The organism is Streptomyces sp. NPDC019443 (assembly GCF_044389785.1).
Taxonomy (GTDB): Bacteria; Actinomycetota; Actinomycetes; order Streptomycetales; family Streptomycetaceae; genus Streptomyces.
The window spans coordinates 1-57,671 of sequence record NZ_JBIRYJ010000004.1; the positions used below are offsets into that span (position 1 = coordinate 1).

At 69.6% G+C, this 57,671-nt stretch carries 44 protein-coding genes, 1 rRNA gene and 1 pseudogene (1 of these 46 running past the window's edge); 19 read left to right on the forward strand and 27 right to left on the reverse strand.

What is annotated here, in order from left to right:
- Together ACH492_RS14245 and ACH492_RS14250 are read right to left on the reverse strand one after the other, a co-directional pair.
- Positions 1–318: ribosomal RNA gene (locus tag ACH492_RS14245) — 16S ribosomal RNA — on the reverse strand; the annotation flags it as partial.
- Positions 319–911: 593 nt separating this feature from the next.
- On the reverse strand, positions 912–1,919 hold the full coding sequence (locus ACH492_RS14250; protein ID WP_398986246.1) for a stage II sporulation protein M: 1,008 nt from the start codon (positions 1,917–1,919) through the stop codon (positions 912–914).
- 149 nt (positions 1,920–2,068) lie between these two features.
- Here ACH492_RS14250 and ACH492_RS14255 point away from each other — a divergent pair, with 149 nt between their 5' ends.
- A complete protein-coding gene (locus tag ACH492_RS14255) occupies positions 2,069–3,085 on the forward strand; it encodes an RDD family protein (RefSeq protein WP_398986248.1) in 1,017 nt (338 codons plus the stop codon).
- A 31-nt stretch (positions 3,086–3,116) separates the two neighbouring features.
- Here ACH492_RS14255 and ACH492_RS14260 read toward each other — a convergent pair whose 3' ends face one another.
- Entirely contained in the window at positions 3,117–3,731 is a 615-nt protein-coding gene (locus tag ACH492_RS14260) for a hypothetical protein (RefSeq protein WP_398986250.1), read from the reverse strand.
- Between the two features lie 152 nt (positions 3,732–3,883).
- Positions 3,884–5,341: an adenosylhomocysteinase gene (gene ahcY, locus ACH492_RS14265; protein WP_398986252.1), complete on the reverse strand. Its 1,458-nt coding sequence runs from the start codon at positions 5,339–5,341 to the stop codon at positions 3,884–3,886.
- 361 nt (positions 5,342–5,702) lie between these two features.
- On the opposite strand from ahcY, the gene ACH492_RS14270 reads away from it, so the two are divergent.
- Positions 5,703–7,802: a fructose-specific PTS transporter subunit EIIC gene (locus ACH492_RS14270; protein ID WP_398986254.1), complete on the forward strand. Its 2,100-nt coding sequence runs from the start codon at positions 5,703–5,705 to the stop codon at positions 7,800–7,802.
- Positions 7,803–7,915: 113 nt separating this feature from the next.
- On the opposite strand, the gene ACH492_RS14275 is transcribed toward ACH492_RS14270, so the two are convergent.
- The 7 genes and pseudogenes from ACH492_RS14275 to ACH492_RS14305 all read right to left on the reverse strand — a co-directional run bounded on the left by ACH492_RS14275 (position 7,916) and on the right by ACH492_RS14305 (position 14,609).
- Complete coding sequence (locus tag ACH492_RS14275; RefSeq protein ID WP_398986256.1) at positions 7,916–8,893, reverse strand: cation diffusion facilitator family transporter; 978 nt, start codon at positions 8,891–8,893, stop codon at positions 7,916–7,918.
- A gap of 99 nt (positions 8,894–8,992) precedes the next feature.
- Complete coding sequence (manA, locus tag ACH492_RS14280; protein ID WP_398986258.1) at positions 8,993–10,198, reverse strand: mannose-6-phosphate isomerase, class I; 1,206 nt, start codon at positions 10,196–10,198, stop codon at positions 8,993–8,995.
- A 47-nt stretch (positions 10,199–10,245) separates the two neighbouring features.
- Complete coding sequence (locus tag ACH492_RS14285) at positions 10,246–11,382, reverse strand: SIS domain-containing protein (protein ID WP_398986260.1); 1,137 nt, start codon at positions 11,380–11,382, stop codon at positions 10,246–10,248.
- Between the two features lie 34 nt (positions 11,383–11,416).
- Entirely contained in the window at positions 11,417–11,599 is a 183-nt protein-coding gene (locus ACH492_RS14290) for a Trm112 family protein (RefSeq protein ID WP_398986262.1), read from the reverse strand.
- A 272-nt stretch (positions 11,600–11,871) separates the two neighbouring features.
- Entirely contained in the window at positions 11,872–13,236 is a 1,365-nt protein-coding gene (locus ACH492_RS14295; protein WP_398986264.1) for a phosphomannomutase/phosphoglucomutase, read from the reverse strand.
- Positions 13,233–14,036, reverse strand: a pseudogene (locus tag ACH492_RS14300) (L-lactate permease); the annotation flags it as partial. The gene ACH492_RS14295 and the pseudogene ACH492_RS14300, both read right to left, overlap by 4 nt.
- A 144-nt stretch (positions 14,037–14,180) precedes the next feature.
- Positions 14,181–14,609: a DUF3499 domain-containing protein gene (locus ACH492_RS14305; RefSeq protein WP_307663058.1), complete on the reverse strand. Its 429-nt coding sequence runs from the start codon at positions 14,607–14,609 to the stop codon at positions 14,181–14,183.
- Between the two features lie 274 nt (positions 14,610–14,883).
- Between ACH492_RS14305 and ACH492_RS14310 the strand changes: the two genes are divergently transcribed.
- Positions 14,884–15,312 (forward strand): metallopeptidase family protein, encoded by a 429-nt coding sequence (locus tag ACH492_RS14310; RefSeq protein WP_307665943.1) that lies wholly within the window; start codon positions 14,884–14,886, stop codon positions 15,310–15,312.
- A gap of 79 nt (positions 15,313–15,391) precedes the next feature.
- On the opposite strand, the gene ACH492_RS14315 is transcribed toward ACH492_RS14310, so the two are convergent.
- From ACH492_RS14315 to ACH492_RS14325, 3 genes are all read right to left on the reverse strand, one after another.
- Positions 15,392–16,972, reverse strand: coding sequence for a DUF5719 family protein (locus ACH492_RS14315; protein ID WP_398986266.1), 1,581 nt, complete (start codon positions 16,970–16,972; stop codon positions 15,392–15,394).
- Positions 16,969–20,793, reverse strand: a complete 3,825-nt coding sequence (locus ACH492_RS14320; protein WP_398986268.1) for a glycosyltransferase family 2 protein — start codon at positions 20,791–20,793, stop codon at positions 16,969–16,971. Before ACH492_RS14320 ends, ACH492_RS14315 begins: the two co-directional genes overlap by 4 nt.
- A 273-nt stretch (positions 20,794–21,066) precedes the next feature.
- A complete protein-coding gene (locus ACH492_RS14325; RefSeq protein ID WP_023541320.1) occupies positions 21,067–21,330 on the reverse strand; it encodes a WhiB family transcriptional regulator in 264 nt (87 codons plus the stop codon).
- 691 nt (positions 21,331–22,021) lie between these two features.
- Here ACH492_RS14325 and ACH492_RS14330 point away from each other — a divergent pair.
- The 4 genes from ACH492_RS14330 (at position 22,022) to ACH492_RS14345 (ending at position 25,175) form a co-directional block, all read left to right on the forward strand.
- Positions 22,022–22,522, forward strand: a complete 501-nt coding sequence (locus ACH492_RS14330; RefSeq protein WP_398986270.1) for a cysteine dioxygenase — start codon at positions 22,022–22,024, stop codon at positions 22,520–22,522.
- 13 nt (positions 22,523–22,535) lie between these two features.
- The gene (gene cofD, locus ACH492_RS14335; protein WP_398986272.1) at positions 22,536–23,492 is read left to right on the forward strand and encodes a 2-phospho-L-lactate transferase; all 957 of its coding nucleotides are present in this window, start codon (positions 22,536–22,538) and stop codon (positions 23,490–23,492) included.
- Positions 23,489–24,811 (forward strand): coenzyme F420-0:L-glutamate ligase, encoded by a 1,323-nt coding sequence (locus tag ACH492_RS14340; protein ID WP_398986274.1) that lies wholly within the window; start codon positions 23,489–23,491, stop codon positions 24,809–24,811. The genes cofD and ACH492_RS14340 overlap by 4 nt, the downstream gene beginning before the upstream one ends.
- Positions 24,812–24,953: 142 nt before the next feature.
- On the forward strand, positions 24,954–25,175 hold the full coding sequence (locus tag ACH492_RS14345) for a hypothetical protein (protein WP_398986277.1): 222 nt from the start codon (positions 24,954–24,956) through the stop codon (positions 25,173–25,175).
- A 51-nt stretch (positions 25,176–25,226) separates the two neighbouring features.
- On the opposite strand, the gene ACH492_RS14350 is transcribed toward ACH492_RS14345, so the two are convergent.
- From ACH492_RS14350 to ACH492_RS14360, 3 genes are all read right to left on the reverse strand, one after another.
- Positions 25,227–26,246 (reverse strand): DNA-3-methyladenine glycosylase family protein, encoded by a 1,020-nt coding sequence (locus tag ACH492_RS14350; RefSeq protein WP_398986279.1) that lies wholly within the window; start codon positions 26,244–26,246, stop codon positions 25,227–25,229.
- 159 nt (positions 26,247–26,405) lie between these two features.
- The gene (locus ACH492_RS14355) at positions 26,406–27,521 is read right to left on the reverse strand and encodes a sugar phosphate nucleotidyltransferase (RefSeq protein ID WP_398986281.1); all 1,116 of its coding nucleotides are present in this window, start codon (positions 27,519–27,521) and stop codon (positions 26,406–26,408) included.
- A 72-nt stretch (positions 27,522–27,593) separates the two neighbouring features.
- Positions 27,594–29,003, reverse strand: coding sequence for an N-acetylmuramoyl-L-alanine amidase (locus ACH492_RS14360; RefSeq protein ID WP_398986283.1), 1,410 nt, complete (start codon positions 29,001–29,003; stop codon positions 27,594–27,596).
- A 127-nt stretch (positions 29,004–29,130) separates the two neighbouring features.
- Here ACH492_RS14360 and ACH492_RS14365 point away from each other — a divergent pair, with 127 nt between their 5' ends.
- The 4 genes from ACH492_RS14365 to ACH492_RS14380 all read left to right on the forward strand — a co-directional run bounded on the left by ACH492_RS14365 (position 29,131) and on the right by ACH492_RS14380 (position 35,078).
- Complete coding sequence (locus tag ACH492_RS14365; protein ID WP_398986285.1) at positions 29,131–29,883, forward strand: TIGR03089 family protein; 753 nt, start codon at positions 29,131–29,133, stop codon at positions 29,881–29,883.
- Between the two features lie 183 nt (positions 29,884–30,066).
- On the forward strand, positions 30,067–31,371 hold the full coding sequence (locus ACH492_RS14370) for an LCP family protein (protein WP_398986287.1): 1,305 nt from the start codon (positions 30,067–30,069) through the stop codon (positions 31,369–31,371).
- 221 nt (positions 31,372–31,592) lie between these two features.
- Positions 31,593–33,302 (forward strand): LCP family protein, encoded by a 1,710-nt coding sequence (locus ACH492_RS14375; RefSeq protein ID WP_398986289.1) that lies wholly within the window; start codon positions 31,593–31,595, stop codon positions 33,300–33,302.
- A gap of 51 nt (positions 33,303–33,353) precedes the next feature.
- Complete coding sequence (locus tag ACH492_RS14380) at positions 33,354–35,078, forward strand: LCP family protein (protein WP_398986291.1); 1,725 nt, start codon at positions 33,354–33,356, stop codon at positions 35,076–35,078.
- A 70-nt stretch (positions 35,079–35,148) separates the two neighbouring features.
- On the opposite strand, the gene ACH492_RS14385 is transcribed toward ACH492_RS14380, so the two are convergent.
- A complete protein-coding gene (locus ACH492_RS14385) occupies positions 35,149–36,165 on the reverse strand; it encodes a glycosyltransferase family 2 protein (RefSeq protein WP_398986293.1) in 1,017 nt (338 codons plus the stop codon).
- A 223-nt stretch (positions 36,166–36,388) separates the two neighbouring features.
- Between ACH492_RS14385 and ACH492_RS14390 the strand changes: the two genes are divergently transcribed.
- A complete protein-coding gene (locus ACH492_RS14390) occupies positions 36,389–37,753 on the forward strand; it encodes an LCP family protein (protein WP_398986295.1) in 1,365 nt (454 codons plus the stop codon).
- 44 nt (positions 37,754–37,797) lie between these two features.
- On the opposite strand, the gene ACH492_RS14395 is transcribed toward ACH492_RS14390, so the two are convergent.
- A complete protein-coding gene (locus ACH492_RS14395; protein WP_398986297.1) occupies positions 37,798–38,346 on the reverse strand; it encodes an acyl-CoA thioesterase in 549 nt (182 codons plus the stop codon).
- A gap of 120 nt (positions 38,347–38,466) precedes the next feature.
- On the opposite strand from ACH492_RS14395, the gene ACH492_RS14400 reads away from it, so the two are divergent.
- The 3 genes from ACH492_RS14400 to ACH492_RS14410 all read left to right on the forward strand — a co-directional run bounded on the left by ACH492_RS14400 (position 38,467) and on the right by ACH492_RS14410 (position 47,552).
- Positions 38,467–39,735: an LCP family protein gene (locus ACH492_RS14400; protein ID WP_398986299.1), complete on the forward strand. Its 1,269-nt coding sequence runs from the start codon at positions 38,467–38,469 to the stop codon at positions 39,733–39,735.
- 408 nt (positions 39,736–40,143) lie between these two features.
- Entirely contained in the window at positions 40,144–43,386 is a 3,243-nt protein-coding gene (gene drmD / locus ACH492_RS14405) for a DISARM system SNF2-like helicase DrmD (RefSeq protein WP_398986301.1), read from the forward strand.
- A complete protein-coding gene (locus ACH492_RS14410; RefSeq protein WP_398986304.1) occupies positions 43,386–47,552 on the forward strand; it encodes an Eco57I restriction-modification methylase domain-containing protein in 4,167 nt (1,388 codons plus the stop codon). The genes drmD and ACH492_RS14410 overlap by 1 nt, the downstream gene beginning before the upstream one ends.
- Positions 47,553–47,608: 56 nt before the next feature.
- On the opposite strand, the gene ACH492_RS14415 is transcribed toward ACH492_RS14410, so the two are convergent.
- The gene (locus ACH492_RS14415; RefSeq protein WP_398986306.1) at positions 47,609–47,827 is read right to left on the reverse strand and encodes a DUF397 domain-containing protein; all 219 of its coding nucleotides are present in this window, start codon (positions 47,825–47,827) and stop codon (positions 47,609–47,611) included.
- Positions 47,824–48,702 (reverse strand): helix-turn-helix domain-containing protein, encoded by an 879-nt coding sequence (locus ACH492_RS14420; protein WP_398987305.1) that lies wholly within the window; start codon positions 48,700–48,702, stop codon positions 47,824–47,826. The genes ACH492_RS14415 and ACH492_RS14420 overlap by 4 nt, the downstream gene beginning before the upstream one ends.
- 163 nt (positions 48,703–48,865) lie before the next feature.
- Here ACH492_RS14420 and ACH492_RS14425 point away from each other — a divergent pair, with 163 nt between their 5' ends.
- From ACH492_RS14425 to ACH492_RS14440, 4 genes are all read left to right on the forward strand, one after another.
- A complete protein-coding gene (locus ACH492_RS14425) occupies positions 48,866–49,306 on the forward strand; it encodes an ATP-binding protein (RefSeq protein WP_398986309.1) in 441 nt (146 codons plus the stop codon).
- Positions 49,307–49,586: 280 nt separating this feature from the next.
- Positions 49,587–50,546, forward strand: a complete 960-nt coding sequence (locus ACH492_RS14430) for a helix-turn-helix domain-containing protein (protein WP_398986311.1) — start codon at positions 49,587–49,589, stop codon at positions 50,544–50,546.
- 40 nt (positions 50,547–50,586) lie between these two features.
- Positions 50,587–50,913, forward strand: a complete 327-nt coding sequence (locus tag ACH492_RS14435; protein ID WP_398986313.1) for a hypothetical protein — start codon at positions 50,587–50,589, stop codon at positions 50,911–50,913.
- Between the two features lie 203 nt (positions 50,914–51,116).
- Positions 51,117–52,925: a hypothetical protein gene (locus ACH492_RS14440; protein WP_398986315.1), complete on the forward strand. Its 1,809-nt coding sequence runs from the start codon at positions 51,117–51,119 to the stop codon at positions 52,923–52,925.
- A gap of 80 nt (positions 52,926–53,005) precedes the next feature.
- On the opposite strand, the gene ACH492_RS14445 is transcribed toward ACH492_RS14440, so the two are convergent.
- The 6 genes from ACH492_RS14445 to ACH492_RS14470 form a co-directional block, all read right to left on the reverse strand.
- Positions 53,006–53,518, reverse strand: a complete 513-nt coding sequence (locus tag ACH492_RS14445) for a hypothetical protein (RefSeq protein WP_398986317.1) — start codon at positions 53,516–53,518, stop codon at positions 53,006–53,008.
- Positions 53,519–53,545: 27 nt separating this feature from the next.
- Complete coding sequence (locus ACH492_RS14450; protein ID WP_398986319.1) at positions 53,546–54,676, reverse strand: reverse transcriptase family protein; 1,131 nt, start codon at positions 54,674–54,676, stop codon at positions 53,546–53,548.
- Positions 54,677–55,218: 542 nt separating this feature from the next.
- Positions 55,219–55,692: a hypothetical protein gene (locus ACH492_RS14455; protein WP_398986321.1), complete on the reverse strand. Its 474-nt coding sequence runs from the start codon at positions 55,690–55,692 to the stop codon at positions 55,219–55,221.
- Positions 55,692–56,153: a Panacea domain-containing protein gene (locus ACH492_RS14460; protein WP_398986323.1), complete on the reverse strand. Its 462-nt coding sequence runs from the start codon at positions 56,151–56,153 to the stop codon at positions 55,692–55,694. The genes ACH492_RS14455 and ACH492_RS14460 overlap by 1 nt, the downstream gene beginning before the upstream one ends.
- Positions 56,154–56,300: 147 nt before the next feature.
- The gene (locus ACH492_RS14465; protein WP_398986326.1) at positions 56,301–57,464 is read right to left on the reverse strand and encodes a hypothetical protein; all 1,164 of its coding nucleotides are present in this window, start codon (positions 57,462–57,464) and stop codon (positions 56,301–56,303) included.
- Positions 57,461–57,671, reverse strand: the end of a protein-coding gene (locus ACH492_RS14470) for a DUF4365 domain-containing protein (protein WP_398986328.1). Its footprint extends 476 nt past the window's final position; 211 of the gene's 687 nt are visible here — the last part of the coding sequence; its start codon lies off the right edge, out of view; its stop codon occupies positions 57,461–57,463. The genes ACH492_RS14465 and ACH492_RS14470 overlap by 4 nt, the downstream gene beginning before the upstream one ends.

Here is a 57,671-nt window from a genome sequence, read left to right on the forward strand (position 1 = left end):
CTCAGTCCCAGTGTGGCCGGTCGCCCTCTCAGGCCGGCTACCCGTCGTCGCCTTGGTAGGCCATCACCCCACCAACAAGCTGATAGGCCGCGGGCTCATCCTGCACCGCCGGAGCTTTCAACCTCCTCCCATGCGGAAGGAAGTGTCATCCGGTATTAGACCCCGTTTCCAGGGCTTGTCCCAGAGTGCAGGGCAGATTGCCCACGTGTTACTCACCCGTTCGCCACTAATCCACCCCGAAGGGCTTCATCGTTCGACTTGCATGTGTTAAGCACGCCGCCAGCGTTCGTCCTGAGCCAGGATCAAACTCTCCGTGAATGTTTTCCCGTAATCGGGACACACATCACGAGAGCGGAACGGACAAGCCGGAATAAGGCCTGCCGTTCACAGCGTCCTCGCTGTGTAATTGCCTACCCGCCACATGGGCCGGTAGGACTTCAAAGGAACCACGACCATCCGAAGATGGACGGGGTATCAACATATCTGGCGTTGACTTTTGGCACGCTGTTGAGTTCTCAAGGAACGGATGCTTCCTTCAGACCCTTTTCACGGGATCCTCCGGGCGCTTCCCTTCGGTCTTGCGTTTCCAACCCTACCAGAATCTCTTTCCGTTCCGTTTCCGGTGAGGAATTCGAATCCAGTGGCCGATTGGAGTGGCCTGTTTGCCTTTCGGCTGACCCGACATTATCAGAAGCATTTCGGTCGACCTAATCGACCTTCGTGATCCGGATTAAGAATCGAGAGGCTCTGCGGAAATTCAATTCCCGTCGAGAGCGAGAGAGACACTAACGGTCACACTCGCACTTGTCCAGTCCGAGGCAACCGTTAAAATCTACCTCCCCACTGCTCCCGTGTCAACGGGTTTCGTGGGGCGAAGAGGAGACTAGCAGGTCAGAGCATGCGATCGCACATCAGGCAGCGGCCGGGAGTTCGGCGCTGCGGTCTGTCGCCTCCACGTCGCCCATGTCGCCCATTCGGGCTGCTCGGCCGCCCAGGATGTAGACGTACGCCAGAAAGGCCAGCTCAGCGACGATGCCGATGGTGATGCGCGCCCAGGTCGGCAGACCCGAGGGGGTGACAAAGCCTTCGATCACGCCCGATACGAAGAGGACGAGGGCCAGGCCGATGGCCATGCCGATCGCGGCGCGGCCCTGTTGAGCGAGGGCTGTGCGCCGGGATTGAGGGCCTGGGTCGATGACTGTCCAGCCGAGACGGAGGCCTGTGCCCGCGGCGACGAAGACTGCGGTCAGTTCGAGCAGGCCGTGCGGGAGGACAAGGCCCAGGAAAACGTCGAGGCGACCCACCGATGACATCAGGCCGATGCCGACGCCGAGGTTCAGCACATTGAGGAAGAGGATCCAGATCACCGGGAGGCAGAGGAACGCGCCCAGAGTCAGGCACATGGCGGCGGCCTGGGCGTTGTTCGTCCAGACCTGGGCGGCGAAGGAGGCCGCGGGGTGGCTGGAGTAATACGTCTCGTACTCACCGCCGGGGCGGGTGAGCTGGCGGAGTTCTTCGGGGGCGGCGATCGCCGACTGGACCTCGGGATGGGTGCCGATCCACCAGCCGATGATCGCGGCGAGGACCGTGGAGAGGACCGCGGTGGGTATCCACCACTGGCGGGACCGGTAGACAGCCGCGGGGAAGCCGGCGGTGAGGAAGCGGACCGCGTCTCGCCAGGTGGCGCGTCGGGTGCCGGTGACGGTGGAGCGGGCGCGGGCCACGAGCTGGGTGAGCTTGCCCGTAAGCATCGGGTCAGGGGCACTGGACTGGATGAGGGAGAGGTGTGTGGCTGTGCGCTGGTAGAGGGCGACGAGTTCGTCGGCCTCGGCGCCGGTGAGGTGGCGTCCCCGGTGCAGGAGGTGGTCCAGGCGGTCCCACTCGGCGCGGTGGGCGGTCACGAAGACATCGAGGTCCATGGTCGGCTGCTGCTCCAGGCACTGGGTGCGTACGGTCCGTACTACTGCACTACTGCGGCACTACTGCACTACTGCGACGCGCTGCGGGCCAGCTTGGCAGACTGAGGAATCAGGGGGCAGTGGAGATCTACGGAAAGAGGCGGGCAGCGGTGAGTGCGCTTGTGACGGGGGATGCGGTTGTACTGGGGCTGCAGCCGGCGAGACTGCCGAGCCGGGCGCTCGCCCTCGTGATCGATCTAGTAGTCGTGTGGACCGTGTATCTCCTGATATCGATCGGGCTCGCGTTGGCGACTGCCTCGCTGGACGAGGCGGCGGTCATGGCGGTGTCGATCGCGACGTTCCTGCTGGTCCTGGTGGGGGCGCCGATAGCCGTGGAGACCCTCAGCCATGGGCGCTCACTCGGGAAGCTCGCCTGTGGGCTGCGGGTGGTGCGGGACGACGGTGGGCCGATCCGGTTCCGGCATGCGCTGGTGCGTGGGGCGATGGGCGTGGTGGAGATCCTGCTGTCGTTCGGGGTCATCGCCTGTATCGCTTCGCTGGTGTCGGCGCGGGGGCGGCGGATAGGGGACGTGTTCGCGGGGACGCTGGTGGTGCGGGAACGGATGCCGGCCGCGCGGGGAACGCTGGTGCCGCCTCCGCCGCCGTGGCTCGTCGGCCGGTTCGCCGAGCTCGATCTGTCGGGGGTGCCGGACGATCTTTGGCTTGCGATACGTCAGTACCTGACGCGGATGAGGCAGCTGGACCCGTCGGTGAGCTGGTCCATGGCGGGGCGGCTGGCCGGTGATCTGGCGGCGTGCACGGGGGCTCCCGCGCCGGAGGGAGTGCCGCCGGCCGCGTATTTGGCTGCCGTGGTGAATGAGCGGCAGGCACGTGACGCCCGTCGGGCCTTCGGGGCCGAGGCGAGGGCAGCCGCAAGGGCAGGGGGCGGTGGCGCAGCAGCCGCGGGCGCGGTGGGCGCAGGCGCGGGCGCTGCGGGACCGGTGGACGCAGGACCAGTTGCCGCAGGACCAGTAGACGCGCGCCCGGGTGCGGCCGGACCGGTGATCGCCGATGCGGTTGAGGCCGCAGGGGCCGGCGGTGCTCGTGGAGCAGATGTGCCGCTCGGGGTGGCAACAGGGGCCGAGCCGGTGTCGAAGCCCACCACCGGATTCGCACCGCCTGCGTAGGCCGGTCGCCGGGAGAAGCCACCGGGAGAAGTCAGGGGAAGACCGAGGGCGGGGTCTCGAGGTCTTCCAGTTCGATGCCGGGGGCCGCGAGGACCACGTCGCCGGCGATGTGAACGATGTGCTGCTCACCCGTGTCCAGGGCGCTGACCTGGTATTCGTCCACTGTCAGGGGGCCATTGTCAGTGGCATGCGCTTCACTCTTCATCAGGGCCCAGGACTGGTCGAGAGTGCGGGGGGCGAGGACAGGATCCGTGAAGGCGACGAGGCGGACGCGCGTCGCGGGGGAGCCGGGGGTGAGTCGCAGGAGACGTGCGGTCGCGACGAGGAAAGCAGGGGATGTGCCGGTGAAGGCGTGGGCGCGGACATTGCCTTCGGTGGCATGAGTGCCGGTGGGGTCGGTGCGGACCCAGGTGACGCCGTCGAGGGCGGCACCGCGGACCTGCCAGCTCGCGGCGTGGAGTTCGAGACGGATGGGACGGCCGAGTTCGTCGATGGCGAGGTCGACGGAGCCGACGTGGTCGCCGGAGGGGGTGGTGATCTGGGAGACGTAACGCCAGCCGGAGGGGCCGGGGGCGCACTGGAAGTGTTCTTCGCCGAGGGGGGTGTGATCGTGCGGATCGTGGAGCGAATAGCGGCCGCGGGGCATGGGGGCGTAGGTGTCCTTGTGCGGTGAGGCTCTGGATGTGGAACCGGAGCCGGAGCCGTTCGGGGACGGTACGGGGCAGGCCCCCGACACGGGGGTGCGGGGGCCTGCCTGGTACCGCGGGTACCTGCTGCTGAGGGTGTGTCAGTAGCCGATCAGTAGCGGTAGTGGTCGGACTTGTACGGGCCCTCGACCTCGACGCCGATGTAGGCGGCCTGCTCCGGGCGCAGGGTCGTCAGCTTCACGCCGAGCGCGTCCAGGTGGAGCCGGGCGACCTTCTCGTCCAGGTGCTTGGGCAGCACGTAGACGTCGGTCGGGTACTCCTCGGGCTTGGTGAACAGCTCGATCTGGGCCAGCGTCTGGTCCGCGAAGCTGTTGGACATCACGAACGAGGGGTGACCGGTCGCGTTGCCCAGGTTCAGCAGACGGCCCTCGGAGAGCACGATCAGGACCTTGCCGTCGGGGAAGGTCCAGGTGTGGACCTGGGGCTTGACCTCGTCCTTGACGATGCCCGGGGTCTGCGCCAGGCCGGCCATGTCGATCTCGTTGTCGAAGTGGCCGATGTTGCCCACGATCGCCTGGTGCTTCATCTTGGCCATGTCCGCGGCCATGATGATGTCCTTGTTGCCCGTGGTCGTGACGAAGATGTCGGCCTTGTCGACGACCTCGTCCAGCGTGGTGACCTGGTAGCCGTCCATGGCCGCCTGCAGCGCGCAGATCGGGTCGATCTCCGTGACGATCACCCGGGCGCCCTGCCCGCGCAGGGACTCCGCGCAGCCCTTGCCCACATCCCCGTAACCGCACACGACCACCGTCTTGCCGCCGATCAGCACATCGGTGGCACGGTTGATGCCGTCGATCAACGAGTGCCGGCAGCCGTACTTGTTGTCGAACTTCGACTTGGTGACAGCGTCGTTGACGTTGATCGCCGGGAACAGGAGGGTGCCGTCGCGGTGCATCTCGTACAGCCGGTGCACACCGGTCGTGGTCTCCTCGGTGACGCCGCGGATCTCCGAAGCCAGCTGCGTCCACTTCTGCGGGGACTCGCCAAGGGTGCGGTTGAGCAGGGTCAGGATGTACCCGTACTCCTCGCTGTCCGCCGTCGACGGGTCCGGGGCCGACCCGGCTTTCTCGAACTCCACGCCCTTGTGCACCAGGAGCGTGGCGTCGCCGCCGTCGTCGAGGATCATGTTCGGGCCGCCGGTGGGGGTGTTCGGCCAGGTCAGCGCCTGCTCCGTGCACCACCAGTACTCCTCCAGCGTCTCGCCCTTCCAGGCGAAGACCGGCACACCCTGCGGCGCCTCCGGGGTGCCGTTCGGGCCGACCGCGATCGCCGCGGCCGCGTGGTCCTGGGTGGAGAAGATGTTGCAGGACGCCCAGCGCACCTCGGCGCCCAGCGCGACCAGCGTCTCGATCAGTACGGCGGTCTGCACGGTCATGTGCAGCGAGCCGGTGATACGCGCGCCGGCCAGCGGCTGCGTGGCGGCGTACTCCTTACGGATCGACATCAGACCGGGCATCTCATGCTCGGCGAGAGTGATCTCCTTGCGGCCGAAGGCGGCGAGGGAAAGGTCGGCGACCTTGAAATCCTGGCCGGTGGCGACAGTCGTCATGCGAGCTGCTCCTCGTGGTTGGGTCGAGGGTGGGTACGGCTGACTCTGCGGCGGCCATAGGCATACCAATGCCCGGGCCCTCGCAGTGCAGTCCGTCGGAGGCCCTCTCTCCCTCGGCCGGTCCGCACAACGGGACCGCCCGACCGCCATCAGCAGCGACGTCTGACTCTGGTCACGAATCTACACCGATCGGCGCAGTGGGCCCCAGCCCGCCCACCGCCGGGTTCCGGCCACATTCAGGGTCCGTCGGCCGTGACAAGTAGGGCCGCGGGGCTTTTGATGGCGCGCTTGTCTGGTGCACGATGCTCTGCGGATCGGGGACATCCGCACGATCTGCGCCACGAAGTGTAAGGAGAACCACGTGACCAGTCCGGCGAGTGAGCAGCGGACATTGAAGCTGCTTGCGGTGACCGCCTGTCCGACAGGCATCGCCCACACATATATGGCCGCGGAGAAGCTGGCGCAGGCCGCAGACGCGCTCGGCATCGAGATGAAGGTGGAGACGCAGGGCTCCATCGGGGCCGAGAATGTCTTGACTGACAACGATGTCAAAAACGCGGACGGCGTCATCATCGCCGCCGACAAGAACGTCGACCGCAGTCGGTTCGTGGGGAAGAAGGTGCTGGTCGTCGGTGTCGCCGAGGGCATTCACCACCCCGAGCGACTGATCGAGCGGGTGCAGAACGCGCCGGTGCACGGGGCGGGCGGCCAAGACGGGGGCACCACGCCGCCGACCGGCTCGGGCGGCTCTGGCAGCTCCGGCGGTGGCGGCAAGGAGCGCAGTGCCGCGTACAAGGCACTGATGAACGGTGTCTCGTACATGATCCCGTTCGTGGTGGTGGGCGGGTTGCTCATCGCCATCTCGCTGGCACTGGGCGGCGACGCGACCTCAAAGGGCTACATCATCCCGGAGGGGACCTTCTGGGCACACGTCAACGCCATCGGCGTCATCGGCTTCACGCTGATGATCCCCATCCTGTCCGGCTACATCGCCTACGCGATCGGCGACCGGCCCGCACTCGTGCCGGGCATGATCGGCGGCTGGATAGCCAACACCGGTGAGCTGTACGACTCGAAGGCCGGCGCGGGCTTCATCGGCGCGATCGTCACCGGCTTCCTGGCCGGTTATCTGGTGCTGTGGATCAAGAAGGTCAAGGTCCCCAACTTCGCACGGCCGATCATGCCGATCATCGTGATCCCGATCGTCGCGACGACGGCGCTGGGACTGTTCTTCATCTACGTCATCGGCAAGCCGATCTCGTGGGTCTTCACGCATCTCACCGACTGGCTCAGCGGCATGACCGGGACCAGTGCGATTCTGCTGGGCGCGATTCTGGGGCTCATGATCGCGTTCGACATGGGCGGGCCGGTCAACAAGACCGCGTTCCTGTTCGGCGCCGGGCTCATCGCGACCGGCAACCAGACCGTCATGGGTATGTGCGCGGCCGCGATTCCGGTCATGCCTCTGGGGCAGGGACTCGCCACGCTGATCCGGCGGCGGCTCTACTCGGAGCAGGAGCGGGAGACCGGTATGGCCGCGATCTTCATGGGCATGTTCGGCATCTCCGAGGGTGCGATCCCCTTCGCGGCGGCAAGGCCCGCCCAGGTCATTCCGGCGAACATGCTCGGTGGTGCGGTGGCCGGTGGGATCGCCGGTCTGGCCAGTGTGAGGGACGCGGTTCCGCACGGTGGCCCGATTGTGGCCGTGCTCGGCGCGGTCGGTGGGGTGCCGATGTTCTTCCTGGCCGTCGCCATCGGCACAGTCGTCACCGCGATCACCACGAATGCGCTGATCGACATCAAGGAGCGGAAGAACCGTGGCGCTGCGGGGGCGGATGCCCTCGTGCCTGCCGGTGCCGGTGCCGGTTTGGGGGTGGCGCCGGAACCGGTACTCGCCGGGGTCGGTGCCGGTACGGGTGTCGGTACGGAGGTCTCGGGCCCCGGAGGCGTACGTACGGAGAAGTCGCTCACTCCCCCGCCCACCGCAGCCGAACCGTCCGAGGACGAGGTGCTGTCCGGGTATCTGACCGCGCAGACCGTGAAAGTTCAGCTGGCCGCCGACAACAAGGACGGCGCCATCCGCGAGATGGCCGCGATGCTCGCCACCACCGGCAAGGTCGCCGATCCCGACTCGCTCGTGGCGGCCGCCTTCGCCCGCGAGGACCAGGGCACCACCGGGCTCGGCGAGGAGATCGCCATCCCGCACGCCAAGACCGATGCGGTCACCGCGCCGATCGTCGGATTCGCGCGGTCGGCGGAGGGCGTCGAGTGGGGTTCGCTCGACGGCACGAAGGCCAAGTTGATCTTCATGATCACGGTGCCGGAGGCAGCCGCCGGGGATGAGCACCTGCGGATTCTGGCGATGCTGTCCCGCAAGCTCATGGACACCGGCTTTCGGGACCGGCTGTCGGCCGCGCCCGACGAGACGGCCGTCCTCGATGTGCTGCGTGAGATCCAGTAGCGCGTACGGATATGACGCGACGGCCCCCCGCCCGTGTGGGCGGGGGGCCGTCGCGTCGTACTCAGCTCAGCGCCGTACTCAGCTCAGTCGTACGCAGCTCAGTGGGCCGCAGCTCAGTGGGCCGCGTCCGGGCCCGGGCCGCCCGGGGACTTCGCCGGGTTGACGCCCGCCGCTGCCGCCGACTCGCTGTAGATGTCCGGTTCCAGGTAGATCACGCGGGCGATCGGGACCGCGGCGCGGATGCGCTCCTCCGCCGCGTTGATCGCGGCCGCGACCTCCGCGGCCGTGTCGTCGTGCTGGACAGCGACCTTGGCCGCGACCAGCAGTTCCTCCGGGCCGAGGTGGAGCGTACGCATGTGGATGATGCCGGTGACCGTGTCACCGTCCACCGCCGCTGCCTTGATCTTCTCGATGTCCTCGAGACCCGCGGCCTCGCCCAGCAGCAGCGACTTCGTCTCGGCCGCCAGGACGAGCGCGATCACGATGAGCAGGATGCCGATGCAGAGCGTGCCGATGCCGTCCCACACGCCGTTGCCCGTGACCAGGGCCAGGCCCACGCCGCCGAGCGCCAGGATCAGACCGACAAGCGCGCCGAGGTCCTCGAGGAGCACGACCGGCAGCTCGGGGGCCTTGGCGTGGCGCACGAACTCCGTCCACGACCGCTTGCCGCGCGTCTCGTTGGACTCTTTGATCGCCGTACGGAAGGAGAAGGACTCGGCGATGATCGCGAAGACGAGGACGCCGACCGGCCAGTACCAGGCCTCGATCTCGTGCGGGTGCTTGATCTTCTCGTAGCCCTCGTAGATCGCGAACATGCCGCCGACCGAGAAGAGCACGATGGAGACGAGGAAGGCGTAGATGTAGCGCTCGCGGCCGTAGCCGAAGGGGTGCTGCGGAGTCGCCTCGCGCTTGGCCTTCTTGCCGCCGAGGAGCAGCAGACCCTGGTTGCCGGAGTCCGCGACCGAGTGGACGCTCTCAGCGAGCATCGACGACGAGCCGCTGAACAGGAACGCAACGAACTTCGCTACCGCGATTGCGAGGTTGGCGGCGAGTGCCGCCACGATCGCCTTGGTTCCGCCTGACGCGCTCATGTGTGCCGGATATCCCTTCGTGCCTACGTGGGTCGCCGCCCGGACTTTGCCCGGTCTTTGCGATGCGCCATTGTTGCAGCCCCTGAAGATGGCGCCGCGTCAGGCCACCACAGTGGCGCGGAAGACCGTGCCCGCGCCGCCGCCGGTGCCCGAGATCTCCGTCTTGTCCCCCGCCGGTACGAACGCCGACTCGCCCGGGGCGAGCGTCAGATCGCCGGCCGTCACGCTGCCCGCTGTGCAGAGCAGGATCTGCGGGGTGGGTGCGGTGAGGTCGCGGGGCGTCGCGTCCGGCGCGAGGACGTAACGCGAGAGACGGAATTCGTCGGTCGGAGTGTCGTAGACCTCTTCGCCCGACGGCGAGGCCTCGGGGCGCAGGACGCCGGGGTCGCTCGCCTCGAAGCGGACGATACGCAGCAGTTCCGCGACGTCCACATGCTTGGGGGTCAGTCCGCAGCGCAGCACGTTGTCGGAGTTGGCCATGATCTCCACGCCGAGGCCGTTGAGATAGGCGTGCGGGATGCCGGCGCCGAGGAACAGGGCCTCGCCTGGCTGGAGTTGGACGTAGTTGAGCAGCATGGCGGCGATGACGCCCGGGTCACCGGGATAGTGGTGCGCGATCGAGGCGTACGGGGCGTAGGCGCCGCCGAGCCGTTCCGCGGCGGCCGCGGCCTCCGCGACGGTGGCCGTCATCTCGTCGGGGTCGGCGGTCAGCACCGCGGTCAGGACCTCGCGGAGCGCGGCCTCCTCCGGGTGGGCGTGCAGGAGGTCGACGTACGGCTTGAGCGAGTCCACGTCGAGTCCGGCGAGGAGATCGGCGGCTTCGAGGGGCGTACGGAATCCGCACAGGCCGTCGAAGGGCGTGAGCGCGCAGATCAGTTCCGGCTTGTGGTTGGCGTCCTTGTAGTTGCGGTGCGGGGCGTCTGTCGGGACGCCCGCGCTCTCCTCGGCTGCGTAACCCTCCTTCGCCTGCGCGAGGTTCGGGTGGACCTGGAGGGAGAGGGGGGCGCCGGCCGCGAGGAGCTTGAGGAGGAAGGGGAGACGCGGACCGAACTTCTCGACGGCCGCGGGGCCCAGTTCGCGTACCGGGTCGGCGGCAATCACGTCGGAGAGCGGCTGCTCGGCGGCGATCACCTCCGAGAGCGGCTGCCCGGCCGTGGCACGGGTGACGCGGGAGGGCGCTCCCGGGTGGGCGCCCATCCACATCTCGGCCTGGGGCTCGCCGGTGGGGGCGATGCCGAGCAGTTCCGGGATGGCGGTCGTGGAGCCCCAGGCGTAGGGGCGCACGGTGTTGGAGAGGCGATCCATGGTCTTCCCGGTTCTTCCTGTCTTCCTGGTGCTTGCGGGAGGCGTCGTTACTTGGGGGTGTGGGAGGCCGCCAGGGCCAGGTAGACGGCGGCGAAGTCGGTGACGGCGAGGAGTTCGGCGATCGACTCGAGATCGGTGCCCTCCTCCGGTTCGAGCTCGCTGATCGCTGTGTCGTGGCTGAGCGCCAGTTCCCGGGCGGCGGGGGCGGCGCTCAGGCCGCCGACGGGGCGGTCGCGCAGCAGTACGACACGGGCCCGCAGTGCCTGCTGCTCCTCGACACGGTCGCGGAAGAAGTCCTCCGGGTCGGCGCCGCCCGCGAAGTCGCCGGCGAGCAGCACGCCGTGGGCGGGGAGCGCCTCGGGGAGTTCCGCGGCGAGGGCGGGGCGGCCTGCCAGCTCTGCCAGTACGGCGGCGAAACGGCGGCCTGCCGGGGCGGCGCCCGCGCCCTCTGTCCAGATGAGCGGAAGGCTGTCGGCGAGCTCGGCGGCGAGCGTCTTGGCCGGGTTGCTGTACGTCGCGATGGCCGGGCCGCACCGTTCGGCGGTGCGGTCGAGACGGTCGGCGACCTTGGCGAGGGTCTCCGGGGGCGCTTCCAGCAGGCCGACACGGTCGAGGAGGACGAGGAGGGGGGTGAACAGGGCCCACAGCTCGCCGGGGCTCGCGGTCTGGATCTCCTCGTACGTCTCGTGCGGGGCGGTGGCCATGGGGACCACCAGGCCGTGCGCGCCGTCGACGGCCTCGGAGAGCGGGGAGCGCTCGGGGGCGACGGCGACGACGTTGCAACCGCGGCGGTACGCCTGCTCGGCGAGGAGGGCGAGGCCGGGTTCGCTGCCGTCGGTGGTCGCGACAAGGAGAAGGTCCACGGAGCCCGCCCAGCCGGGGAGCGCCCAGCGCAGCGCGCCGGCGGCGGGGGCTACGCCGGTGGGGTGGAGCCGGGTGACGGGGGCGGAGGCTCCGGCAAGGGCGCCGATGAGGTCGGCGACGCCGGTGGCGGCGGTGCCGGAGCCCGCGAGGAGGACGGCGCGTGGGCGGCCCTCGGGGGTGAGCTCGGCGATACCGGCCTCGGCGGCGTGCCGGGCGGCGGTGCGTAGGCGCGCCCCGGCCTCGGCGGCGCCTCGGAGCAGTCCTCGGCGATCGGCGCGGGCCAGGGCTTCCGGTTCGTCGAGGAGCGACTCGTCGAGCATGGGGGTGGGCCTCCGATCGCCGTGCGGTGGTGGGTCAGGCGGGGCGGCGTGCCTCGTCCACGAGGAGGACGGGGATTCCGTCCCGTACGGGGTAGGCCAGGCCGCAGTCCTTGCCGGTGCAGATCAGCTCGGGGGTGTCGGCTGCCGTGCGGTCGCGGAGGGGGGCGTGGCAGGCCGGACAGGCGAGGATCTCCAGGAGGCCGGCTTCGAGCGGCATGTGTGGGGTGTCCTTTCGGGCATTCCGCATGTCGCACATGCGGTCGCGGTGATCCGGATCGAGCGACGTCAGCGTACCGCTGGGGGGCGGGGGGCGGCGCGTTCTGGGGGTACGGGCGGCTGTTCCCCGTGCCCGTCCGGCCGGTACGGGCTGTTTCCCGTACGTACCAGCCCGGCCAGTACGGGGGCTGTTCCCCGTGCCCGTCCGGCCAGTACAGGGGCTGTTCCCCATACGTAGCAGCCAGGCCGCGCCCCGCGCCCCTGGTCCGGGCGTCACGCCCCCCGGACCAGTCCCAGCACCTCGTCCCTCACCTTTGCCATCGTCTGCTCGTCACGCGCCTCCACGTTCAGGCGCAGCAGCGGTTCCGTGTTCGACGGGCGGAGATTGAACCACCAGGCCTTCGTCAACACCGTCAGGCCGTCGAGTTCGTCGATCGTGACGTCCTCGCGGGACGCGTACGCCGCCCTCACCGCCGCCGTGCGGGCCGCCTGGTCGTCGACCGTGGAGTTGATCTCGCCCGAGCCGCTGTAGCGGTCGTACTGCGCGACCAGCCCGGACAGCGGGCCCTCCTGCGAGCCCAGCGCCGCAAGGACGTGGAGGGCCGCCAGCATGCCCGTGTCCGCGTTCCAGAAGTCGCGGAAGTAGTAGTGCGCCGAGTGCTCGCCGCCGAAGATCGCTCCCGTACTGGCCATCTCCTGCTTGATGAAGGAGTGGCCGACCCGGGTACGGACCGGGGTCCCGCCGTGCTCGCGGACCACCTCCGGGACCGACCACGACGTGATCAGGTTGTGGATCACCGTGCCGCCGGGGTGCTTCGCCAGCTCGCGCGCCGCGACCAGTGCTGTGATCGCCGACGGCGAGATGCCCTGGCCCCGCTCGTCCACCACGAAGCAGCGGTCCGCGTCCCCGTCGAAAGCCAGGCCCAGGTCCGCGCCCTCGGAGAGAACGCGGGCCTGGAGGTCGACGATGTTCGCCGGGTCCAGCGGGTTCGCCTCGTGGTTGGGGAAGGTGCCGTCAAGCTCGAAGTACATCGGTACGAGGGTGACGGGAAGGGGCTCGAAAACCGTCGGGACCGTGTGGCCGCCCATCCCGTTGCCCGCGTCCACGACCACCTTCAGCGGACGCATCGACGACAGGTCCACCAGCGACAGCAGATGGGCCGCATAGTCGGTGAGCGTGTCCCGCTCCGTCACCTTGCCTCGATCGGCCGCGGGTTCCGGGGCGCCCTGTTCGGACCAGGACTCGACCAGCGCGCGGATGTCCGCCAGACCCGTGTCCCGGCCCACCGGCGCCGCGCCCGCCCGGCACATCTTGATGCCGTTGTACTGCGCCGGGTTGTGCGACGCGGTGAACATCGCGCCCGGCAGGTCCAGCACCCCCGACGCGAAGTACAGCTGGTCCGTCGAGCACAGCCCGATCAACGTGACATCCGCGCCCCGGGCCGCGGCCCCCCGCGCGAACGCCCCCGAGAGCCCCGGCGACGACGGCCGCATGTCATGGCCGACGACAATCGCATCCGCTCCCGTCACCTGGACGAACGCTGCGCCGAACAGCTCGGCCAGTGGCTCGTCCCACTGATCCGGCACCACCCCGCGAACGTCGTACGCCTTCACGATCTGCGACAGATCAGCAGTCACGGGCCACCCCTCCAGGAATCTCTGCGGTCACCACAAAGTACCCGCACAAACCAGGGGAGCATCCAGCCCACCACGGCCGTGCTCTGCGCCGTAACAATCAGGCACATCACCAGGAGCAGTCCCAGACTCCACGGCAGCACCTTGCGCAACAGATCACCCTCCTTCCCCGCGCGCCCCACCGCCGCGCAAGCGATCGTCAGATTCTGCGGGGAGATCATCTTGCCGAGTACGCCGCCGGAGCTGTTGGCAGCCGCCAACAGCTCCGGAGAGAACCCCGATTCCCGCGCCGCCGTCACCTGGAGAGCGCCGAAGAGCGCGCTCGCGGAGGCGTCCGAGCCGGACACGGCGACGCCGAACCGGCCGAGCACCGGCGAGAGGACGGCGAGGCCCGCGCCCGCCGCCGCCACGAAGTGACCGATGGTGGCGGCCTGTCCGGACGTACGGAGCGTAGGCGCGCGCCACTTCGCGCCGCGGGTCCTCGCGGTCCAGGTCCTCGCGGTCCAGGTCCTCGCTCCGTACGCCGGTCAGCACGCCGCCCGCACCGGCTCCGCGGCCGGCTTGCGCGCACCCGGCACCGCGACCAGCGCGGCCGCGCCCACCAACGCCGCTCCGATGTCGGCGAGTTGCGCCGAGACATGGTTGGCCGCCGCGAACTGGGCAGCTGCGAAAGCGAATCCGCGGGCCATCGCGGGTGTCCAGGTCTCGCGCAGACCTCGCCGCCCGTCGACGAGCCAGACCAGTACGAGCGGTACGACGAGGGCGAGCAGCGGAGTCTGCCGGCTGACCATCGAGGTTACGGAAAGCGGTTTCTCGCGAGTGGAGGAATCGTCGTGTCCGCGACAAGCGGAGGTCAATGGTCCGTACAGGATTCAAGTACGGGATTCCATGAGTGAGTGATGAACCCGAGGTGGCGCGAGGGGCACCGAGGTGGCGCGAGGGGCGGCTCAGGAGTCCGGGGAACGCAGCACCCGCAGATGGCCGCGGCGCGCGACCTCCATCGGGTCCGCCGTCCGCCGGCCGTTCTGCGCACCGGCCTCGGCCGCACGCCCCTGAGGGCGGGCCGCTTCCCGTACGGCATTGGCGAGCGCCTCGAGATCGTCACCGCTGGGCCGGGGCGGGGCAGAGCCGTCGGTGAGCCGGACGACCTCCCAGCCGCGCGGGGCGGTCAGGCGCTCACTGTGCTCGGCGCACAGGTCATAGCAATGGGGCTCGGCATAGGTGGCGAGCGGGCCGAGGACCGCAGTCGAGTCGGCATAGACGTACGTCAGTGTCGCGACGGCAGGGCGGCCGCACGCGGTGCGCGAACAGCGACGTACAGGGCTCACGACGTTGGACGGTACCGCACTCTTGAGCGGGCTGCGACGACTCTCCACCAGGTCACTCCACCGTGTCGTGCTGCGACATCGTCCGTGGCGACTCCCTCAGCAACTGCCCTGACCTGCACGGAAAGAGAAGCGCGCGGTCGACGACCGCCCGTGATCCGGTCATGACTTGGTGTAAATGAGGTCAATCACGATGAGATCGGCGATCGCGGGGAGACCTGCAATCGGGCCCAAGCTTGGCCGGAATGTTCAATTAGCGACAAGCTTCCGGCCCGGCGCGCGCACGCGATCGCCGCGCGCCGGGGAGAGCTACTCTGCGTCAGTGATGGACAGTCCCGTACCTCCCCGCCCGACCGAGCCACGGCCGCGCCGCCGCGACCGCCACGGCCGCGGCATGCGCGGGCCCGTCGCTCCGCCCCAGGTACCCCTCGCCGCGAGCCGGGCCGAGTCCTTCCGGGACCTCGTGCAGGACTCGGTGGAACGGCTGGAACGGCGCTGGCCACAGCTGGCCGACGTGGATTTCCTGGTACTGGACGTGCCGGGCGCGCCGGAGGGGTCGGTGCCGCTGGGCAGCTCGGTTCCGGCGAACAAGGGACAGCCGGCCCAGATCGTGGTCTACCGGCGACCCGTCGAGATCCGCACGAAGAATCGCGACGAGCGGGCGCTGCTGGTGCACGAGGTGGTCGTGGAGCAGGTCGCGGAGCTGCTGGGACTTGCGCCGGAGTCGGTGGATCCGCGGTACGGACAGGACTGACGGCTGACAGATTTCAAAATTTGTCAGCCGTCAATCGTCATCCGTCAATCGAAATCCGATAGCCGTCAGACGTCAGACGTCAGTCGTCGAGTACGGACAGGTCCTGCTCGGCATCCGGTACCGCCACCGTCCCCCTGTCGTCCGGCAGCGTCTGCACCGTGAACATCGAGATGCCGTTCTGCGGCAGCGCCAGCGTCCGCGACGCGTGCACCGGGCCGCCCGACTGCGTCTCCACCGTCAGCGCGTACGAGCCCTTCAGGCCGGCCGGGACGGGCGGGGTGACCGCCAGCGTCGTACCGGCCTTGACCGTGTACGTCTTGACGACCTGGGTGCCGCCCTGCGTGCCCGCCGATGCGGTGACCTTGACCTGCGCGGTGGCGCCCGGCGCGGTCAGGGAGAGCGTCGAGCCCTTGGCCCGGTTGTCGGCGGCGGTCGCCCGCGCCCCCACCGGCGCGGTCGCCGGGATGTAGGCGACCTCCTGCTTGTCGCCCTTGCCGCGTACGACGCGCAGCGCCGCGACCACCGGGGTCCCCCGGCCGCTCTGGGACGGGCTGAGGATCAGCGATCCGGCCTCGCCCTTGGTGACGTCCAGCAGGTCCACGCTCGCGGTCATGCCCGACTTGACGTGCAGCGTCTCGTGTCCGGCCGGGGTGATCCGGCCGCCCGCGCCCGCGAGTTGCACCTTCAGGTCGGCGTCGTCGTCGCCGGGCGCGAAGGCCACCAGACGTACCGATGTGGCGTCTGCCGGGATGCCGGGCAGCACGGCGGTGCCCGACGGGTCGGCCGAGGCGGTCAGCCAGTCGCTGCCCGCCTTGTCGTCGGCGGCCCGCACCACGGCCCCCACCCGTCCGGTACGGGTGGTGACATGAACGGTCACATCCGCGGCAGGCTCGGCGGCTGTCAGGGTGGAGAGCAGGACCGGGACGCTGGATCCGGCGGGGACCGGGATGCCCTCGGTCAGCGTGGTCTTGAGGGCGCCGTCCTTGCCGTAGAGCTCGATGTCGGCGACAGCCGCGGTGTCGTCGGGGTTGGTGAGGTGGACGTAATCCTGCCGGTCCTCGGCCGTGGACGCGCCGGGGAACCAGAAGTCGGTGTCCGGCCCGGTGCAGCTCAGGCCGAGCAGGCCGCGCGAGCCGCCCGCGGTGACCGTAGTGGTCTGCTGGGTGGTCCAGCCGGGGGCAAGGCGGCCGGTGGCCGTGCCGACGAGGGCGGGAGCATCGCCGCCCTCGGCCGTGGCGGCGACGGGTTTGCCGGGCTCCTTCAGCGCGAGCACCGGCTTGCCGGGCGCGGGCTTCTTCGCACCCTTCGCCGCGTCGCCCTTCGCCGCGTCGCCCTTCTTGGCCCCGTCCTTCGTCGTCGCGTCGTCCTTCTTGGGCGCGGTGTCCGGGTCCGTCAACACGGCCGTGGACGGCTTCAGTTCGCCCGTACCGTTTTTCGCGTCCCCGGCCGTTCCCGCCGGGGTGAAGGAGGTGTAGTCGGTCTTCGCGACCTCCGAGCTGCTCGGCGCGGGGCAGAGCAGGCTGGAGCGCTCGACCGGAAGCCGCGCCGGGGCCTTGGCGTCCGTCGCCGCACCACCGTCCGGCGCGGTGAGCGCGGCGACACCGGTGACCGCGGCGAGGGCGGTGGCGGTGGCGAGCAGGGAGATGGTTGTGCGCTTCACTCTGACTCGCCTCGCGTTGCGTTGCCGGCGTTGCCGTTCGGGTCGGGGTGCTGGTCGGTCTCGCTGCCGTAGGCGTAGGGGTCGTACTGACCCTCCTGGTACTGCCCGTCTTGGTACTGACCCTCTTGGTACTGCCCGTCGGCGTAGGACGCGGGCTGGTACTGGTCGGCCTGGTACGGGTCCTGGAACTGTTCGCCCTGGTACGGCTGTTGCTCGTACGGCTGCTGGTACTGCTCCCCGCCGTACTGCTGCTCCCCGCCGTACTGCTGCTCGGCGCCGTACGTGGCGCCCTGGTACTGCTCGTTGGTGTACGGGGCGGCGTATCCGGCGTCCGCGTACGACTGCGCGTCCCATTCGCCGTACTGCTGCTGCGGCACCGCCACATAGGGCGACTGCTGCTGCCCCCCTTGCTGTTGCTGCGCGAAGGCGTCCTGTTCGGCGGGGAGTTGAGCGTACGGATCGGGGTGGGCCGCGGCAGCCTCGGGCGGCGAAGACGACGAAGACGACGAAGACGACGAAGACGAGGAAGGCAACGAAGTCCCGGCCTCCTCTTCCATCTCCGCTTCCGCCTGCGCGCGCAGCCTGCGTGCCCTGCGCCCTTCGCCCTCCACCGCCTGGGCGGGGACCACGATCTCCTCGTCCGGCAGGTCGTCGTCGATCTCCCGCCGCCTGCCCGGCAGTGCGAGGACCAGCAGCACCAGCGCGAGCCCGACCTGGGCCCAGATCCAGCCGGTGTGGGTGGCGGGGCCGTCGTACGTCAGATCCAGCCGGCCGCCCTCGGCGGGGAGTTCGAAGCCCTGGGCCCAGCCGTCGACGGTGGTCTTCTTCAGTACGCGGCCGTCGAGCGTGGCCTGCCAGCCGTCGTCCGCGCGGTCCGCGATGCGCAGCACCCGTCCCGACTGACCCGCCGGGATCTTGGCGTGGGCCTCGACGGCGTCGGACGCGACAGGCAGCGGGTCGCCCTTGCCGCTGACGATGGTGGCCCTGGCGACCTGGCGGTCGACGCGCCACAGTGCGCTGCCGTCGAGCTGGCTGAGCCTGCTCAGGCCGGGTGTGGCGTCGAGGACGCGGCTGGTCTGGCGGGGTGCTCCGTCGCGTACGAGTACGTAGCGAATGGCGAATCCGCTGAGCTGGCTGGTCTGGTCGGCGCCGGAGCCTGCCACGAGATTCGCGACGATCTTGTCGAGGCGGGGGTCGCTGCCGCCCGCCTCGGCGAGTTCGGCGTCGCCGAGCCGGCCGCCGGAGCCGCGTACGAGGGTGTAGGAGACCTTGGCGGCCGAGGTCCCGCCGAGGACGAGGGTGCGCGGCTGGTCGCGGGTGTCGCTCTCCTCTGCGACGAACGCGGGCACCTGGACGGGGTCGCGCCGTTCCAGCGGGCCTGCGGCGCCGCTGAGCATCCAGTTGCCCGCGGCGAGCAGGGGTGCCAGGCCGGCCGCGAGGGCGATCAGGCCGGCGACCGGCTGGCGCCAGCCGAAGTCCTGGGCGGCGACGCGGGCACGGCCGCCCTCGGCGCCGAGTACGGCCGCGGCGAGCAGGGCGATGCTGTAGACGAGGGTGGCCGGGCCTGCCCAGCCGGAGCCGTTGGCGATCACCGCGAAGACGAGTCCGACCAGCGCCACGGCCCAGGAGGCACGGATCGCGAACTGCCGTTCGCCGCGCAGCAGGGCGGCGAGTGCCGCCAGGACGACGCCGATGAAGAGGATTCCGCCTGCGGCCTTGGCGCCGCCGGGACTCATGCCGAGGAGGTCGAGTGCGCTCGCCGATCCGGTGCCGAATTCGAGTCCGGCTTCGCGGAAGAAGGCGGACGGGCCGGTCAGCAGGGTCAGCGACCAGGGTGCGAGGACGAGCAGCGGGGCGCCGAGGGCGGCGAGGAAGCGCAGCCCGTACGCCGTGATGTCGTCGCGTCGCAGCACGAGGACGGCGACGCCGAGGACGAGCGCGATCAGCCACAGGATGGGCGTGAACGCCATCGCGAGGGTGAGCAGGAGCGCGTACGCCCAGGTGGCGCGCCAGCTGCCGCGCCCGCCGCCGGTGCCGCTGCGCAGTCCGTGGGCCGCGACGCCTGCCCGGGCGATGAGCGGCAGCAGGATCGTGAGGACGGCGGTGCCGAGCCGTCCGGTGGCGAGTGCGCCGGTCGCGGCGGGCAGGAAGGCGTACGCGATGCTCGCCCAGGCCCGCAGCAGCCGGGATTCGACGATGGGGCGGGAGGCGAAGTAGGCGGTGAGTCCGGCGAGCGGGACCGAGCAGACGAGCAGCACGGTGAGCGCGAAGCCGGTGGAGCCAAGGAAGAGGGTGGACAGGGCGGCGAGCACGGCGAGGTAGGGGGGCGCGGTCTGGGTGCCGCCGGTGCCGAGGGGGTGCCAGTTGTCGGCGTAGCGGGACCACAGGTCGGAGACGTCGGCGGGGGCGGGCAGGAGTGCGCCGCCGGCCAGCGCCCCGCTGCCGAAGAGTCCGCGGCAGGCGACGAGCGAGACGAGGAGCAGTACGGCGAAGAGCACCGGCCCCGGCTTGCGGGCGAGTTTCTTCAGGCGTGCGAACTGTTCGATCTCGAGGAAGTCGGCGTCGTCTCCGCCGGGTCCTGATTCGACGGCGCCGTGGCGTGAGCCGCCGGAGTCGGCGTCGGAGCCGCCGCCGACGTGGCCCGCGACCTGTTCGACGGTGGCGCGGATGGTCGCGCCGGGCGGCGGGAAGAGCGGGCGCAGTTCGCCCGCTTCGACGGCGCCGCCCTGCTTGGCGCGCCTGCGGCGTCCGGCGATGATCCGTTCGGGCCGCAGCAGGGTGCCGAAGAGGCCCATGACTTCGTCGACGGCCTGGCCGGGGACTTTGCCGACGAGGTAGGCGAGGGTGCGCAGCAGGGTGCCGAAGACGATGCGCAGCAGTACGTAGGGGAAGGCGGCGCCGCGTGAGTTGGTGAGCAGGGTGTAGACGGCGCCGGCCTTGTCGACGCGGTGGGGGCTGGCGACGGAGCGGCCGGCGCAGTCGACAGTGCGGCGTTCGCGGGCGGCGGCTTCGGCGTGCCGCATGACGGCGTCGGGGGCGATGAGGACGCGGTGGCCGGCGGCGTGGGCGCGCCAGCACAGGTCGACGTCGTCGCGCATGAGGGGCAACCGCCGGTCGAAGCCGCCGAGCTGCTCGAAGACGTCACGGCGGATGAGCATGCCGGCGGAGGAGACAGACAGGACGGAGCGGATCTGGTCGTGCTGTCCCTGGTCCTGTTCGCGGCGGTCGAGTCCGGTCCAGCGGCGTCCGCTGTTGGCGATGGAGACGCCTGCTTCGAGGAGTTGCTTGCGGTCGTACCAGCCGCGGAGTTTGGGGCCGACGATGGCGGCGTATTCGTCGGAGTCGGCGACGCGCAGCAGTTCGGCGAGGGCGTCGGGTTCGGGTGCGCAGTCGTCGTGGAGCAGCCACAGCCACTGGACGGGTTCGCCGTAGGGCAGTTCGGGCATGTCGTACGCGTCGTCGCGCCAGCTCCTGGTGACAGGATCCCAGCCGCTGGGCCGCTTCAGGTAGGGCAGGTCGTCGGGGGTGAGCACGCCCGCGGTGCGGGCCGCTTCCTCGACTGCGCTTCCGAAGCCGGTGCGGCGGGCGAGGTGCAGTACGCGCTCGGCGCCGAGTGCCTCGGTGACCAGCCGCGCGGAGTCGTCGGCGCTGCCGGTGTCGGCGGCGACGACGTTCTGTACGGGGCGTTCCTGGCCGAGGAGTCCGGCGAGGGCGTCGGGGAGCCAGCGTGCGCCGTCGTGGGAGACGAGCACGGCGGTGACGACGTGCCGCGGGAACTCGGGCGGGTGTGCGGGGGCGAACGCGGCTGTGGTGGCGGACATTGAGGTACGGGCCCTCCGGCCGGGGGGTCGCCCCGTAGGGGCGTTGGAGCGTCTCGGACGGGGCCCCACACTAACGGCTGGTACACGAACGGTCCGCCGACTGCGGTCAGGATGCAGTCGGCGGACCGAGGGTTACGTACCTGCTTGTGGTGTTTCGTCGGGCCCGGGGTGGGGCCTCAGGTCGAGCTTCGGTTACCGGCCGGGCCTCGGATCGGGCCCGGGGTCGGGCCCCGGATCGGACTTTGGATCGGGCTTCGGATATCGGTGCGGGTTTCAGACGGCAGCCTTCTTCAGCCGACGGCGTTCGCGTTCGGACAGGCCGCCCCAGATCCCGAATCGCTCGTCGTTGGCGAGGGCGTACTCAAGGCATTCGGAGCGGACTTCGCAGGCGAGGCAGACCTTCTTGGCCTCGCGGGTGGAACCGCCCTTCTCGGGGAAGAAGGACTCGGGATCGGTCTGGGCGCACAACGCGCGCTCCTGCCAGCCGAGTTCCTCGTCCGCGTCCTCGACCAGCAGTTGTTCGAACAGCTCGGTCATGTGCGCCCCTCGATCTGTCTTTGCGTCCCCGTGATGTTGCCGTTGTCGATTTTCGGCCGAACGACACGAGTGAAATTACAAGTGTGTGGCTCCGGGCCAGTCAAGCTGAGATCTGCTATTGGGCCCGGTATTCACTCTGCGGAACCAAAGCTATGCGGAAAGTGTTCAAATCACTAAAAACCTGACACATGCCAGAGGCCTGCCCCCGCACCCTCCTCTCACGAGGAGGAGACGCCGCAGGGTTCGATCTTGTTGCGATCGAGCCAATTAAGCGATCCGGATCACAGTCCGATCACGGGGCCGCAACGACGTTTACGAGCACGGTTGCTGCGCCATGTCTCCGCGGCCACGGCTGCACAAACCTTTCTCCGCACCCAGTAACCGGATGAGGTGAAACATTACCGCCAAATCGGTCATTGAGTTGACAGTAAGGACCCCAGCCGTCACCTTTGATTCCATGCCAGCGACCTCAGCGCACACCGCGACCCCACTCCGTGGGTTCCGCAGCGCTGTCCAGGCGCGCTGTTGCTGTTCCAGCTGTTGATTGCGCCGTAGCGCTCCAGCCACTCACCGAATGCGGCTCAGCCCGCATGCACCGCTTGCACCGCATGCCCTGCGACACCCTCCCCCGGACTCCGTCCGGGCCCCCAGCACTGCAACTCACGTTCTCTGCCGAGGAACCACCGCACCCATGAACAGCGACAGCGACCTCCAGATCGCCGGCGACATCCTCGCCGTACAGCACCTGCTCCAGCCCGCCCGCGAGCACCCGGCCACCGTCGCCGACTTCGTGGGGCTGGCCCGCTCCATCGCCGCAGACCGCGCGCAGTGGGCCCACCTCGTCCAGTACGACACCACCTCCCGCTGGTACCACCGGCTGCGCACCGGACCCGGCTACGAGGTGTGGCTGCTGTCCTGGGTCCCCGGTCAGGGCAGCGGGCTGCACGACCACGGACTGTCGTCAGGCGTCCTGACCGTCCTCGACGGCGAGCTCACCGAGCGCAGCGAGCAGGCCTCCCGGTCTCTCGCCGCGGGCGCGCAGCGAGTGTTCGCGCCCGGCTATGTGCACGAAGTCGTCAATGATTCGCTCGAACCGGCCGTCAGTCTGCACATCTACCACCCGGGTCTGACCGAGATGCCGATGCATCATGCCCAGTGCTCCCCGGCCGAACGCGACGTCGTGCCCGCCTGACAGACTGCTGTTCATGCGCATTGTGGTTCTGGCCGGCGGCATCGGCGGCGCCCGTTTCCTCCGCGGTCTCAGGCAGGCCGCGCCCGAAGCGGACGTCACGGTGATCGGCAACACCGGTGACGACATCCATCTGTTCGGGCTGAAGGTCTGTCCCGACCTCGACACCGTGATGTACACCCTCGGCGGTGGCATCAATGAGGAGCAGGGCTGGGGGCGTACGGACGAGAGCTTCCGGGTCAAGGAAGAGCTCGCGGCCTACGGCGTGGGGCCCGAGTGGTTCGGCCTCGGTGACCGCGACTTCGCGACGCACATCGTCCGTACACAGATGCTCGCCGCGGGCTATCCGCTCAGCGCCGTCACCGAAGCGCTCTGCGCCCGCTGGAACCCGGGCGTGCGGCTGCTGCCGATGTCCGACGACCGCGTGGAGACGCATGTCGCCGTCGAGGTCGAGGGCCAGCGGAAGGTCATCCACTTCCAGGAGTACTGGGTGAAGCTGCGGGCGTCCGTGGCCGCGGAGGCCGTCGTGCCGGTCGGCGCGGACCAGGCGAAGCCCGCGCCGGGGGTGCTGGAGGCGATCGCCTCCGCCGACGTGATCGTCTTCCCGCCGTCCAACCCCGTCGTCAGCGTCGGCACGATCCTGGCGGTGCCGGGAATCCGCGAGGCCATCGCCGAGGCGGGCGTCCCGGTGGTGGGCCTGTCCCCCATCGTCGGGGACGCGCCGGTGCGCGGGATGGCCGACAAGGTGCTGGCGGCGGTGGGCGTGGAGGCGACCGCCGCGGCCGTCGCCCAGCACTACGGCTCCGGGCTGCTGGACGGCTGGCTGGTCGACACGGTGGACGCGGGCGCGGTGGCGGAGGTCGAAGGGGCGGGGATCCGCTGCCGGGCGGTGCCGCTGCTGATGACGGACTTGGACGCGACGGCGGAGATGGCGCGGCAGGCGCTGGAGCTGGCCGAGGAGGTACGGGCGTGAGCTCGCCCTCGTCTTCGCCCTCTCCTCCCTCTCCCTCGTACCGCGTCTGGGCGCTGACCGGTCTTGGCGAGGTCCGGCCGGGCGACGACCTCGCCAAGCTGATCGCCGCCACGGAGCCGGGGCTCGTGGACGGCGACGTCCTGCTGGTCACGTCCAAGATCGTGAGCAAGGCGGAGGGGCGGGTCGTCGACGCGGCGGACCGTGAGGCGGCGATAGACGCGGAGACGGTACGCGTGGTGGCGCGCCGCGGGCCCCTTCGTATCGTCGAGAACCGGCAGGGCCTGGTGATGGCCGCGGCAGGCGTCGACGCCTCCAACACCCCTGCCGGAACTGTGCTGTTGCTGCCTGCCGACCCTGATGCCTCGGCGCGCGCGATCCGCGAGGGGCTGCGGGCGGCGCTGGGCGTCGACGTCGGCGTGATCGTCACGGACACCTTCGGGCGGCCCTGGCGCAACGGCCTGACGGATGTCGCGATCGGCGCGGCCGGAGTGCGGGTCCTCGACGATCTGCGGGGTGGGTCTGATGCGCACGGCAATCCGCTGAGCGCGACCGTCGTCGCCACCGCGGACGAACTGGCCGCCGCCGGTGACCTGGTGAAGGGCAAGGCGGAGGGCCTGCCGGTCGCGGTGGTGCGTGGTCTGCCGCATCTGGTCGAGGAGGGCGACGGCGCCCGCGCGATGGTGCGCACCGCCGCGGACGACATGTTCCGCCTCGGTACGTCGGAGGCGGTACGGGAGGCGGTCACCCAGCGCCGTACGGTGCGGGAGTTCACCGACGAGCCGGTGGACGGTGGGGCGGTCCGGCGGGCGGTCGCGGCTGCGGTGACTGCTCCGGCGCCGCATCACACGACGCCGTGGCGCTTCGTACTGCTCGAATCCGCTTCGTCCCGCGCCGAGTTGCTGGACGCGATGCGGGACGCGTGGATCGCTGATCTGCGGCGCGACGGCAAGTCGGAGGAGTCCATCGCGAAGCGGGTGAAGCGGGGCGATGTCCTGCGCAACGCGCCGTACTTGGTCGTCCCCTGCCTGGTGATGGACGGCTCGCACCACTACGGGGATCCGCGCCGGGACACCGCCGAACGCGAGATGTTCGTGGTCGCGGCGGGCGCGGGCGTGCAGAACTTCCTGGTGGCACTGGCGGGCGAACGGCTCGGCTCGGCGTGGGTGTCGTCGACGATGTTCTGCCGCGAGGTGGTACGGGATGTGCTGGGGCTTGAGGAGGGGTGGGACCCGATGGGCGCGGTGGCGGTGGGGCACGCCGCCGCACCGCCGAAGGAACGCCCGGCGCGGCAGCCGGGGGACTTCATCGCGGTCCGCTGAGCGGGCGGGTCCCCGCGAAGGCTTCGCTGCGCGAGAGCGGAGCCGGCCGCCCCATTGCGCCCCTCGGCGTACGGGCAAGGCGGGCGCTTCAGGCGGTGTCGACCTCAACTCTCCGGCGGCCGCGGCCAATTCGGCCAACGGCGTGGACGAGCAGTACGGCGCCTCCGGCTGGGCCACCAGCAACATCCGGCTGCTTGTGGGCACACCCGACGCCAACAAGGACGGCATCCCTGACATCTGGACACTGCGGGCGGACGGTGCTGTCCGCTTCTACGCGGGCTCGCGCGGGGAGATGGCGCACTCCGGAGTCGAGATCGTCGGCAACAGTGACGACGGCTGGAGGAACAAGATGACCACCGGCTGACGCGGGTGAGGCATGGGGGCCCGGTCAGTTTCCGACCGGGCCCTCGGCGTTCTACAGCGCGCCGATGTCGACGCGTGGCATCTTCGGCTTGCGGCGGGGCGGGGTGCGGCCGCCGAGGAGGATGAGGCGGGCGGCGCGGTGGCGTTGGCCCTTGTAGGGGGCGAGGAGTTCGAGCATCGCCGCGTCGTCGGCGTTGCGGTCGCCCGCGAGTGCGTAGCCGACGATGCGGGGCAGATGCAGGTCGCCGACGGTGACCGCGTCGGGGGCACCGTTGCTGCGCTGGACCGTCTCGGCGGAGGTCCAGGGGCCGATGCCGGGGATCAACTCCAGGCGTTCCTGGGCCTGTTGGGGCTCCATCGCCGCGGCCTCCTCCAGGCGGCGGGCGACGCGGACAGCGCGCAGGATGGTGGAGGCGCGCTTGTTGTCGACGCCGGCGCGGTGCCACTCCCAGGAGGGGATCATCCGCCAGGCGGACGGGTCCGGCATGACATGCATACGGTGCGAACCGTCGGCCGGTCCGGGGGCGGGCTCGCCGTACTTCCGTACGAGCAGCCGCCAGGCGCGGTACGCCTCGTCCGTGGTGACCTTCTGCTCCAGGATCGAGGGGATCAGGGACTCGAGAACCAGTCCGGTGCGGGTGAGGCGGAGGCCGGGGCAGCGACGCTGGGACGCGGCGACCAGGCGGTGGCGGGGCTCGAAAAGGTCCGGCTCGTCCTGCGACCCGAGCAGCTCCGGCAGCCGGCCGAGCAGCCACTGTGCGCCGGGGCCCCATGCTTCGGCCTCGGCCTGCGCGGCTGCCGGCCGGAGGGCGACCCGGAGGGTGCCGGGGCCGTCGGGCGTACGGGTTGCACGCCAGACGGAGCCGTCGGGGGTGGTACGGAAGGTGGGGTCGGCGGGGCCGCGGCGGAGGGGGCCGAGGACGAGGCCGAGGTCGAGGGGTCCGGGCGGGGTCCAGCGGCGGGTGTGGGACGCGGACGCCTGCCTGGGGATGCCGGTGGGGGCGGGCACGGTGGTGTGACCGCCTCGCACGGTGGTGCGGGTGGGTTGGTTCTGTGCGAAGCGTCCTGCCACGGTGACGAGAGTACGGGCCCGCGTCGCCCGCGGCGGGCTTTTCCCCCGCCGCCCTTCCCGTAACTGGGGGCAAGCTCCCGGACCCCCCGTACTCCCCCCACGTCCGCAGGGTGCAGGGGGAGGGTCCTCAAACGCCGGACGGGCTCCTTTGGAGTACCGCTACTGGTCGGACGAGAAGCGCACCGACGCCCGCGGCAGCACCGCGTCGCACCACACCCTCGCGCCCTCGCGCAGTTCGTTGTCCGCCCCCACCACCGCGCCGTCGCCGATCACCACCCCCGACAGCACGGTGCGCGCGCCGATTCGGGCGCCCGCCCCGATGAGGGAGGAGGAGATCACCGCGCCCTCCTCCACGATCGCGCCCTCCAGGACCGCGCTGCCGTCGATGCGGGCGCCTTCTGCGATCACCGCGTTCGCGCCGATGACCGTGCCGCCGGTGAGCTTGGCGTCGGGGGCGACAGACGCCGAGGGCAGGACCAGGCGGTCGCCGCGGCGGCCCGGGACCGCCGGGGACGGGGCGCGGCCCAGCACCAGGTCGGCCGAGCCGCGGACGAAGGCCTGCGGGGTGCCGAGGTCCAGCCAGTATGTGGAGTCGACCATGCCCTGGAGGTGGGCTCCCGAGGACAGCAGGTCGGGGAACGTCTCGCGCTCCACCGAGACCGGGCGGCCCGTCGGGATCGTGTCGATGACCGAGCGGCGGAAGACGTACGCGCCCGCGTTGATCTGATCGGTGACGATCTCCTCGGGGGTCTGCGGCTTTTCGAGGAAGGCCGTGACCCGGCCGCTCCGGTCCGTCGGGACCAGACCGAACGCCCGCGGGTCCTCGACCTTGGTGAGGTGGAGGGAAACGTCCGCGCCCGACGAGCGGTGCGTGGTGACCAGCGCCTCGATGTCCAGGCCCGTCAGGATGTCGCCGTTGAAGATCAGTACGGGGTCCTCTGGGCCCGACCGCAGCCGGGAGGCGACATTGCGGATCGCGCCTCCCGTGCCGAGCGGTTCCTCCTCGGTGACGTACTCCAGGTGGAGGCCGAGCGCGGAGCCGTCCCCGAAGTACGGCTCGAAGACCTCCGCCAGATACGACGTCGCCAGCACGATGTGCTCGACGCCCGCCGCCCTGGCCCGTGCCAGTTGGTGCGTGAGGAACGGGACGCCCGCCGCCGGAACCATCGGCTTGGGCGTGTTGACGGTGAGCGGGCGCAGCCGGGTGCCCTTGCCGCCGACCAGGAGGATCGCTTCTGTCACCTTGTCGTCTCTGCTTCCTGCTGGGGCCGGCATGGTCACTCGTCTTGGTCACTCGTTCGAGACCGGCCAGTTTATGCAGTTGGTTGGTGCGGTCCGTCCCCTGTTTCAGGCGCGTCCCTGGTACTTGGCCGAGGCACTCCGAGCGGTGCCGAGCCTGCTGTAGAGGAGGGCCCCCGGACAGTCCGTGAAGAAGCCGTCCCGGTGCCCGGAAATGACATTGAAGTTGACCCTTACGCCCTTCGCGTACTTACCGCTCCCTCCCGACGTCAGCACCACCTTGCCTCGCGGATTGCCGCCGTACAGCCCGAGCTTCCAGGCGGTCAGCCGGGCGACGGCGGTGACGGCGGCGGCCGGTGGGGTGGAGAGACTGTACGTGCCGAGCACGGCAATTCCCACGCTATCCGTGTTAAATCCCAGCGTGTGCGCGCCGAGAACCGCCTTGGCCACGCCTCCCGCGCGCCCTTCGTAGATGTTTCCGCACTTGTCGACGGCGAAGTTGTAGCCGAAGTCGCGCCAGCCACTGCTCACGACGTGGTAGCGGTAGATACTGCGCAGGACGGAGGGTGCCTGCGCGCAGGTGTAGTTGTTTCCGGTGGCGCTGTGGTGTACGAAAGCGGCTTTCACGGACGTCGTGTAGACGAAGGTCCTCTCGCGCAGCGACTCGTCGGCGCCCCATCCCTGGCGAGTGATGATGCGCGGGCGCGGTCCGATGTACGGCGTCGCGCCTGCGACGGCCGGGTCCGCCTCAGCTTCTGTCTCGGCTCGTGACAGCTCGGGGAGCACGTTCCCGTCCGGGGGTGCGGGTGCGGGTTCGGTCGCCCGGTCGGCTCCCGCGGGTGCGGGTTCCTCGGACGCGGGATCGTCGGACGCGGGCTCCGCAGGCGCGGGACCGTCGGACGCCGGTTCCTCGGACACGGCTCCCTCGGACGCGGGCTCCGCGGGCGCCGGTTCCTCGGAGGCGAGCTCCACGGGCGCGGCTCCCCCCGACGCGGGTCCCTCGCCCGGGTCCACGAGTTCGAGGCGCAGGCCCTCGGGCAGTGGTGCCGTTCCGGCCGCCTCCGAACGTACGCGGACCTCCACGCCGTCCGATTCGCCCACCCACAGCGGGGCCGTGGAGCCACGCACCTTCCCCGACTCGCTCTCCGCGCTGTCCGGGTCCGCGCCGTGCTCGTGGTTGTGGGTCTCCACGTCCTGCCAGCCGGACCATTCGCCGGAGCCGACGGCCCGGGTTCGGACCTGGACCGTGCCGTGCAGTTCGGCGTTCACGTCGTCCCAGACGACGCCGACGAGGGAAAAGGGTCTGACATCACGTTCCGTCACCCCCTGTTCCGTCGCCGCGCCGCGGGACCGGTCCGACGCCCCCTCCCCGATCGGCGCCAACGGCAGCGACTGGGTGGAGCCGGGCAGATCCGGCACCTGCGGGGGCTCGGTGGCCGCGCCGGAGAGCAGCGAGAGCGGAAATATCAGCGCGGCTATGCACGCGACGCCGACGGAAGAAGCAAGAAATCCACGCATGATGACGATCCTGAGCCGGGGCCGCCGACTCCGCTATCCGGGAAACTGACCGCCCATCGGTCCGACCGGAGGACCCCGTCACCGGTACGGCGGCTTCCCGCCCGCCCCGCCGCGTACCCTTGCGCGGGTGAACGCCAGCGACCGTACCCCTGCCGACCTGCTGCGATCCGCGCTCGCCGCGGACCCGGCGCGCCCCTTGGTCACTTTCTACGACGATGCCACCGGTGAGCGGGTCGAATTGTCCGTGGCCACCCTCGCCAATTGGGTGGCAAAGACGGCGAATCTGCTCCAGGGCGACCTGGCCGCCGGGCCCGGCGACCGGCTCGTGCTGCTGCTTCCCGCGCACTGGCAGAGCGCGGTCTGGCTGCTCGCCTGCTCCTCGGTCGGCGTGAGCGTCGAGGTGGGCGGCGACCCGGCGGACGCGGATCTCGTGGTCAGCGGTCCGGACACGCTGGAGGAGGCGCGCGCCTGTTCCGGGGAGCGGGTGGCGCTCGCGCTGCGGCCGCTTGGCGGGCGGTTCCCGCAGCCGCCGGCGGGCTTCGTCGACTACGCGGTGGAGGTGCCGGGTCAGGGCGACCGTTTCGCGCCGTACGCACCGGTGGATCCGTCCGCGCCCGCGCTCACCGTGGGCGGCAGGGGACTGACGGGCGCCGAGCTGGTGGAGCGGGCCCGCGCGGACGCGGCCGGTATGGGCCTTGCGCCCGGCTCGCGGCTGCTGACGGGACGCGGGTACGACTCGTGGGAGGGACTGTCGGCCGGGCTGTACGCGCCGCTTGCGGCTGGTGGGTCGGTGGTGCTCTGCCGAAACCTCGGCGAGCTGTCCCAGGAGGGCCTCGAGAAGCGGATCGAGAGCGAGCGCGTCACGAACACCGCGGTGTGACAACCCTCTGAGGTCCACTCGTGTGGCGCACACCCGGGCCGAGCCCCCCGGCCTGAGCGTCAACTCCGGTGGATGATCGGCGATACGCGTGCTTCAACGCACAACCAAGCGCGAGGTTCAGCCGTCTAGTCCTGCGATCGGCGACCCAGCGCGCCGCCGACGCCATGAAGGATGGACGCAGACGTGACGGACAGTGCTGGCACGCCCGCCGACCCGGACGGCCCGGCCGCTGACGAGCCGCCGACCGGAACGCGCGGGCCTGGTAGTACGGGCGAGGCTGATACCGGCGAGGGTCCGGCAAAGGCGGACGCGGCCGGCACGAACGCGGCCGGCACGGACGCAGAAACCCCCAACCGCAAGCATCACTTGTTGCGTTGGATCGCCCTCGGTACCGCCGTCGTCGTCCTCGCCGCCGGCGCCGTCGGGTGGTGGTTCTACCGCAAGTTCGACGCCAACATCACCACCGACATCACCGCGGCCTCCGAGCTCGAGGCGTACGAGAAGGAGCGGCCCAAGGCCCTCGCGCGCGACGCGAAGAACATCCTGCTCCTCGGCTCCGACACCCGCTCCGGCGAGGGCAACAGCAAGTACGGCCGCGACGACGGCGGCAGTCAGCGCTCCGACACCACGATCCTGCTGCACATCTCCGGGAACCGGAAGAGCGCGACCGCGATGTCCATCCCGCGTGACCTGATGGTCAGCATCCCGAGCTGCCGCAAGCCCGACCGCACCCGTACGAAGGCGCAGTTCGCGCAGTTCAACTGGGCGTTCGAGTTCGGCGGCGCGGCCTGCACGATCCGTACCGTCGAGCGGTTCACCGGCGTCCGCATCGACCACCACATGGTGGTGGACTTCAGCGGCTTCAAGGGCATGGTCGACGCCGTGCACGGGGTCGAGATCTGCCTCAAGGAGCCGATCGACGACCCGGACGCGCACCTCAAGCTGCGCGCGGGCAAGCAGACGCTGCGCGGCGAGCAGGCCCTCGGTTTCGTACGGGCCCGAAAGTCCATCGGCAACGGCAGTGACACCGAACGCATGGAACGCCAGCAGCAGTTCCTCGGCGCACTGGTCAAGAAGGTGCAGAGCAATGGCGTACTGCTCAATCCGACCCGGCTCTTCCCGGTACTGGACGCGGCTACCAAGTCACTGACCACCGACCCGGGTCTGAGCTCGCTGAAGGATCTGTACGAACTAACCCGCTCAATCCGTAGCATTCCAACCGAAAAGGTACAGTTCCTCACCGTTCCGCGGCAGCCGTACAGCGCCGACCCGAACCGCGACGAGCTCGTGGAGCCCGACGCGGCCCAGCTCTTCAAGCGACTGCGCGAGGACATGCCTGTCACCGTCGCCCCGGACAAGGACAACGGGGAAAGGCCCTCGCGGAAGAAAACCTCGCCCGACGAAAAGCCGGACGACAGCGGGTCCGCGACACCGACGCCGTCGCCGATTTTCTCCGGTACTACCGCCGCAGAGGGCACGTGTGAGTAAAGCGATGGCCAAGCCGGAGCCAGCAGTCCATGACGATTGGGCGGAATGCCCGCTTGTAAGGAGCGTGGAATTTGTCACTGACGTCGCTCGACGTTGAACTGGGCGGATAGTGTGACGCGACCTGGTGCTTCCGACCTTGGGTCGCGCACTGCTGGATCGAAAGACCGAGCGCCCTTCGGGGGAGGCGCCTCGCGTGGCACCGACGGAGGACTCAAGCAACCGTGGATGCGCAAAGCCGTGGACAGGCGGACGAGATCGACCCCGCCGACCAGTGGGTCCTCAACCCGCAGACCGGCAATTACGAATTGCGACTGAACCAATCCGCACAGCAGTCGTCCGCGTCGACAAGCGCCGCTCCCAGGACTCCGGCGCCGAGAAGTCCGCGGGACCGCAGGACCGCTTCTCCTGAGCGGGAGGTGCCGGGTCAGCGCTCGCGCCGTGCGGGCAATGCCTCCGGCGGTACGACCCCCCCCACGGCGGGCCGGCGCAAGCGCAAGCAGCCCAAGTCCCGCAAGAAGAAAGCGCTTCTGTGGACGGGTGGCGTGACAGCCTTCGTCGTGGTCGCCGCTGCCGTGGGCGCGTATCTCGTCTACCAGCATTTCGACTCGAACCTGAACACGGTCGACGTCGCGGGCGCCGGCACCGGCGGCTTCAAGAAGGACCAGGCCGTCAACATCCTCGTCATCGGCACAGACAAGCGGTCCGGCGAGGGCAATGAGTCCTACGGCGACAAGAACAGCGTCGGGCACGCCGACACCACGATCCTGTTCCATGTCTCCAAGGACCGGACGAACGCCACCGCACTGTCCATCCCGCGCGACCTGATCACCAACATCCCCACCTGCGAGACCAAGACCTCAGACGGCACCAAGGACATCGCCGGTACGCGCAAGACCCGGTTCAACGAGAGCCTCGGCCAGTCGGGCCGCGACCCGGGCTGCACCATGCGTACGGTCAAGGAGCTCACCGGCGTCACCGTCGACCACTTCATGATGGCCGACTTCAACGCGGTCAAGACGATGACGACCGCCGTCGGCGGCGTCGAGGTCTGTCTCGCCAAGGACATCAAGGACAAGGACTCCAAGCTCAACCTCACGGCGGGCAAGCACGTCGTGGAGGGTGAGCAGGCGCTGGCGTTCGTACGCACGCGTCACTCGGTGGGCTTCGGCGGCGACCTGAGCCGGATCGAGATCCAGCAGCAGTTCCTGAGCTCGCTGATCCGCAAGATGAAGTCCAGCGACACGCTCTCCAGCCCCTCCAAGATGTGGGACCTGGCGGAGGCCGCCACCAAGGCGCTCACCGTCGATACCGGCATAGGCAAGATCTCCAGGCTGCGCGATCTCGGCATGGAGCTGTCGAAGGTGGACCCGAAGAACATCACCTTCGCGACCGTGCCGGTGGTCGACAACACCGACGGCGCCACCGTGCTGCTCAACGAGGCCAAGGCCAAGCCGCTGTTCTCGATGATTCAGAACGACACCTCGCTCACCGAGGTGAAGCAGCAGCAACAGGACGCCAAGAACAAGCAGCAGGGCCTGCTCAAGGGGACCAGGGCGGCCGCGTCCGAGGTGCGGGTCGCGGTCTTCAACGGCAGCGATACGCAGGGGGCGGCGCTGACGACCCTGACCTGGCTGCAGAACGAGCAGGGCGTACTGAAGTCGAGCAACGAGGGCAATGCCCCGAGCAAGCTTCCCAAGACGACGCTGACGTACGCGCCGAACCAGGCCGATCAGGCCCGCAAGCTCGCGGACCTCATGGGCCTGCCGGCGACGGCGCTGAAGCCGGGCACCAAGGACGCAGTGGGGCTTGAGGCCATGCAGCTGACCCTCGGCGCGGATTTCAAGGGCGCGGGTGTGCCCATCACCGGTCCGGCGAAGGCCCCGGAGGGTGTGCAGAAGGTCGAGGCGGACAAACAGGTGTGTGCCAAGTGACGCCGGAACACCGGGTCATCAGGAGCGCCTGAACGACAGGGGGGACCCGGGGTGGGACAGAACAGCGTGCGGGGGGAGGGGACGCGGCATCGCGTCCCGCACGCCCGCGAACTGGGCTGGGACGACAGCCTGTACGGCGCAGGGGACGACCAGGCGGCCGGCGGCCGCAGGAGAAGAACCGGCAGACAGGCCGGTCCTGATGGGCCGGACGGCGGGCCCGGGCAAGGCGGCGGCCCCGAGGCCGGACACCGGCACGGTGGCCCACGGCGTGGAAAACGGGGCAAACGCCGCATACTTCGCTGGGTCGCCTCCGTGCTGTCGCTGCTGATACTTGGCACGGCGGGCGCCGGTTACCTCTACTACGAGCACCTCAACAGCAAGCTCAAGAAGGACGACCTCACGCTCGGCGGCAAGATGCCCGAGCACCAGGCCAACGCCGCCGGTCAGGTCCCGCTGAACATCCTGCTCATCGGCTCGGACGCGCGGGACTCCAAGGAGAACCAGAAGCTCGGCGGCGCCAGGAGCACGTTCGGCGGACAGCCGCTCGCCGATGTGCAGATGCTGCTGCACCTCTCGGCCGACCGCAGCAATATCTCGGTGATCAGCATGCCGCGCGACACCGTGGTCAAGATCCCCGAGTGCAAGGACCCGGACACCGACAAGACCTACGCCGCGACCGGCTGGACGCTGACCAACGAATCACTCGGCCGCGGCGGCCCCGGCTGCACGGTCGCGACCTGGTACGCCCTCACCGGCATCACCATCGACCACTTCATGATGATCGACTTCGCCGGTGTGGTCTCCATGGCCGACGCCATCGGCGGCGTCCCGGTCTGCGTCGAGAAAAACGTCTACTCGCGCAACAGTAAGGGCCAGGGCTCCGGGCTGAAGCTGGAGGCGGGCACTCACCCCGTCAAGGGCGAGCAGGCGCTCCAGTGGCTGCGTACGCGCTACGGCTTCGACGACGGCACCGACCTCGCCCGCACCCGCGCGCAGCACATGTACATGAACTCGATGGTCCGGGAGCTGCGCAGGAACACCAAGCTCACCGACCCGAACAAGCTGCGCAAGCTCGCCGAGGCGGCCATCGGAGCACTCACCGTCGACAAGGGCATCAACTCCGTCAAACAGCTCTTCGACCTGGGCGAGGAGCTCAAGAGCGTCCCGACCGGCCGGATCACCATGACCACGATGCCGAACTTCTACTCCCAGCGGCCGGGGTTCGCCGGCAAGGTCGAGCCCCAGCCGGGCGACGCCGAGCAGCTGTTCCGGATGGTCCGCGAGGACATTCCGCTGGACGGCAAGGCGCCGAAGAAGAAGCCGGCCACCACCACGCCCGCCGTGTCCAAGGACCCGGCTGCGGCGCCCGGTGAGATCGCGGTGATGGTGCAGAACGGCACCTCGGGCGACGGCCAGTTCGCCGAGAAGGGTCGTGCGGCGGCGGTCGCCGGGATCCTGTCCGGCAAGGGCTTCACACAGGCCAGGGCGGACGCCACGAGGGACCCGCAGAAGAAGACGGTCGTCCTGTTCTCCAACGCCGAGCTCGAGGGCGATGCTCAGGCGGTCGCCAAGTCCCTCGGGATTCCGCTGACTTCGGTGCAGAAGTCGACGGATGTCACCGGTATCTCGCTGATCGTGGGCGCGGACTGGCGCCAGGGCGACGCGTACCCGAAGTCGGCGGTGCAGGACGACAACAAGACCCCGGCGTCGGCGAAGGCGCTGAAGGGCGACAACGACGAGTACTGCATGCCCGTGCAGGACGGCTTCACCTGGTAGCTCGGACGCGAAAGGCCCCGGGTGCGCGTGCACCCGGGGCCCTCTCGTCTCTGTCAGAAGCGTACGAGAGTCAGGCGGCCTCGGCCTTCACGGCCGGGCGGCGGCTCGCTATGACCTTCTTCGCCAGTGCGCGCGGGCTGGTGAGGAAGCCGTACCCCCACGACATGTGCATGGTGGCCAGCGCCACGGGGATCTGCAGGCGCGCCTTGAGCGGCAGGCCCTTGCCCGCCGGGAGGGAGCCCGCGGCTATCGCGGCCAGATAGCCGCCCGGGACGATGAAGCCCCAGGGGGTGAGAGCCGCGCCCACCACGATGCCCGCGGCTATCACGCAGACCGCGGTCGGCGGGGCGAGGTAGCGCAGGTTGATGGAGCCCTCGTGGAAGCGGGCGACGACATGGCGCCAGCGGCCGTAGTCCTTGTACTGCTTCGCCAGCGCGCGCACGCTCGGCCGCGGCCGGTACTGCACCTTGAGTTCGGGCGAGAACCAGACCAGGCCGCCCGCCTCGCGGATGCGGAAGTTCAGCTCCCAGTCCTGGGCGCGGATGAACTCCTCGTTGTAGCCGCCCTGCTGCTCCAGCGCCTCGCGCCGGAAGACACCCAGATACACGGTTTCGGCCGGGCCCGCAGTGCCGCCGGTGTGGAAGGCGGCGTTCCCGACACCGACCTTCGAGGTCATGGCGGCGGCGACGGCGTGCTCCCAGTCGTTCTCGCCCTCGGCGTGCATGATGCCGCCGACGTTCTGCGCGCCGGTCTCCTCGATCAGCCGGACCGCGGTGGCGATGTAGTTCGCCGACAGCATGCCGTGGCCGTCGACCCGCACCACGATCGGGTGACGGGAGGCCTTGATGGCGGCATTCAGCGCTGCCGGGGTGCGGCCGGTGGGATTCGGGACGGTGTGGACGCGAGGGTCTTCCCGTACGAGCTCGGCGGCGATCTCGTCGGTACGGTCCGTGGACGGTCCGAGCGCGATCACCACCTCCATCTCGCCGTCGTACTCCTGCTCGAGGATGTGACGGACGGAGTTGCGCAGATGCCGCTCCTCATTGAGGACCGGCATGATCACGGAGACAGGGGGCGTGGCGTTCATCGCCCGACACGTTACCGCGAATGGGGGACACGGACGCGCGGCGGCCGGGTCGCTGCAGGTCGGCGCAGATCGTACGGCCCTACGGTGTGCGGGATCCCCCTGTCGCCCGCGGAGGTTTCCCCCCTTGCCCACGCCGCCCCGCTCCCGGCCGTCCCCCTCCGGCCGTCCCCGGCAAAACGCCCGGAAGAGGACCAGACGGCCGGTCGAGCGGCCGCGCTGGGGCATGCGGGCGGCGACCACGCTCTCGGTCCTGGTGCTGGCGGCGGGCGGCATCGGGCATGCGGTGGTGACCAGTGTGGACACCGGTATCGACCGGGTGGACGCGTTCAAGGACATGAAGAACCGGCCCGAGGCGGGCCACGGCATGAACCTCCTGGTCGTCGGCACCGACGGCCGCGACAAGATCACGAAGAAGGAGAAGCGCAAGTACCGGCTCGGCGGCGCGCCCTGCCGCTGCACCGACACGATCATGCTGGTCCACATCTCGGGGGACCGGGAACGCGCCAGCGTGGTGAGTCTGCCGCGGGACAGTTACGTCGAGATCCCCGAGCACACCGACCCGACCACCGGCAAGCGCCACTCGAAGCACCGGTTGAAGCTCAACGCGGCGTACTCGAAGGGCGGGCCGAGTCTGACCGTGCGGACCGTCGAGCACCTGACCAAAGTGAAGATCGACCACTATCTGGAGGTCGACTTCACCAGCTTCATGAAGACGGTGGACACGCTGGGCGGGGTGGAGATCTGCACGACCCGGCGGATGAAGGACACGTACACAGGTCTGAATCTCGCTGCCGGCACCCACAAGCTGAACGGCGGGCAGGCACTGCAGTACGTGCGCTCGCGCCATATCGACGGGGCGGCCGATCTGGGCCGGATGCAGCGCCAGCAGCGCTTTCTCGCAGCCCTCATCCACCAGGCGGCCGACAGCGGTGCGCTGCTGAACCCGGTGAAGCTCCGCGAGGTCTCCTCGACGATGCTCAGCTCCGTACGGGCCGACAGGGGCTTCGGCGCCGAGGAGATGCTCGCCCTGGGCAAGGCGATGCGGGGCTTCACCGCGGCCTCGTCGGAGTTCACATCCGTGCCGCTCCGCGACTCCAGCGACCACGTCAAGGGCATCGGTTCGACGGTGAAGTGGGACGAGGCGAAGTCGAGAAAGCTGTTCCAGACGCTGCGCGAGGACAAGCCGCTCGCACCGCACCGCCCGAAAAGGCCGCAGGCGGCGGCGGTGGATGTGTCGCCGCGGCAGATCAGGGTGCAGGTCTACAACGGGACGCTCACCGACGGCCTGGGCAGAACGGTCGACGAAGCGCTGCGCGCCACCGGCTTCAACACGACCCGCGCTCCGCTGAACCTCGGCGGCAGCGAGGTGCGCCGCAGCTATGTGACGTACGACCCGCGCTGGGACCGCTCGGCGAGATCGCTGGCGGCGGCGCTGCCGGGGTGCGAGCTGCGGGCGGTGAAGGGGCAGGGGCGGACGCTGAAGGTGACGGCCGGGACGGACTACAAGGGAGTGACGCGGGTCCGGGCGGAGGAGCCGCCTCCGGGCGAGTTCGGCGCGGTCACCGGCGACCAGGTGGTCTGCCCGTAGCTGGGGCTCCGCCCCAGCTCCCGCGCCTCGCCCCTGGACACGCCCTAGTCCTCCAGGCCCTCCGCCGCGCGCTTGTCCCGGAGCTCCTTGATCGCACGGCGCCGGGCGAGCCGGTGGGTACGCCGGATCTGCGCCTCCTGGTAGCGCCGCTGGTCCCGCTCGGTGTCGGGGATCACCGGCGGTACGGGTCGGGGCTTGCCGTCCCCGTCGACGGCGGCGAAGACGAGGTAGGCGCTGCCGACCTGGGTCGCCGGGGTCGACTCGTTCCAGCGCTCGGCCAGGACCCGTACGCCGACCTCCATCGAGGACCGGCCCGTCCAGTTCACCTGGGCCTTCACATGCACCAGATCGCCGACCCTGACCGGGACCAGGAAGACCATCTCGTCCATGGAGGCGGTGACCGCGGGACCGCCGGAGTGGCGGCCCGCGACCGCGCCCGCCGCGTCGTCCACCAGCTTCATGATCACGCCGCCGTGCACCGTGCCGAGGAGATTGGTGTCACTGCCGGTCATGATGTGGCTGAGGGTGGTTCGGGACGCCGCGGTGGGCTTGCCCGGAATCTCTGCCTCCGGGTGCTGGGCCTGGTCTGTCATGCCCTCCACCATATGCGGGGGCTCTGCGGCGATCGCATTGCATCAGCTTCGCAACAGCCCTGCCCCTATTCCCCCACCCGCCTTGTGGGCAGCGGGGGCCCGCCCTGCACACTGGTCCGCATGAATGACTGGCCCGATGGATGGTCCGACGACCGCGGCAACAACAACGCAGCCGGCTACGGCCGCGGCAGCGGCGGCGCTCAACCCGAGGGCGCGCGCGTGATGCGCCATGTGCAGCGCCCGGCCGCACCCCCGCGCGGCGGGGTCCCGCCGCAGTCGCGAGGGTACGACGAAGGCTATGACCAGCAGGGCTACGACAGCGGCTACAACACGGGCCAGGTCTACGGCGGCCCCGGTGGCGGCAACGGCGGCCGGCCCTACGACGACCGGCCCTACGACGACCGGCCCGCCCCCAACTGGCGCCGCCGCCTCAAGGTCGGCTCGCTGACCCTGGTCGTCGTACTGCTCGCCGTCTCCATCGGCACGTACTTCTGGGCCGACTCCAAGCTCAAGCGCGAGGTCGACCTCTCCAAGGTCATCGAGCGTCCCGGCGAGGGCGAGGGCACGAACTATCTGATCGTGGGCTCCGACAGCCGCGAGGGCATGACGGCCGACGACAAGAAGAAGCTCCACACGGGCTCGGCCGAGGGCAAGCGGACCGACTCGATGATGATCCTGCACGAAGGCTCGAACGGCCCGACGCTGATCTCGCTGCCGCGCGACTCGGACGTGGAGATACCGTCGTTCAAGGGCTCGGAGTCCGGCAAGCTCTTCCCGGCCGAGGGCCGGCGGGTGAAGCTGAACGCGGCGTACGCGGAGGACGGCCCGGAGCTGCTGGTCCGCACCGTCGAGCACAACACGGGCCTGCGCATCGATCACTACGTCGAGATCGGCTTCGCGGGCTTCGCGAACATCGTCGACGCGATCGGCGGCGTGGAGATCGACATCCCCAAGGCTTTCAAGGACAAGAAGTCGGGCGCGGACTTCCAGGCGGGCAAGCAGACGCTGAACGGCGAGCAGTCGCTGGCGTTCGTGCGGACGCGGTACGCCTTCGCGGGCAGCGACCTGGACCGTACGAAGAACCAGCAGAAGTTCCTTGCGGCCCTGGCGAGCCAGACGGCGACGCCGGGCACGATCCTCAACCCGTTCAAGCTCTACCCGACGATGGGCGCGGGCCTGGACACCCTGATCGTCGACAAGGACATGTCCCTGTGGTCGCTGGGCAAGATGTTCTTCGCGATGAAGGGCGTCACGGGCGGCGACGGCAAGTCCATGAACATGCCGATCTCGGGCAGCCGGGGCGGGAACCTGGTCTGGGACAAGGCGAAGGTGAAGCAGCTGGTGCAGCAGCTGAAGAACGACGAGACGGTCACGGTCTCCGACAAGTGACGCCCTGACCGCCCTCCGAAGGGCTCGCCGCGCGACACCGCCCGGCGGGCCCTTCCCTGTCCGCCGTCACCCGCCAACAGGGTCGGCCTGGCGCGGAAGTTCTGCACTGGGGTACGGGGCGAGCGGTCCTTGCCTTGCTCGTCCGGTACGGCCGGCCGCCATCAGGCGCTCGGTAACCCGCTGGGTGCGCGCCTCGCCCGTAATGAAGGCGCCGTGCAGAGAGGCAGCCACCGGCAACCGGACAGCCCGCCCAGCTGAGCGACGTAGACCTGACCGGTGACTCACTTGGTCAGCCGCGACTGCCCAAGGCCAAGAATTGCCGAGTGCGAGCGGACTAAGCTTCCGAGGGGGTTCGGCAGCGCGGCGCCCTCGCCCGCGGCCGTGGGGACGAGAGCAGGGGTGCCATCGATGACGGACCTGACCACAGAGGCCGCACCGACCGGAATCGACGCCGGGGAAGAGCCAGGGGTACCGGCGCACGGCCAGCTGGTCACCGTACGGAACCGGCCCTGGGTTGTCACCGAGGTCACCCGCTCCGCGGTCTCGTCCGAGGACCCCGCGCGCACCGCCGCCGCGTCCGCTCCGCACCTGGTCACGCTCGTCTCCGTGGAGGACGACGCCCGTGACGAGGAACTGCGTGTGGTGTGGGAGCTGGAGCAGGGGACGGTGGTCCACCAGCAGTACGAACTGCCCTCCCCCGAAGTCGGCATGGATGCCCCGGAGCGCCTGGACGCCTTCCTGGACGCGGTCCGCTGGGGTGCGATCGCCTCCGCCGACAAGACTGCCCTGCAGGCGCCGTTCCGGTCCGGCGCGGAGATCCAGGAGTACCAGCTCGCGCCCGTCGTGCGTGCCCTGTCCATGCCGCGTACGAACCTGCTGATCGCCGACGACGTCGGTCTCGGCAAGACCATCGAAGCGGGCCTGGTGATGCAGGAGTTGATGCTCCGCCACCGGGCCCGGACCATGCTGATCGTCTGTCCCTCCGGCCTGACGTTGCAGTGGCAGGACGAGATGCGGGACAAGTTCGGCCTGGACTTCCGGATCGTGAACAGCGCACTGCTCAGGGAGTTGCGCCGATCCCGCGGCCTGTACACAAACCCGTGGACGCACTATCCGCGGCTGATCGTCTCCGTGGACTGGCTGAAGCGGGAACGTCCGATGCGGATGCTGCGCGAGGTCCTGCCGCACGTCCCGGAGTATCCGCGCGCCTTCGATCTGCTGGTCGTCGACGAGGTGCACACCTGCGCCCCGTCCGGGACCGGCAAGTACGCCGTCGACTCGCAGCGTACGAAGGCGATCCGCGCTCTCGCTCCCCACTGCGAGCACCGCCTCTTCCTCTCCGCCACGCCGCACAACGGCTTTCTGGAGTCCTTCACCGCGCTTCTGGAGCTGCTGGACGACCACCGCTTCGCCCGAGGTGTGAAGCCGTCGGACGAGCAGCTGCGCCGGGTGATGGTGCGCCGCCTCAAATCGGAGCTGCCCAAGACCTGGGACGGCAAGGCGCGTTTCCCCGAGCGAGTGCCGCATGCGCTGGAGCTGCGGTACGGGGACGAGGCCCGCGCCGCGTACGCGAAGCTGTCCGCGTACGCCCGCTCACGTCGCGAGGCAGGTGGTACGAACGCCGCACGCACGGCCTCGGACTTCGTGACGACGCTGCTCAAGAAGCGGTTCCTGTCCTCCCCGAAGGCCTTCGCCGAGACCATCGACGTCCACCTGGAGACGATGACCAAGGGGCCGGCCACCGAACAGGCCCCCAGCGAGAAGGTGCTGCGTCCGCTCATCGAGCAGGTGGAGGAGACGGCGGAGAGCGACGACGAGCACGCGGAGGCTGCCGAGCGGGCTCTGACCGCGGTGCGCCAGGCGTCGCGCACCCTCACCCCGCAGGAGCACTCCCAGCTCAAGGAGCTTTCCGTGTGGGCGCGTACGGCCGTCAAGCGGCCCGACGCGAAGTTCGCCGCGCTGCGTGGCTGGCTCGACGACATCGTGTGCAAGAACGGCCCCGCGGGCGACTGGGAGCCGGACCGGGTGATCGTCTTCACCGAGTACCGCGACACCCAGCGCTGGCTCTTCGACCGGCTGATCGCCGCCGGATATCCGGCGGACCGGATCGCGCAGCTCTACGGCGGACAGAAGCCGGACGAGCGGGAGCACATCAAGACGGTCTTCCAGGAGGACCCGTCGCTCTCCCCGGTCCGCATCCTGCTGGCCACGGACGCCGCCAGCGAGGGCATCAACCTCCAGGCCCACTGTCACCGTCTCCTGCACTGGGAGATCCCGTGGAACCCCAACCGCCTGGAGCAGCGCAACGGCCGCATCGACCGTCACGGCCAACGGGCGGACCAGGTGGACGTCTTCCACTTCGTCCCGGAGGGCTGGCAGGGCTTCACCGCGGCGGACGACGCCCCGGACTCCGGGCACGGCGACGGCACGCTGGAGGACGAGCTGCACTTCCTCGCCGTCGCCGCCCGCAAGACGGAGCAGATCCGCGAGGACCTGGGCAGCGCCGGTGAGGTCATCGCCGCGCAGGTCGAGCAGAAGATGCTGGGCCGCCGCTCCGACTGGACCACCGCCGACGCCGAGATCAGCAAGCGGTCGGGGCGGGCCGTCCTGAAGGTCGACCGGGACCTCGCCAAGGAGCTGGAGAGGCTGGTCGCGGAGCTCGCGGGCAGCCGCGACACGCTGCACCTGACGCCCGAGACCGTGGAGCGGGTGGTCCGTACGGGACTCCAGCTGGCACACCGCCAGGATCTGACCGAGGTCCCGGACCCGGCGGGCGGTGACTCCCCGGCCCGCTGCTTCCGGCTGCCCGAGCTGCCCGGTGCCTGGGCCCACGCCCGCAACGACGGGCTGCGCCATCCGCTGACCGGCCGGGAACGGCCGGTGGTCTTCGACGAGCGGGACGCCCGCCGGCGGACCGATGTGGTGCTGATGCACCTGGGCCACCGTCTCGTCCAGATGTGCCTGCGTCTGCTGCGCGCCGAGCTGTGGTCGGGCGGCCAGGGGGCGAAGCTGTCCCGGGTCACCGCACGCGTGGTCCCCGGCGATCTGCTGCGGACCCCGGCCGTCATCGCCCACGGCCGGGTGGTGATCTCCGGGCGCGGCGGTGCCCGGCTGCACGAGGAGATCATCACCGCCGGAGGCGCCCTTGTCGGCGGCAAGCTGGAGACGGCACGCCAGGACGAGCTGGACGCCTGGCTCTCGGCGGCCTCGGACGAGCTGCCCGCCGAGGAGATGACGGACCGGCTCACCGAACTGTGGACACAGACTCAACTGAAGGACCGGCTCTCCCGCGCCCTGCGTACCCGCGCGCACACCAGGTTCCGGTCGGTGGAGAACCTTCTCGCCAAGCGCTGCGAGGAGGAGGTGGAGGGCATCCGGAAAGTGCTCGCAGAGCTGGAGCGCTCGATCCGGGACCGTCTCGACGATCACGGATACTGGGAGCAGGGCTCGCTCTTCGACATCGACGACGAACGCCGCCAGCTGCGCGCCGACCGTGAGGCACTGGGCGAGCGCCTGTCCACGATCCCTGCCCTGGTCGAATCGGAGTCGCAGGCGCTCCGAGCCCGCTGGGCCGATCCGACGCCCCGCTGGTTCCCGGTCGCCGTCACCTTCCTCGTCCCGTCCGCCCTCGCCCGTGGAGACCGTCACTGATGCCCCCCGCCGCCCGCCGACCCGTGACGGGGCACATCCCCACCCCCGCCGAGCAGCACGAGGAGTGGCTGCGGCTGCTCCGCCCGGACGGACCGTTCGTCTCGTTGCCGGTCCTGACCGAGGTGTTCCCGCAGGGCCTGGACACCGTGCCGAAGGAGGCTCTGCAACGGCTGCGCCAGGCGTGGGCGGAGGTCCAGGAGGACACGGCGCTGCTGCGCCACGGGTGGGAGCGGCTGATCCTCGGCGAGGTCCTGGGCTGGACGCCCGGCCTGCGCGAGGGCGCCGCCCTCCCCGAGTCGCTGCGGGCCGGGGCGAACACTCCCGACGCTGTGCTGCTGGGCCCCGACCGTGACGGGCCGGTGTCACGGGGGCTGTTCTTCCGTACGCCGGGCTGGGGCGACTCCCTGACCCGGGCGAGCGGCGACACCCCGTCCGCGGTGGACCGCGCCGCCGACCTGGCCCGCTGGCGGGAGGTCCCGCTCGCCCTGCTCACCAACGGGCGCGAATGGGCGCTCGTCCATGCCCGCCCGAAGGAAGCCACCACCCTCGCCGTCTTCGACGCCGACCTGTGGCTGGAGGAACCGCTGCTCCTGCGGGCCTTCGCCAGTCTGCTGCACGCCCGCCGCGTCGCCCTCCCCGCACGGGACGAACAGGGCGCGCACACCTCCTCGCTGGCCGCGCTGTACGCCCGTACGGCCGACCAGCAGGCCGAGGTCACCGACACGCTCGGCAAGCAGGTGCGCGCGGCCGTCGCCCTGCTCGTCGCGGAACTGTCGCGCCTGGACCGTGAATCGGGCGGCGAACTGCTCGTCGGTGTCAATGGGAAGCCGCTGTACGACAGTGCGCTGACGGTCATGATGCGGCTGGTCTTCCTGCTGTACGCGGAGGAACAGCGGCTGCTCCCCGCCGACGACCGGCTGTACTCCGATTCGTACGCCGTCGGCCCACTGCACGACGAGCTGGACGCCGAACGTTCCCTGCACGGCGGCGAGCTCGGCGACCGCCGGGCAGCGGCGTGGCCACGGCTGCTGGCCGTCTTCGCCGCGATTCACGGCGGCTCGACCCACGACGAGCTGTGGATCCCCGCGTACGGCGGTTCGCTCTTCGACCCGGCCCGATTCCCGTGGCTGGCCGGCGCGAAGGTCACCGACAGGGTCGTCTACGAGATCCTCGACGCACTCCTGGTGCTGCGCAGGAAGGGGAAGGGCGGCCGGGAGGCCCTCTCGTACAAGGGCCTGGACGTCGAGCAGATCGGCCATGTCTACGAGGGTCTGCTGGAGTACGGGTGCGAGCGCGCCGACCAGCCGTACGTAGGCGTGGTCCTCGGCCGCGACGGCCGGTACGAGGCGGTGCTGCCGCTGGCCGACCTGGAGCGGTGGCAGGCGGCCGGGACGATCGAGCGCGAGCTGAAGGAGGCGACGGGCGTCACGTCCATCGCCCAGATCCGCAAGGCCCTGGAGAAGGCGGGCACGGTCACCGCCGAGCTGCACGCCTCGGCTGGTAATGACGATGAACTCGCCGCCCGCATCGCCCCGTTCGCGGGTCTCGTCGGGGACGATCTCCGCGGCGAGCCGATGGTGTTCCCGGCCGGATCCATGGTGATGGTCCGTTCGGGCAACCGCCGCAACACGGGCACCCACTACACGCCGAAGCCACTGGCGGAGGAGGTCGTCGAGCACACCCTCGCCCCGCTGTGCTTCTCGCCCGGCCCGGCGGAGGGCGCGGCCGTCGGGGTCTGGCGGGCGAAGCCGGCGGAGGAGCTGCTGAAGCTGCGTGTGCTGGACCCGGCGATGGGGTCGGGGGCATTCCTGGTCTCGGCCTGCCGGTACCTCTCGGACCGGGTGGTCGACGCCTGGCTGCGGGACGGCCTGCCGGACGAGATCCGCAAGGACGTGGGCGAGGACGACCGGGACGAACTGCTTCGGGTAGCACGGCGGCTGGTCGCCGACCGGTGCCTGTACGGCGTGGACCGCGACCCGATGGCCGTGGAGCTGGCCAAGCTGTCGCTGTGGCTGGTGACGCTGGCGAAGGGCCGGCCGTTCTCGTTCCTGGACCACGCCCTGCGATGCGGGGACTCGCTGGTCGGCGTCATCGACGTGGAGCAGATCAAGGCCTTCCATCTGGAGTCGGGCGCCCGGCAGTTGAGCGAGGACGTCTCGCGGGCGCTGGACGTCACGGAGACGCTGCTCTCCGAGGCTGCGGAACTGCGGCGGGAGATCGAGGCAACACCGGTCCACGACATCCGGAGCGTGCAGGCGAAGACGGAGAAGCTGCGCCGCGCGGAGGCCCTGTCGGAGCAACTGCGGCTGGCGGCGGACGCGGTGGTGGGCGCGGCGCTGGCGGCGGAGGGCATCTCCGACGAGGAGGCGTCCGAGCTGACCGGTGAGGAGAAGGTCGGCGGCAAGCGGGGCGCGGCGCAGCTCCGCGACGCGAAGGAGAACGCGAAGGAACGGGCCTACCGGAACCGGCTGGAGTCGGTGGCGGGGCTGGTGGCGACCGCACTGGAGGAGGAGCGCGCGAGGGACGGGAGCTGGGCGGAGCCCGGTTCCTCGTTCGCGGGGCAGCAGGCGCGGGAGATGGTGGACCGCTGGCTGACGGGTGAGCGGACGGCCGCTGTACGGCCGCTGCACTGGCCGCTGGAGTTTCCGGAGATCATGGGCATCGGTGGGTCGTCCGGGTTTGATGTGGTGATGGGAAATCCACCGTTTGTGGGCGGCCTCAAGATCACGGGTGCGCTGGGTCACGACTACCGCGAGTATCTAGTCAATCGGCTGGCAGGCGGAACGCGTGGACACGCGGACCTCTGCGCGTACTTCCTGCTCCGGAACCTGATGATCGCGCCAGGACAGCGAACGGGCATCATCGCAACGAACACGATTGCACAGGGTTACACCAGGGAAGTGGGGCTTGATCAGGCCACGTCAAATGGCTGGACGGTGAGCCGGGCAGTTAGATCTCAGCCTTGGCCAGGCACAGCCAATCTGGAGGTTGCGCTTGTCTGGCTGAGTCGGGATGTAGGGGCCACCGAAGCTGTCTTCCTGGACGGCCAACCTGTGAAGGGGATTACGCCCCTCCTTACACCGCTTTCACGAGCAACGGGCATGCCCCATCAACTGGTTGAGAACGAGAACCGGGCTTTCATTGGATCGTACGTACTGGGTGCCGGATTCATTCTCGAACCCGAACAGGCCCAAGCGCTTATCAAAAAGGACCCCAAGAACAAGGACGTCTTGTTCCCGTACTTCAACGGTGACGATCTGAATCAGCGAACGGGCTCCGCAGCTCGCCGCTGGGTGATTAACTTCCGCGACAGGTCTCGAGAGGCGGCTGCGGAATACGAGGACGCATTTGCCATCGTGGAGCAAGAAGTCAAGCCCGAGCGCGCCAAGAACAAAAACAAGCAGCGCAGAGAAATTTGGTGGCGGTTCACACGACCGACGATCGAATTGTACGAGTCGATCGATCACCTAGATCGAGTGATCGCTATCGGCCAGACCAGCAGTACACAGCTGCCAGCCCTGCTGCCCCGTGAGTCCGTCTTCGACCAGAAGTTGACTGTCTTCCCCACGGAGAGCTACGCGGAACTCGCCTTCCGTAGCAGCGAGTTCCAGTTCTGGTGGACCGTGCAATACGGCCCTACCCGAACCGCGGATCTTGTCTACACGCCGACTACCTGCTGCGCTCCCTTGCCTGTTCCTGAGCTCACCGGCGAATTGAGCAGCCTCGGCCTGAAGCTGGAGGAACTTCAGAAGGCCACCGGCCTCGCCCTCACCCCGCTCTCACAGCGAATCCACTCGCGCGAGGATTCCGCGGCCGCCGTCATCGCGCTTAGGGACATCCACCGGCGGATCGATTATGCCGTGCTGACTGGCTACGGCTGGGACTTTGACCTTGAGTACGCCTTCCATGAGACACGGCGCGGCACCCGCTACACAATGTCACCGAAAGCCCAGAACGCGATCCTGGACCGGCTCCTTGAGCTGAACCATGCGCGGTACGAGGAAGAGGTCAAGCAGGGGCAGCACACGCCAGAGGCGAAGAGGCGGCGGGCCGCAACGCGGAAGGCCAAGGCGAAGGCTCCGGCCGCGGCGCGCGGAACCACAACCGGAAACGATGGAGAAACGCTCAGCGACGGACTGTTCCCTCAGCTAGACGGACTATTCTGAATCACATTGCAGCGCGGCCCGCTCCCAGCATCAACCGAACGCGGTGCGCGAGCAGTTCAGAGGGGTCGGCGTTCGGACGCGTAGGTCACGAAGTCGGCCCACGCATCCGGCGCGAACCCAAGCAGCGGCCCCCGCACATCCTTGGAGTCGCGGACGTGGACCGTACCGGGGGTGCTCACCACCTCAACGCATTCGCTGCTGTTGCTGCTGTCGCTGTAACTGCTCTTGAACCACTCCAGCGTGGAATCGTCCCCGACAGAGGCCTTGCGGATCATGTTTCTCCCAGCACTTGCTCGATGAGGGCCAGCGACTCCCCTGGCGTGAGAGCCTGGGCCCGGATCATGCCATACCGCAGCTCAAGGATTCGGAGCTGTTTCGGATCGGAGATTGCGCGGCCTGCGAATGCCCCCTCGGAGCGTCCCACCGCCGTTCCGTCCCCGAACTTCAGCACCTGCGTCTCTCCCTGCATTCCGGCGTGGTCCTCGCGGGCGGTCGGCATGACCTGGATCGCGACGTTCCGCAACTTCCCCACCTCCAGGAGACGTTCGAGCTGTCGGTGTAGCACCATTCTGCCTCCGAGTGGGCGCCGCAGCGTTACCTCTTCCTGCACGAAGCTCAGCGCGGGGGCGGGCGACCGCTCGAAGATGGAGCGCCTCGCAACACGGGCTGCAACCGCCCGTTCGATCTCGTCCTGCTCATACGCGGGTTGCCGCATCTCGAAGAGTGCCCGCGCATAGTCGTCCGTCTGCAACAGCCCATGCAGGTTGTGGTCGCCGTATGCCAGCAGCTCGACTGCCCGCTCCTCCATCTTCGCCAAGTCCCGGACCTTCTTCGGGTACCGAACCTCCGCCACATCCCGCTTCATCGCCGCGAGCTTCCCACCTGCGCCCAGCACTTCGTCCGCTCTGTCCAGGAACTCCGGACGGGGGATGCGCCGGCCGCCCTCCACTTTGTAGATGAGGTCCTCGCCGTACCCGATCGCGGCCCCGAACTCACCGGCCCGCAGCCCTGCCGACTCCCGCCAGACCTTGATCTGACGGCCCACCGCAGCGACCACCGCCACCCCCGACTCGTCGTCGGGATCGACGTCCCAGCCGGGATCGTCCGCCCCGCCGTCCCCACGCTCCGTACCCTCGCCATCCATACTCATGCGTGCCCCACTTCCGACGTGCGTGCCGTTCTTCCTCAACACCTTTTGTCCCCAGCACGTCACCCCGGACAGCCGGGACAGCACTGGACAAGCCCGGGACAATGACACTACGTAAGAGCTTCGTCACTGGGCACGCTACGCAGACGCAGCCACGCTGAGTGACGTGAATCAACAAACCGCTCGCCCCCAACACTCCGCCACCAGATGCGCGTTCACCGTGCTGCTCTCCCCAACCCGCCGAGGTGCCCGGCTTGCCCGTCTGCTGACCACGGCCCAACTAGCTACCTGGGGGCTCCCGTCCGAGTCGGCCGCGCAGATCGTCGCCGAGCTGGCCACCAACGCCACGCTCCACGGCCGCGTCCAGGGCAGGGACTTCCGGCTGGATCTCGCCGTCCGGGACCATGGCAAGCGGCTGCGGATCGAGGTCACCGACACCTGTGGCGACCGGCTCCCGCCCGGTCCCGGTACCGCCACCGCCCCGGCCGCCGACTCCGAGTCCGGGCGCGGTCTGCTGATCGTCGAAGCGCTCGCCGACCGCTGGGGTGTCGCGTCAGGACCCGTGCCCCGCAAGACCGTCTGGGCCGAGCTCGACCTCGTACCGTGACTGGTCGCACCGGGTCGCGGTGTCCTGCGACCCGGTTGTCCGCGACGCGCTGCCGCACGACGCAAAGAGCTCTCAAGAACGTTTGAAAGAACCGGGAAAGTACCCACCCAACCCCACCCCGCCCTCGTCACCCTCACGGGTGACCTTGGCCAATCGGGCTGGATTTCGGGCGGGTTGGCGGGCATATGCTCGCCGCGACAACCGCAGACATGCGTCGGCCCCCGGCCGGGACTGCAATCCCGATCGAGGGCCTGACCACCGAGGAAGTTAGGGCTTCCCGATGGATACCCAGCAGGTTAGCGCGCCCTCGCGCACCTCGTCCCGTGTACCCGGACGCGTCACCGCTTTCGGTGTGATCCACGTGAAGTCGGTCCACACCAGCCGCTTCACGATCGTCGGCAACCACCTCGCCCAGCACGGCGAGTTGTCGCTCACCGCGATCGGACTCGCCGTGCACATCCAGTCACTGCCCGACGGGGCGAAGGTCGGCATCAAGGTGCTCGTCGACCGCTTCCCGGAGAGCGAGGCCCGTATCGCCGCCGCGCTGCGCGAACTGGAGGAGCACAGCTACCTGGAGCGCACGCTGGTCCGCCTCCCCGGCGGCAAGCTCGTCACGCGCACGATCTCGCACAACCACCCAGGCGCCGGCACGATCCCAGCCGCTGCACCCGAGCCGCAGGCCGAGACGGACAGACCGGCGCCGGTACAAGCCACACCCTCGCCTCCCGCAGCGGAACCCGAGCCCGCAGAGCCCCTGGCCCCGGAGCCCGCCCAACCGCCCCCCGTCGCGGAGGCCGCCCCCGACCCCGTACCGCCGCCGCCCGCGCGCCCGCGCCCGCCGCTCCCCCAGCCGCAAACCCCTGACCTGGAGCAGCATCGCGTGGCCACCGGCCTCCTCGCCGGCCTGCGCCGTGACCACCCCCGCCTGGTACTCGGCGAGCGGGACGTCCGCCGCCTGGCCCCGGCCGTCGTCGCCTGGCTGGAACGCGAAGCCACCCCCGACGCCGTCCGCCACGCCCTCACCACCGACCTTCCCCACCCCCTGAAGCACCCGGCGGCCCTGCTCGCCCACCGCCTCACCGCACTCCTCCCGCCACCGCTCCCCAACCTCCCCTCGCCGGACGTCATCCACCCCATCCAGGACTGCACCGGCACCTGCAAGCGCGTCTTCCGCGCCCCCGAGCCAGGCCTCTGCCGCGACTGCCGACTCGAAGCCCAAGCCAAGACCGACGCCGCCTGACTCGCCCGGGGCCGCCCCAGCCACCCACACCGGAGGAACCATGGACGACGACATCGAGGCCGCCCGCGCACACCAACGCGCCAAGGTCTACGACGAGCTCGTCGACATCGCCACCCGGCTCCAGTTGCTGGTCCGCCTGAAGAACGGCGTCGACCCGCACGTCGGCTCGGCCCTGCACGCGGTCCGCTTCGCCGTCACCATGCTCTGCTCCACCACCCCGGACTCCCCGCCACCCGGCTACCGCCACGACAGCGAGTACCTGCTCGGACTCGCCGCCCAGTGGCGCGAAGCAGCCCTGAAAATCAGCGAGTTCGCCGTCGAACCCCCGGCTTTACGCCTGGTCGGCGACACCACCCCACCCGCCTGACACCGCCACCACACCCTGCGGATCCCACAACACTGCCCCTGCGGTGCGGGAGGGTTCACGCGTACGGCAGGACAGGCCGACGGGACTCCTCCCCTTAACACGACAAACCGGTCCCCACACTGCCTGAAACCGTGCATACTCGTCGTCGTTCCGGGCCTCGGCACTGACTGCGCGGCCCGCTGACGGACAGCGAGGGGGGGCGCGTGTTCACCGAAGACAGCCGACTGGTGAAAGTCGCCGTGCTCGGCAGCCGGACGTCCGACCAGCCGGTGATCCTTCCCCAGGAGCACGACGACGCCATGCTGTTGAAGCGGCGCCACGGCACGGACGCCTTCTGGTGCGGGACGCTGCTCGGCGGCTGCGGCAACATCCTGACCGTGCGCATATGCCACCGCAGTGTCAGCCACTTCGCGCACCGCCCCGGGGACCGGTGCGGGCGGCGGTTCACCGGCGAGAACAGCGGGGACCACCTGTATCTCCGCCGGGGGGTGCGCCGCTGGCTGGAGGCGTGCGGGCTCGACCACCGGCTCGAACTGGCCAAGCAGACCGACGGCGACTGGACGTACCTGGACGCCTTCCTCCCCGCCCCCGGGCTGAAGCTGCGCTTCTACTGCCCCTACGCCGGGTCGTCCCTGCCGCGCGCCGCAGTGGACTTCGCGCTCAGCGGCGGCTACGACGAGGTGCTGCTCGGGGAGCACACCCCGGCGCCCCGCGAACCCCTCGCCCGGCGCGGGTACGCCCTGCGGCTCCGCATGGTCAGCAACCGGAACGACGGTTTGCTGCAGCGACGCGTCCAGATCGGCACCGAGTTACCCGGACGCCGTGTCACATGGCAGGACATCGACACCTGCTGGGTCACGTCAGCCGGCCTGATGACACCGGCCGCCCACCAGGCCGTCCCACCCGGAACATCCGTCGCGCGCTACCGCCAGAAGGCCCCGTACCGCCCCGAACCGCAGGAGGACACGGCGGACGGTGCACGCCACCCGCGCCGGCCCGTGACCCCGGCAACCCCCATCCAGGAGGCTGCCTTCGTCGTGCGGGACTACCTGGAGTACTGCGCCGCGCACCGGGAGACCACGACCTGGCGCGACCTGGCCAGGATCACCGGGCTCGACCTCCACGCCTTCGCCCCCGCCCGCTGCCGGACACTGCTCAGCATGGTGGACGCCGCGACCCGCCCGACGGAACCGCTGCTGTCCGCCCTGATCCGCAGGGACAACGGCCACGCCCTTCCGTACTTCCGCGACCACGCGAGGTCACTCGGCCGCCTCGTGCCCGGCGGACACGCCGGGGACGAGTGGTGCGCCCAGCAGACACGGAGGCTCTTCTCGGCGCACCAAGGTTCACCGCAGGGCGGTGACCGCAAACGACAGGAGGCGATCCGGCGCGACACGGCGCGCATGAAGAGGCTTCTGGCCACGGCACACGACCTGCTGGACTTCGCGGGCGAGGAGGACCAGCGGAAGCTGACGAACGCGATCAAGCAGGCCCGGTCCTGGGAGGAGCAGTGGCGCGAGGCCAGACAGCGCGGAGTCGCCTACCGCGCCTGGAAGGCCCAAGACCAGCAGAGGGAGCTCGGCAAGCGGATCACCGCTCTGGAACAGTCGGTCCGGCGGGGTGACACGCTCCTGCGGGAGCTGCGGCGCCATCTGGTCACGGTGGCACACCGTCGTGGCACGGTCACCGTCGCCGACCTGTTCGGCCCACAGGGCGCCGTGGCGACGAAACTCCCGCCCGCTGGACTCCTCCGTACCCTCGTACGCGCCGAGGGCAGGATCACCGACGACGTACCGATCCTGAGCGCCCTGATCACCGACCGGGAGGGCAACCCGCCGCCCGAAGCCCGGGACCTCCTCGCCCGGCTGGGATTCGTCCGCCCCGTGTCGGGCGATGTGCTGTCGATCGTCTGGCGGGAGGAACAGCAACGCGCCTGGGTAGCACACGGCACGCCCTCGACCGAGATGCGACCGCGCCGCATCCCCCGGGCGACATCGACCAAGAGACGGTGACCACCGCTCACTGGGTCAGGATCCGGGCCCACGGGATTCCCAGCCCGGTCTGACGACTTGGAGCGCAGAATCCTCAGAGGTCATGCTTCCAGGGAGTCCTCAGAGTCGTCCTTGCTCTCGGCCATCACTCTTCCGCCGACGAAGGCCACGCCCAGGGCCGCCAGCACCCCCGCGCCGGCCAGCGCCTTCCCGAGCGCCCCCTCCAGGAACTTCTTGTTCTCGCTGTCCTTCTGCGACTGCTCCCTTCCGGTCTTCTGGATCTGCTCGATGAGGTAGATCCGCTGCTCCCACGTCAGGTCACCCTTGTCGAGTTCCCTCCGGAGGATCTCCCTGATCTCCTGGAAGGCCCGGTGCACATGCTCCTGGCTCCGCTCGTTCGCCGTGAGCGTGGACTCGTGCGCCTTCTGCATCATGTCCACGGCGTTCTTGGCGAAGTCCTTGAACGCGGGGAACTGCTCGACGATCTTCAGAGCCACCTCGGTGCTCATGTCGGGCATCATGGCCACGAATCTGACCATCTTGTCCTTGGAGAGATACCTCCAGGAATCGATCCCCAGCGCCTTCTTGATCTCGGCTTCGTTCTTGTAGCGCATGCCGTTGCTCCGCCCCGCCCTGTTGTGTCAGTCGAACGTCCAGCCCTGTGCACTCAACGCGGCCTGCCACCGTTCACGGACCGGACGAGCCCACTCTGCCTCGGCTCCGAGGGCGTAGGCGATCAAACCGTCGATGTGATTGACCATGCCCGCCAGCGAGGCGAAGTCGCGGTGCTGTTGATGGGACCGGATCCCGAACTTCTCGATGCCGTACAGGTGTCCATGGAGCCGAGCCTTGAAATCCGGGGTGAGGCGGAGGGTGTCCCCGTCGACGAGGAGCCCGAGCACGGCCCTGCGGGCGCCGGGCGGGACGATGCGGGTCTTTCGGGTATTGACCGTAAAGCCGAACCCCCGCACCGTGTGGCTGAGCTCCCGGAGCAGCGCAACCGCCGCAGCTCGGGAGAACGGGGTCGTGCCGCCCGAGAAGACCATGTCGTCCGAGTACCGGGTGTAGACGAGGCCGTGGCGAGCGGCAATGCAGGCAAGCCGGTCGTCGAGCGGGCGTACCGCGAGATTCGCGAGCGCGCCGCTGGTGGGTGCGCCCTGCGGGAGGAATCCTCCCCAGCCGCGCTGGTACGCGGTGATCTTGGGGTAGCGGTCCGCCCGCTGGGGATCGACGACGTCCCCGCGATCCTCCCAAGTGCAGAGGCGTGTCAGCTCGTAGGAGATCAGCGGCTGGTATCCGGCCGTCCGGAAGGCCTGGTGGATCCGGCGCTCGCCTATCGATCCGAAGAAGTCCTCGATGTCCATCTTGATCAGCCAGTGTGCGCCCAGGTGCCTGCGGGCGCATTCCGCCACGGATCGGCCCCGCACGTACGCGAAGGCGCTGGGATGCACGGGCAGACCGTCCAGGATCTCGTGCAGGATCCAGCGCTGGGCCGTCATCAGCTCGGGTACGGGAGCGAGAAGCTTTCTGGGGCCTCGGTCGGCCTGACCGGGGGTGTGAAGCGGCCGGTAGTGGAAGCCGCGGCGCTCGACCGCGCGGCGCAGGCTGCCGTAGGGCACTCCCGTGAGATGCGCCAGATGCCCGAGGGTGACCACGGGAGGCAGACCACGCGCATCCGCGGCCGCCGACTGCCGCAGCGCCCGCTCGGCGGCCCGTGACGAGCGTGTGGCCGGGACGGACTTCAGGTAGAGATGAGGGGAGGCGCTGACCATCTACCTTTACTTTCTCCTCCCGGCCCGACCTCAGCGTCACGCGGAAGTTGATTCACGGGCCGCACCCACGGGTCGGCCCTGCCCCCGGGCCTCTTGCGGGGCCCGGTTGGGCCGGTTCCGACGGAACCGGCAGTACTAGATCTCAGCGCCCCTCCCTGAGGGACACAGGGTAGTAGGGGGCCGGCAAGGTGGTACAGCCTGTTTCCGCGCATGATCCGCAGTAACACCTGTGCGCACGACCAAAGTTGGCTGATTCCTGTCGGGCCTCCGCAGCCCTGCGGCTGCGCCAGTACACCGGCTCCCCGAGTACCAGTCGGCCCGCGTCGGTGAGCTGGCGTCCTCGGATCAGTTCGAGCTCCGTGGCCCTCCTGAGGACTGGTCCCAGCAACCACGGACCGTCGGCCAGGGCACGCGTCAGTCCCTCGTCGTGGCGGACTCCTCGCGCCAGCGCACCGAGCAGCTTCCGCACCGCCTCGGCCGGCGGGACGGGCTCAGGTTCGTCGGACATCCGTGCTCCCCCTCGAAAGAGCGATGTGGCCCGGTCAGGTGTGCTTGAGCCTCGACGGGTACACCTCGTGCTCCGGGTCCCACCACAGGACGTTGAAGACGTTGCCCACCAGAAAGCCGTACAGGCGCTGCTTGCCGGTGAACTCCAGGCGCTGGATCTCCGTCCTGTCCCCGAAGCCGAGCTCGTCAAGCCTCACCACGGCATCCCTGCACAAGCGGGACAGGTCCCTGTACTCCGTAAAGAAGCGGCGTGTCGTGCGCAGTTCGTTGAGGGTCATCGACTCGCAGGCGGCGAGTTTGGTCAGCACCTCGCACAACGTGACCGTGTCCATGCGGTCGAAGCCCCAGCGACCGTCGTGATCGACGTGGCTGAACCGCCAACACACCCGTTCCTCCGAAGCGACGGCCTCGGGAAGCAGAGAGCGGCGGACTTCACCGAGCCGCTTGCCCTGTAATGGCCCGCCGGGCGGCAGGGCCATCTTCTTCTTGGCGCGTCCCCCTTTGGCCATCAGTCGTCGTGCTCGCCCTGCTCGGCCAGCGCGCCGAAGAAGTCCGCGATCTCCTCGTCGAGGAGCGGCTCCGTGCTCCGCTCCAGGTCGGTCACCTGGGCACGTTCCCGGGCCTGCACCCAGGGGCCTGTCCGATGGGTCATCTCCGACAGCTCGTTCGCCGAGTACACGCGCATGTTCTCCAGCACGATGTCGATCGATTCCCGCTCGGACTCGTCCAGCTCAGTGGGGTCGCCCTCGATGTCCCCACGCCGAAGCTCGAACCGGCCGCGGTGCTTGCTGTACAACTCGGGGGCGACCGGTCCGTTCGCCCAGGCCTGGAAGCGCTCGTCGAAGAGAGGACGGTCCTCCCAGGCAAGGTGGTAGCCGTAGGAGAAGTAGCAGAGCTTCTGCAGCTTCATGGCCGACATCGGTGCGGCCTTCATCAGGATGTACGCGGCTACGTCGTGCACGGTTGCCATGGTCGGTCCCCTCTGGTCCTCGTCGCCACCCTAGAGCCGCATGCCTGCCACCGGCATCCTCGGAGCCCCCGAGCAGGAGAGGATCCCCCCTGTCGGTCCAGCGTACGGGCAGGGTCCGACAACGTGAATGCCGCGTGACGGCGGGCCTCAGTCGTAGACATGGCGCACCGCGACCAGGCGGCTGTTCTCCATCCGGGGGGCATTGCCCAAAGCCGAGAGATCGCCGCGCACGATCACCTCGTCACCCCGGCGGTGCGCCTCGGCCGCCCTGCCGTAGTCATCCTGGTTCAGCGTGGTTCTGACCCGTCGTAAACGCCCGTCGTCCCTGTCCTCGAAGGAGCCGGCGACGGTGACCGCCCCTGGGCCGTGCGGCAGCTCGCGGTGGAGCCGCACAACCGAGCCGACCAGTGTCATGTCGCGGCGCCCAAGGCGGGCGCGAAGGTCCTTGGCCCCGGCGTCCAGGGCTTCGAGCTGTTGCCGGGCGAGCCGGACGGGCTTGGTGGGCTGCTCCAGCGGAAGGTCGGCGGACCAGGTGAAGTCGAACGAGAAGCCCGGTCCGTCGTCGCCGCCGATCTTGACCAGTGCCTCGCAGAGATTCGCCGAAAGCCCCGCCGGGACGTAGGGAGCGAAGTCGGCCAGCTCGTCGTTCCGCAGGGTGAGGTCGGCGGCCTCCCGGGCGCAGATCAGCGCCGCGTACAGCCGCCGTGACACTCGCCTCTCGAACGGCTCTCTGAAGGGTTCGTCGTCGAAAAGTAATTCCTGGGCTGGAGTCTCCGGCAGTGGGGTGTGCACGGCCACGACGTAGCTGCCCACCCGGGTCTGATCCAGCCGTACAGACGCCACATGGTCCTTGACACGCTGCGGTTTCTGCGCGGGCTGCACGGGTTGCGGCTGGGGAGCGGCCTCGGCAGCCGCTGCCGCTGTCATCAGGTCACGCAGCCCCGCGAGGGCGGGCACCACTTCGGTGAGCGGCGCGGTGCCGGACGGGCCAGGTGGGGTGAGTCGGAGGAACTGCCAGTCGGCTGACGGGAGCGACATCTCACGCAGCACGTCGGCGGGGCGGCGGGCCTCCACCGTCGACAGGGTCTCCACGAGGTCGGCCATGCGGTCGGCATAGTCGCGCGGCCGGCGGTCCAGCGGAACGAGCACCTCGTACGGCTCCCCGGTGTCGTCCGGCACGGGCAGGACCCACAGCTGGCCTCGTCCGTAGTCACGCATCGGGGACCAGCCACGGCCACGCAGATAACGCAGCAGAGAGGCAGTGGCCAGGTCCTTCACCCGGCTGAACTCCTCTTCGGAGATCGCGATCACGACACCCCCAGCTTCGCTCGGAACTCAGGGCCGAAGAGACCGTGCAGTGTCCCGGTCGTGAGCAGGTTGGCCTTCGGCACGGACACCGTCAACCTGTCGTCTTTCGACTTGTCCGTGAGCTCGTGGTCGTGGAAGCAGGCCCAGTAGGCGGCGTGCCGGAGCAGCAGGCCCTCATGGGTCGCTTCCACCCACTCATCGGAGTCCTCC

Coding starts and splice junctions, on each gene's coding strand:
- ACH492_RS14250 (WP_398986246.1), bottom strand. CDS start 1,919: ATGGACCTCGATGTCTTCGTGACCGCCCACCGCGCCGAGTGGGACCGC.
- ACH492_RS14260 (WP_398986250.1), bottom strand. CDS start 3,731: ATGCCCCGCGGCCGCTATTCGCTCCACGATCCGCACGATCACACCCCC.
- ahcY (WP_398986252.1), bottom strand. CDS start 5,341: ATGACGACTGTCGCCACCGGCCAGGATTTCAAGGTCGCCGACCTTTCC.
- ACH492_RS14275 (WP_398986256.1), bottom strand. CDS start 8,893: ATGAGCGCGTCAGGCGGAACCAAGGCGATCGTGGCGGCACTCGCCGCC.
- manA (WP_398986258.1), bottom strand. CDS start 10,198: ATGGATCGCCTCTCCAACACCGTGCGCCCCTACGCCTGGGGCTCCACG.
- ACH492_RS14285 (WP_398986260.1), bottom strand. CDS start 11,382: ATGCTCGACGAGTCGCTCCTCGACGAACCGGAAGCCCTGGCCCGCGCC.
- ACH492_RS14290 (WP_398986262.1), bottom strand. CDS start 11,599: ATGCCGCTCGAAGCCGGCCTCCTGGAGATCCTCGCCTGTCCGGCCTGC.
- ACH492_RS14310 (WP_307665943.1), top strand. CDS start 14,884: ATGGACAGTCCCGTACCTCCCCGCCCGACCGAGCCACGGCCGCGCCGC.
- ACH492_RS14320 (WP_398986268.1), bottom strand. CDS start 20,793: ATGTCCGCCACCACAGCCGCGTTCGCCCCCGCACACCCGCCCGAGTTC.
- ACH492_RS14325 (WP_023541320.1), bottom strand. CDS start 21,330: ATGACCGAGCTGTTCGAACAACTGCTGGTCGAGGACGCGGACGAGGAA.
- ACH492_RS14330 (WP_398986270.1), top strand. CDS start 22,022: ATGAACAGCGACAGCGACCTCCAGATCGCCGGCGACATCCTCGCCGTA.
- cofD (WP_398986272.1), top strand. CDS start 22,536: ATGCGCATTGTGGTTCTGGCCGGCGGCATCGGCGGCGCCCGTTTCCTC.
- ACH492_RS14355 (WP_398986281.1), bottom strand. CDS start 27,521: ATGCCGGCCCCAGCAGGAAGCAGAGACGACAAGGTGACAGAAGCGATC.
- ACH492_RS14360 (WP_398986283.1), bottom strand. CDS start 29,003: ATGCGTGGATTTCTTGCTTCTTCCGTCGGCGTCGCGTGCATAGCCGCG.
- ACH492_RS14385 (WP_398986293.1), bottom strand. CDS start 36,165: ATGAACGCCACGCCCCCTGTCTCCGTGATCATGCCGGTCCTCAATGAG.
- ACH492_RS14390 (WP_398986295.1), top strand. CDS start 36,389: ATGCGGGCGGCGACCACGCTCTCGGTCCTGGTGCTGGCGGCGGGCGGC.
- ACH492_RS14395 (WP_398986297.1), bottom strand. CDS start 38,346: ATGACAGACCAGGCCCAGCACCCGGAGGCAGAGATTCCGGGCAAGCCC.
- ACH492_RS14400 (WP_398986299.1), top strand. CDS start 38,467: ATGAATGACTGGCCCGATGGATGGTCCGACGACCGCGGCAACAACAAC.
- drmD (WP_398986301.1), top strand. CDS start 40,144: ATGACGGACCTGACCACAGAGGCCGCACCGACCGGAATCGACGCCGGG.
- ACH492_RS14410 (WP_398986304.1), top strand. CDS start 43,386: ATGCCCCCCGCCGCCCGCCGACCCGTGACGGGGCACATCCCCACCCCC.
- ACH492_RS14415 (WP_398986306.1), bottom strand. CDS start 47,827: ATGATCCGCAAGGCCTCTGTCGGGGACGATTCCACGCTGGAGTGGTTC.
- ACH492_RS14420 (WP_398987305.1), bottom strand. CDS start 48,702: ATGAGTATGGATGGCGAGGGTACGGAGCGTGGGGACGGCGGGGCGGAC.
- ACH492_RS14430 (WP_398986311.1), top strand. CDS start 49,587: ATGGATACCCAGCAGGTTAGCGCGCCCTCGCGCACCTCGTCCCGTGTA.
- ACH492_RS14435 (WP_398986313.1), top strand. CDS start 50,587: ATGGACGACGACATCGAGGCCGCCCGCGCACACCAACGCGCCAAGGTC.
- ACH492_RS14445 (WP_398986317.1), bottom strand. CDS start 53,518: ATGCGCTACAAGAACGAAGCCGAGATCAAGAAGGCGCTGGGGATCGAT.
- ACH492_RS14450 (WP_398986319.1), bottom strand. CDS start 54,676: ATGGTCAGCGCCTCCCCTCATCTCTACCTGAAGTCCGTCCCGGCCACA.
- ACH492_RS14455 (WP_398986321.1), bottom strand. CDS start 55,692: ATGGCCAAAGGGGGACGCGCCAAGAAGAAGATGGCCCTGCCGCCCGGC.
- ACH492_RS14460 (WP_398986323.1), bottom strand. CDS start 56,153: ATGGCAACCGTGCACGACGTAGCCGCGTACATCCTGATGAAGGCCGCA.